This is a genomic window from Chelativorans xinjiangensis (assembly GCF_009812055.1).
Classification (GTDB): Bacteria; Pseudomonadota; Alphaproteobacteria; order Rhizobiales; family Rhizobiaceae; genus Chelativorans; species Chelativorans xinjiangense.
In genome coordinates this window covers 1-53,990 of sequence record NZ_WQNH01000033.1, presented here as the reverse complement: position 1 = coordinate 53,990, position 53,990 = coordinate 1, and the positions used below count along the sequence as shown (strand labels likewise).

At 64.9% G+C, this 53,990-nt stretch carries 55 protein-coding genes, 1 tRNA gene and 1 pseudogene; 13 read left to right on the top strand and 44 right to left on the bottom strand.

Annotated elements, in window-relative coordinates:
* Window positions 1-525 (top strand): annotated as a pseudogene (locus GM910_RS18430) (hypothetical protein); the annotation flags it as partial.
* A gap of 219 nt (window positions 526-744) precedes the next feature.
* The gene (locus GM910_RS18425) at window positions 745-1,410 is read left to right on the top strand and encodes a LuxR family transcriptional regulator (RefSeq protein WP_159589876.1); all 666 of its coding nucleotides are present in this window, start codon (window positions 745-747) and stop codon (window positions 1,408-1,410) included.
* Here the strand turns inward: GM910_RS18425 and glpK are convergent.
* The 21 genes from glpK to GM910_RS18320 all read right to left on the bottom strand — a co-directional run bounded on the left by glpK (window position 1,400) and on the right by GM910_RS18320 (window position 21,841).
* Window positions 1,400-2,902 (bottom strand): glycerol kinase GlpK, encoded by a 1,503-nt coding sequence (glpK, locus tag GM910_RS18420; RefSeq protein WP_159589874.1) that lies wholly within the window; start codon window positions 2,900-2,902, stop codon window positions 1,400-1,402. The two genes, GM910_RS18425 and glpK, sit on opposite strands and share 11 nt — an antisense overlap.
* A 198-nt stretch (window positions 2,903-3,100) precedes the next feature.
* On the bottom strand, window positions 3,101-4,828 hold the full coding sequence (locus GM910_RS18415; protein WP_159589872.1) for an ABC transporter substrate-binding protein: 1,728 nt from the start codon (window positions 4,826-4,828) through the stop codon (window positions 3,101-3,103).
* A gap of 75 nt (window positions 4,829-4,903) precedes the next feature.
* Entirely contained in the window at window positions 4,904-5,185 is a 282-nt protein-coding gene (locus GM910_RS18410) for a DUF2160 domain-containing protein (protein WP_159589870.1), read from the bottom strand.
* 15 nt (window positions 5,186-5,200) lie between these two features.
* Window positions 5,201-6,019: a carbohydrate ABC transporter permease gene (locus tag GM910_RS18405; RefSeq protein ID WP_159589886.1), complete on the bottom strand. Its 819-nt coding sequence runs from the start codon at window positions 6,017-6,019 to the stop codon at window positions 5,201-5,203.
* 110 nt (window positions 6,020-6,129) lie between these two features.
* A complete protein-coding gene (locus tag GM910_RS18400; protein WP_159589868.1) occupies window positions 6,130-6,999 on the bottom strand; it encodes a carbohydrate ABC transporter permease in 870 nt (289 codons plus the stop codon).
* Window positions 6,996-8,072 (bottom strand): ABC transporter ATP-binding protein, encoded by a 1,077-nt coding sequence (locus GM910_RS18395; protein WP_159589866.1) that lies wholly within the window; start codon window positions 8,070-8,072, stop codon window positions 6,996-6,998. Before GM910_RS18395 ends, GM910_RS18400 begins: the two co-directional genes overlap by 4 nt.
* A gap of 11 nt (window positions 8,073-8,083) precedes the next feature.
* Window positions 8,084-9,166, bottom strand: coding sequence for an ABC transporter ATP-binding protein (locus tag GM910_RS18390; RefSeq protein WP_159589864.1), 1,083 nt, complete (start codon window positions 9,164-9,166; stop codon window positions 8,084-8,086).
* On the bottom strand, window positions 9,150-10,712 hold the full coding sequence (gene glpD / locus GM910_RS18385) for a glycerol-3-phosphate dehydrogenase (RefSeq protein WP_246226221.1): 1,563 nt from the start codon (window positions 10,710-10,712) through the stop codon (window positions 9,150-9,152). The genes GM910_RS18390 and glpD overlap by 17 nt, the downstream gene beginning before the upstream one ends.
* A 98-nt stretch (window positions 10,713-10,810) precedes the next feature.
* Entirely contained in the window at window positions 10,811-11,575 is a 765-nt protein-coding gene (locus tag GM910_RS18380) for a DeoR/GlpR family DNA-binding transcription regulator (RefSeq protein ID WP_159589860.1), read from the bottom strand.
* Between the two features lie 454 nt (window positions 11,576-12,029).
* Window positions 12,030-12,758 carry a proteasome-type protease gene (locus GM910_RS18375; RefSeq protein WP_159589858.1) on the bottom strand — a complete coding sequence of 243 codons (729 nt, stop codon included), beginning with the start codon at window positions 12,756-12,758 and terminating at the stop codon, window positions 12,030-12,032.
* Window positions 12,759-12,794: 36 nt separating this feature from the next.
* A complete protein-coding gene (locus GM910_RS18370; RefSeq protein ID WP_159589856.1) occupies window positions 12,795-13,589 on the bottom strand; it encodes a transglutaminase family protein in 795 nt (264 codons plus the stop codon).
* A gap of 118 nt (window positions 13,590-13,707) precedes the next feature.
* Window positions 13,708-14,646, bottom strand: a complete 939-nt coding sequence (locus GM910_RS18365) for an alpha-E domain-containing protein (protein ID WP_159589854.1) — start codon at window positions 14,644-14,646, stop codon at window positions 13,708-13,710.
* Between the two features lie 65 nt (window positions 14,647-14,711).
* Entirely contained in the window at window positions 14,712-15,101 is a 390-nt protein-coding gene (locus GM910_RS18360; protein WP_281354910.1) for a four helix bundle protein, read from the bottom strand.
* Between the two features lie 64 nt (window positions 15,102-15,165).
* Window positions 15,166-16,575 carry a circularly permuted type 2 ATP-grasp protein gene (locus GM910_RS18355; protein ID WP_425482703.1) on the bottom strand — a complete coding sequence of 470 codons (1,410 nt, stop codon included), beginning with the start codon at window positions 16,573-16,575 and terminating at the stop codon, window positions 15,166-15,168.
* Window positions 16,576-16,966: 391 nt separating this feature from the next.
* Window positions 16,967-18,097 carry a tRNA guanosine(34) transglycosylase Tgt gene (tgt, locus tag GM910_RS18350; RefSeq protein ID WP_159589850.1) on the bottom strand — a complete coding sequence of 377 codons (1,131 nt, stop codon included), beginning with the start codon at window positions 18,095-18,097 and terminating at the stop codon, window positions 16,967-16,969.
* A complete protein-coding gene (locus GM910_RS18345) occupies window positions 18,090-18,359 on the bottom strand; it encodes a hypothetical protein (RefSeq protein ID WP_159589882.1) in 270 nt (89 codons plus the stop codon). The genes tgt and GM910_RS18345 overlap by 8 nt, the downstream gene beginning before the upstream one ends.
* Before the next feature lie 2 nt (window positions 18,360-18,361).
* Window positions 18,362-19,438, bottom strand: coding sequence for a tRNA preQ1(34) S-adenosylmethionine ribosyltransferase-isomerase QueA (gene queA / locus GM910_RS18340; RefSeq protein WP_159589848.1), 1,077 nt, complete (start codon window positions 19,436-19,438; stop codon window positions 18,362-18,364).
* 115 nt (window positions 19,439-19,553) lie between these two features.
* Window positions 19,554-20,027, bottom strand: a complete 474-nt coding sequence (locus GM910_RS18335) for a peptidylprolyl isomerase (protein WP_159589846.1) — start codon at window positions 20,025-20,027, stop codon at window positions 19,554-19,556.
* 29 nt (window positions 20,028-20,056) lie between these two features.
* Window positions 20,057-20,638, bottom strand: a complete 582-nt coding sequence (locus GM910_RS18330; RefSeq protein ID WP_159589844.1) for a peptidylprolyl isomerase — start codon at window positions 20,636-20,638, stop codon at window positions 20,057-20,059.
* 27 nt (window positions 20,639-20,665) lie between these two features.
* Window positions 20,666-21,166 carry a pantetheine-phosphate adenylyltransferase gene (gene coaD, locus GM910_RS18325; RefSeq protein ID WP_159589842.1) on the bottom strand — a complete coding sequence of 167 codons (501 nt, stop codon included), beginning with the start codon at window positions 21,164-21,166 and terminating at the stop codon, window positions 20,666-20,668.
* 63 nt (window positions 21,167-21,229) lie between these two features.
* The gene (locus GM910_RS18320) at window positions 21,230-21,841 is read right to left on the bottom strand and encodes a LysE family translocator (RefSeq protein ID WP_159589840.1); all 612 of its coding nucleotides are present in this window, start codon (window positions 21,839-21,841) and stop codon (window positions 21,230-21,232) included.
* A gap of 231 nt (window positions 21,842-22,072) precedes the next feature.
* On the opposite strand from GM910_RS18320, the gene GM910_RS27660 reads away from it, so the two are divergent.
* Window positions 22,073-22,207, top strand: a complete 135-nt coding sequence (locus GM910_RS27660) for a hypothetical protein (protein ID WP_281354909.1) — start codon at window positions 22,073-22,075, stop codon at window positions 22,205-22,207.
* Window positions 22,208-22,234: 27 nt separating this feature from the next.
* On the opposite strand, the gene GM910_RS18315 is transcribed toward GM910_RS27660, so the two are convergent.
* Window positions 22,235-22,621, bottom strand: coding sequence for a VOC family protein (locus GM910_RS18315; RefSeq protein ID WP_159589838.1), 387 nt, complete (start codon window positions 22,619-22,621; stop codon window positions 22,235-22,237).
* 46 nt (window positions 22,622-22,667) lie between these two features.
* Window positions 22,668-25,439, bottom strand: a complete 2,772-nt coding sequence (gyrA, locus tag GM910_RS18310) for a DNA gyrase subunit A (protein WP_159589836.1) — start codon at window positions 25,437-25,439, stop codon at window positions 22,668-22,670.
* A 556-nt stretch (window positions 25,440-25,995) separates the two neighbouring features.
* On the opposite strand from gyrA, the gene GM910_RS18305 reads away from it, so the two are divergent.
* On the top strand, window positions 25,996-26,628 hold the full coding sequence (locus tag GM910_RS18305) for a MarC family protein (protein ID WP_159589834.1): 633 nt from the start codon (window positions 25,996-25,998) through the stop codon (window positions 26,626-26,628).
* Window positions 26,629-27,090: 462 nt separating this feature from the next.
* On the opposite strand, the gene GM910_RS18300 is transcribed toward GM910_RS18305, so the two are convergent.
* From GM910_RS18300 to GM910_RS18290, 3 genes are all read right to left on the bottom strand, one after another.
* Window positions 27,091-27,639, bottom strand: a complete 549-nt coding sequence (locus tag GM910_RS18300) for a DUF4168 domain-containing protein (RefSeq protein WP_246226220.1) — start codon at window positions 27,637-27,639, stop codon at window positions 27,091-27,093.
* Window positions 27,640-28,134: 495 nt separating this feature from the next.
* The gene (locus GM910_RS18295) at window positions 28,135-28,500 is read right to left on the bottom strand and encodes a hypothetical protein (RefSeq protein WP_159589832.1); all 366 of its coding nucleotides are present in this window, start codon (window positions 28,498-28,500) and stop codon (window positions 28,135-28,137) included.
* A 637-nt stretch (window positions 28,501-29,137) separates the two neighbouring features.
* Entirely contained in the window at window positions 29,138-29,623 is a 486-nt protein-coding gene (locus tag GM910_RS18290; RefSeq protein ID WP_159589830.1) for a single-stranded DNA-binding protein, read from the bottom strand.
* Window positions 29,624-30,583: 960 nt separating this feature from the next.
* On the opposite strand from GM910_RS18290, the gene uvrA reads away from it, so the two are divergent.
* Together uvrA and GM910_RS18280 are read left to right on the top strand one after the other, a co-directional pair.
* Window positions 30,584-33,508 carry an excinuclease ABC subunit UvrA gene (gene uvrA, locus GM910_RS18285; RefSeq protein ID WP_159589828.1) on the top strand — a complete coding sequence of 975 codons (2,925 nt, stop codon included), beginning with the start codon at window positions 30,584-30,586 and terminating at the stop codon, window positions 33,506-33,508.
* Window positions 33,509-33,894: 386 nt separating this feature from the next.
* A complete protein-coding gene (locus GM910_RS18280; protein ID WP_159589826.1) occupies window positions 33,895-34,806 on the top strand; it encodes a three-Cys-motif partner protein TcmP in 912 nt (303 codons plus the stop codon).
* On the opposite strand, the gene GM910_RS18275 is transcribed toward GM910_RS18280, so the two are convergent.
* From GM910_RS18275 to GM910_RS27375, 3 genes are all read right to left on the bottom strand, one after another.
* A complete protein-coding gene (locus GM910_RS18275; RefSeq protein ID WP_159589824.1) occupies window positions 34,761-35,507 on the bottom strand; it encodes a DUF5131 family protein in 747 nt (248 codons plus the stop codon). The genes GM910_RS18280 and GM910_RS18275 overlap by 46 nt on opposite strands.
* A 63-nt stretch (window positions 35,508-35,570) precedes the next feature.
* Window positions 35,571-35,960 carry a type II toxin-antitoxin system VapC family toxin gene (locus tag GM910_RS18270; protein WP_159589822.1) on the bottom strand — a complete coding sequence of 130 codons (390 nt, stop codon included), beginning with the start codon at window positions 35,958-35,960 and terminating at the stop codon, window positions 35,571-35,573.
* Window positions 35,957-36,373: a type II toxin-antitoxin system Phd/YefM family antitoxin gene (locus GM910_RS27375; protein WP_246226219.1), complete on the bottom strand. Its 417-nt coding sequence runs from the start codon at window positions 36,371-36,373 to the stop codon at window positions 35,957-35,959. The genes GM910_RS18270 and GM910_RS27375 overlap by 4 nt, the downstream gene beginning before the upstream one ends.
* Window positions 36,374-36,517: 144 nt before the next feature.
* On the opposite strand from GM910_RS27375, the gene GM910_RS18255 reads away from it, so the two are divergent.
* Window positions 36,518-37,411, top strand: coding sequence for a hypothetical protein (locus GM910_RS18255; RefSeq protein ID WP_159589820.1), 894 nt, complete (start codon window positions 36,518-36,520; stop codon window positions 37,409-37,411).
* Window positions 37,412-37,611: 200 nt separating this feature from the next.
* On the opposite strand, the gene xseA is transcribed toward GM910_RS18255, so the two are convergent.
* From xseA to GM910_RS18235, 4 genes are all read right to left on the bottom strand, one after another.
* Window positions 37,612-39,180, bottom strand: coding sequence for an exodeoxyribonuclease VII large subunit (gene xseA, locus GM910_RS18250; protein WP_159589818.1), 1,569 nt, complete (start codon window positions 39,178-39,180; stop codon window positions 37,612-37,614).
* Window positions 39,181-39,366: 186 nt separating this feature from the next.
* Window positions 39,367-39,957 carry a DUF2585 domain-containing protein gene (locus GM910_RS18245; protein ID WP_159589816.1) on the bottom strand — a complete coding sequence of 197 codons (591 nt, stop codon included), beginning with the start codon at window positions 39,955-39,957 and terminating at the stop codon, window positions 39,367-39,369.
* Window positions 39,958-40,081: 124 nt separating this feature from the next.
* Window positions 40,082-40,924: an AraC family transcriptional regulator gene (locus GM910_RS18240; RefSeq protein ID WP_159589814.1), complete on the bottom strand. Its 843-nt coding sequence runs from the start codon at window positions 40,922-40,924 to the stop codon at window positions 40,082-40,084.
* 106 nt (window positions 40,925-41,030) lie between these two features.
* Complete coding sequence (locus GM910_RS18235; RefSeq protein WP_159589812.1) at window positions 41,031-41,987, bottom strand: LysR substrate-binding domain-containing protein; 957 nt, start codon at window positions 41,985-41,987, stop codon at window positions 41,031-41,033.
* Between the two features lie 211 nt (window positions 41,988-42,198).
* Between GM910_RS18235 and GM910_RS18230 the strand changes: the two genes are divergently transcribed.
* The gene (locus tag GM910_RS18230; RefSeq protein ID WP_159589810.1) at window positions 42,199-42,483 is read left to right on the top strand and encodes a DUF1127 domain-containing protein; all 285 of its coding nucleotides are present in this window, start codon (window positions 42,199-42,201) and stop codon (window positions 42,481-42,483) included.
* Window positions 42,484-42,648: 165 nt separating this feature from the next.
* Here the strand turns inward: GM910_RS18230 and GM910_RS18225 are convergent, their stop codons facing one another.
* The 10 genes from GM910_RS18225 to GM910_RS18180 form a co-directional block, all read right to left on the bottom strand.
* A complete protein-coding gene (locus GM910_RS18225) occupies window positions 42,649-43,194 on the bottom strand; it encodes a hypothetical protein (protein WP_159589808.1) in 546 nt (181 codons plus the stop codon).
* Window positions 43,195-43,370: 176 nt separating this feature from the next.
* On the bottom strand, window positions 43,371-43,574 hold the full coding sequence (yacG, locus tag GM910_RS18220; RefSeq protein ID WP_159589806.1) for a DNA gyrase inhibitor YacG: 204 nt from the start codon (window positions 43,572-43,574) through the stop codon (window positions 43,371-43,373).
* A 3-nt stretch (window positions 43,575-43,577) separates the two neighbouring features.
* Window positions 43,578-44,207 (bottom strand): Maf-like protein, encoded by a 630-nt coding sequence (locus GM910_RS18215; protein WP_159589804.1) that lies wholly within the window; start codon window positions 44,205-44,207, stop codon window positions 43,578-43,580.
* Window positions 44,208-44,236: 29 nt separating this feature from the next.
* Window positions 44,237-44,455, bottom strand: coding sequence for a translation initiation factor IF-1 (infA, locus tag GM910_RS18210; protein WP_006200926.1), 219 nt, complete (start codon window positions 44,453-44,455; stop codon window positions 44,237-44,239).
* Between the two features lie 107 nt (window positions 44,456-44,562).
* Entirely contained in the window at window positions 44,563-45,054 is a 492-nt protein-coding gene (locus tag GM910_RS18205) for an arsenate-mycothiol transferase ArsC (protein ID WP_159589802.1), read from the bottom strand.
* Window positions 45,055-45,059: 5 nt separating this feature from the next.
* Window positions 45,060-45,545 (bottom strand): UPF0262 family protein, encoded by a 486-nt coding sequence (locus GM910_RS18200; RefSeq protein ID WP_159589800.1) that lies wholly within the window; start codon window positions 45,543-45,545, stop codon window positions 45,060-45,062.
* A gap of 9 nt (window positions 45,546-45,554) precedes the next feature.
* On the bottom strand, window positions 45,555-46,847 hold the full coding sequence (gene hisD, locus GM910_RS18195) for a histidinol dehydrogenase (protein ID WP_159589798.1): 1,293 nt from the start codon (window positions 46,845-46,847) through the stop codon (window positions 45,555-45,557).
* Between the two features lie 10 nt (window positions 46,848-46,857).
* Window positions 46,858-47,298: a DUF2948 family protein gene (locus tag GM910_RS18190; protein WP_159589796.1), complete on the bottom strand. Its 441-nt coding sequence runs from the start codon at window positions 47,296-47,298 to the stop codon at window positions 46,858-46,860.
* Between the two features lie 93 nt (window positions 47,299-47,391).
* Complete coding sequence (gene murA, locus GM910_RS18185; RefSeq protein ID WP_159589794.1) at window positions 47,392-48,681, bottom strand: UDP-N-acetylglucosamine 1-carboxyvinyltransferase; 1,290 nt, start codon at window positions 48,679-48,681, stop codon at window positions 47,392-47,394.
* Window positions 48,682-48,904: 223 nt separating this feature from the next.
* Window positions 48,905-49,090, bottom strand: a complete 186-nt coding sequence (locus GM910_RS18180) for a hypothetical protein (RefSeq protein ID WP_159589792.1) — start codon at window positions 49,088-49,090, stop codon at window positions 48,905-48,907.
* A gap of 126 nt (window positions 49,091-49,216) precedes the next feature.
* On the opposite strand from GM910_RS18180, the gene GM910_RS18175 reads away from it, so the two are divergent.
* Window positions 49,217-49,291: transfer RNA gene (locus tag GM910_RS18175), tRNA-Thr, on the top strand.
* 660 nt (window positions 49,292-49,951) lie between these two features.
* Window positions 49,952-51,007 (top strand): hypothetical protein, encoded by a 1,056-nt coding sequence (locus tag GM910_RS18170; protein WP_159589790.1) that lies wholly within the window; start codon window positions 49,952-49,954, stop codon window positions 51,005-51,007.
* A 42-nt stretch (window positions 51,008-51,049) separates the two neighbouring features.
* Here GM910_RS18170 and GM910_RS18165 read toward each other — a convergent pair whose 3' ends face one another.
* Window positions 51,050-51,289 carry a hypothetical protein gene (locus tag GM910_RS18165; protein ID WP_159589788.1) on the bottom strand — a complete coding sequence of 80 codons (240 nt, stop codon included), beginning with the start codon at window positions 51,287-51,289 and terminating at the stop codon, window positions 51,050-51,052.
* A gap of 575 nt (window positions 51,290-51,864) precedes the next feature.
* Between GM910_RS18165 and GM910_RS18160 the strand changes: the two genes are divergently transcribed.
* Genes GM910_RS18160 through arsB form a run of 3 tightly spaced genes read left to right on the top strand, consistent with a single transcriptional unit; the run spans window position 51,865 to window position 53,823 of the window.
* On the top strand, window positions 51,865-52,200 hold the full coding sequence (locus GM910_RS18160) for an ArsR/SmtB family transcription factor (RefSeq protein ID WP_159589786.1): 336 nt from the start codon (window positions 51,865-51,867) through the stop codon (window positions 52,198-52,200).
* An 18-nt stretch (window positions 52,201-52,218) separates the two neighbouring features.
* Entirely contained in the window at window positions 52,219-52,728 is a 510-nt protein-coding gene (locus tag GM910_RS18155) for an arsenate reductase ArsC (protein ID WP_159589784.1), read from the top strand.
* A gap of 18 nt (window positions 52,729-52,746) precedes the next feature.
* A complete protein-coding gene (gene arsB / locus GM910_RS18150; protein WP_159589782.1) occupies window positions 52,747-53,823 on the top strand; it encodes an ACR3 family arsenite efflux transporter in 1,077 nt (358 codons plus the stop codon).
* Window positions 53,824-53,990 lie beyond the last annotated feature (167 nt).

Below are 53,990 nucleotides of genomic sequence, written 5' to 3'. Positions count from 1 at the left end.
GCCGAGCCGGCGGCCCGTCCCCCCGCCGCCGCAGCCCCTGCCCGCCCGGCGCCCGAGACGGCCCAGGCAGCACCCAGCGCCGGCGGCGGCTGGATCCGCGACCTCCTGCGCAGCGCCTCGCGCGAGGAAGGCGAAGGGCGCGAGGAACAGGCCGCCAACAATGGCGGGCGGACGGCCCTGCATGTGGTCGAATCGCTCAACTCCCTGTCCGTCGACATCGCCCGAGCCATCGACCACGAAGCGTCCATCGACCTTTGGGAGCGGTATCGCCGCGGCGAGCGCAACGTCTTCACGCGCCGGCTCTACACACTGAAGGGCCAGCAGACCTTCGACGAGATCCAGCGCAAGTACCGGGCGGACGCGGAATTCCGCAAGGCGGTCGACCAGTATTGCCGCGATTTCGAGAAGCTTCTGGCCGACGTCTCGCGCTCCGACCGCGACAACATGATGAGCCAGACCTACCTCACCTCCGACACCGGCAAGGTCTACACGATGCTGGCCCATGCCAGCGGCCGGTTGCGCTGAACGACGCTTCCCGGAGCGCCTGTCCGATCCTGAAAGACCCCGGCAGCAGCCGGGGTCTTTCTTTTTGGGAAGTCCCGTCGGTGCAACAACTCGCCGCTCTTGCAATCCCTCTCATTGCCGCGCATTCTCATTTTGGGACGGAAAGGGGGACTTATGCATGGTGGCCGAGAGGGAGCGATTCGGCTGGGACTGTCAGAAGCCATCGATGCGGTGGCAGGAGTGGCGAGCGTAGAGGACGCCGTCCTTCTGGTGCGAGACCGGCTCGGTCTCGACCACGTCACCTTTATGACCGCGGCATATGCCCGCCCGGTCGATAGTCCCTTTATCCGCACCACCTACCCACCGCAGTGGATCGCGCGCTATGTGCTGCGTGGATATCTGCACGTCGATCCGGTGGTTCGCGCGGGGTTCGGCTCCACCAAGCCGTTTGCCTGGCACGAATTGGAATGGGACGAGCGCGAACGGGAATTCATGGCCGACGCACTGGCCCACGGGCTGGGCGACAAGGGCTATTGCATTCCCGTGGTCGACCGGGCCTTCCGCCGCTCGCTTCTGTCGCTCAATACGGGCATGGCGGCCGATGCTTGGGGCCCCTTCCTTGCTGCGGGTGCGGTCGGGCTCGAGAAGATCGCCCGGCTCATCCACGACAAGGCGGTGCTCGAGCTTTCCGCCGACGGCCCCGCCGAGCCGAGCCTGGCGCCGCGCCAGGTGGAGTGCCTGTTGTGGACGGCGCGCGGCAAGGAGGCCAAGGCCATCGCCGTCATTCTCGACCTTTCGGAATTCACTGTGCGCAGCTATCTGCGCACGGCGCGGCAGAAGCTTGAGTGCCGAACCCTTTCCCAGGCCGTTGCCAAGGCGATCCAGCGCGGCATCATCAATCCGTGACCGCGGATGTCAGGGTGCGGCGCACGGCATCGCGCCACCCCTTCAGCCGGCGCGCGCGCTCCTCTTCGCCCATCCTCGGCGTGAACTGGCGTTCGAGCGCCCAGCTCTGCGCGAATTCCTCGGCGCCCGGCCACACGCCGGCGCGCGAACCGGCGAGCCAGGCCGCGCCCAGCGCGGTGGTCTCCAGCACCGTCGGCCGGTCCACCGGTGCGTCGAGAATGTCGGCCAGGCACTGCATGGTCCAGTCGCTCGCCACCATGCCGCCGTCGACACGCAGAACCTTGGTCTCCGCCCCGCCCGGCCAGTCCCGGCGCATCGCCTCGAGCAGGTCGCGCGTCTGGAAGGCGACGGATTCCAGCGTCGCGCGGGCGAACTCGGCCGGGCCGGTGTTGCGGGTAAGGCCGAAGATGGCGCCACGCGCGCCGGCGTCCCAATAGGGCGCGCCGAGGCCGACGAAGGCCGGCACCAGATAGACGTCCTGCGTGGCGTCCGCCTTTTCCGCGAGCACCCCCGAATCGGCCGCTTTGCCGATGATCTGCAGCCCGTCGCGCAGCCACTGCACGGCCGCGCCGGCGACGAAGATGGAGCCTTCGAGCGCATAGGTCGTCTTGCCGTCGAGGCGGTAGGCGATGGTGGAGAGCAGCCGGTTCTTCGAGCGCACCAGGGTCTCGCCGGTATTCAGGACGGCAAAGCAGCCCGTGCCGTAGGTGGATTTCAGCATGCCGGGCTCGAAACAGGCCTGGCCGATCGTTGCCGCCTGCTGGTCGCCGGCAACGCCCAGGATGGGGATTTCCGCGCCGAACAGCGCCTTCTCCGTGACGCCGAAGTCGTCCGCCGTGTCCTTGACCTCAGCCAGGAGGGCGCGAGGGACGCCGAGGATCGAAAGCAGCTCCTCGTCCCATGCGTTCTTCTCGATATTGAAAAGCAGTGTGCGCGAGGCATTGGTGGCGTCGGTGACGTGGGCGCGCCCTCCGGTCAGCCGCCAGATGAGAAAACTGTCGATGGTGCCTGCCAGCAGCCGCCCCTCCTCCGCCCGCTCGCGCGCGCCTTCCACGTTGTCGAGAAGCCAGGAGAACTTGGTGCCGGAGAAATAAGGGTCGAGCAGAAGGCCGGTCTTTTCGGTGAAGGTCTCCTCCAGCCCCTCGCGCTTGAGCTTCTCGCATAAGGTCGCGGTGCGCCGGTCCTGCCAGACGATGGCGTTGTGCACGGCCCTGCCGGTCTCGCGGTCCCACATCACCACCGTCTCGCGCTGGTTGGTGATGCCGATGGCGGCGATGTCCCCGGCCTCCAGGCCGGCATCCTTGAGCGCGGCTTTCACCGTGGCGATAACGCTTGCCCAGATGTCCTCCGGGTCGTGCTCCACCCAGCCGGAGGCGGGATAGTGCTGCGGGAACTCCTGCTGGCCGGTGCCGACGGCGCGCATCGTTCCGTCGAAGACGATCGCCCGGGTCGATGTCGTGCCCTGGTCGATGGACAGGACGAAGCCGCTCATGTTGCCTCCCGCGTATTGACAAAAGCCGGGAGAGGCGGCCGGAGCCGCCTCCCCCCAATCTCACATACTAGTGGTCTGACCCAAACAGATGGTACCCATCTGTTTGGAAAAGTCAGCCCACAAGCTATTGGTCTAGTGGGGCGATTTGCCCTGACAGATGGGTACCATCTGTCAGGATCGCACCACTAGCGAACCAGCTTACGAGTCGTTCCAGCTCTTCACCAGCTCGTCGTAGTTGATGGTGATGGGCTCTTCCTTCTCGTTCTCGATCTTGAGCTGCGGCGCGAGGTTGCCCGCCTTCACGGCCTCGGCGTTCCAGTATTCAAGATCGTGCTCCTCGGCGAGCATCGGGCCGATGTCGCCCTGGATGCCGGCCCGCTCGAGGCGCGAGAGCACCTGCTCCTGCTCGGCGCAGAGCGAGTCCATCGCCTCCTGTGCGGTCTTGGCGCCGGAGGACGCATCGCCGATCGCCTGCCACCACAGCTGCGCCAGCTTCGGGTAGTCCGGCACGTTGGTGCCGGTCGGCGTCCACTGCACGCGGGCCGGCGAGCGGTAGAACTCGACCAGGCCGCCGAGCTCCGGGGCACGTTCGGTGAAGCTGTCATGCTGAATGGTGCTCTCACGGATCAAGGTAAGCCCGACATGGCTCTTCTTCACGTCCACCGTCTTCGAGGTGACGAACTGGGCGTAGAGCCATGCCGCCTTGGCGCGGTCTTCCGGCGTCGACTTCATCAGTGTCCAGGAACCGGCGTCCTGGTAGCCGAGCTTCATGCCGTCCTTCCAGTAGACGCCGTGCGGGCTCGGCGCCATGCGCCACTTCGGCGTGCCGTCCTCGTTGACCACCGGCAAGCCTTCCTTGACCATGTCGGCGGTAAAGGCCGTGTACCAGAAGATCTGCTGGGCGATGGCGCCCTGCGCCGGCACGGGGCCGGATTCGGAGAAGGTCATGCCCTGCGCCTCCGGTGGCGCGTAGGCGTTCAGCCATTCGAGATACTTCTCGATGGCGTAGACGGAGGCCGGGCCGTTGGTGTCGCCGCCGCGCGCCACGCAGGAGCCGACGGGGCGCGAGTTCTCGTCCACCTTGATGCCCCATTCGTCGACCGGCACGCCGTTCGGGATGCCCTTGTCGCCGTTGCCGGCCATGGAAAGCCACGCGTCGGTGAAGCGCCAGCCGAGCGACGGGTCCTTCTTGCCGTAGTCCATATGGCCATAGATCTTCTTGCCGTCGATCTCCTTGCCGGTGAAGAATTCGGCAATGTCCTCATAGGCCGACCAGTTGACCGGCACGCCCAGCTCGTAGCCGTATTTCTCCTGGAACTCCGCCTTGATGTCGGGATCGTTGAACCAGTCGTAGCGGAACCAGTAGAGGTTGGCGAACTGCTGGTCGGGAAGCTGGTAGAGCTTGCCGTCGGGCGCGGTGGTGAAGGACTTGCCGATGAAGTCGTCCACGTCGAGGTTCGGGTTGGTGACGTCCGCGCCCTCGTTCGCCATCCAGTCGGTCAGGTTGCGCACCTGCTGGTAGCGCCAGTGGGTGCCGATCAGGTCGCTGTCGTTGATGTAGGCGTCGTAGATGTTCTCGCCCGACTGCATCTGCGTCTGCAGCTTCTCCACCACGTCGCCCTCGCCGATCAGGTCGTGGGTCACGCGGATGCCGGTGATGGCCGTGAAGGCCGGCGCGAGCACCTTGGACTCGTATTCGTGGGTGGTGATCGTCTCCGAGACCACCCTGATGTCCATGCCCTGGAAAGGCTCGGCAGCGTCGACGAACCACTGCATCTCCGCTTCCTGCTCCTCGCGGGAAAGCGTCGAGAGATCGCCGATCTCTTCGTCGAGGAATTCCGTCGCTTCCTCCATGCCCGCCATTACGCCGCCTGAACTCATGAGAAGCATGAGCGCGGATGTCGTCAATAATAGATGCCGTTTCATGGTTTCCTCCCTAGTAAATGTTGCTTCAGTGTTCGGAGAGACCGCGCAAATGCGGCCGCTCCATCCCTTTCTCCGCTAGACCCATCGAAACACGCCCACGGCGTAGGCGATGGACAGAGCGAGAGCCCACCACAGGTTGGGGCCGACCAGCCCCAGCCATGCGAGATTGATGAATGCGCTGCCGAGCAGCGAGACGAACAGCCGGTCGCCGCGCGTGGTCTCGAAGCGCAACAGGCCGACACGCGGATGGCCGCCGGGCGAAAAATACTCCCATACGCCCATGCCCGCGAGCAGAAGCGCGATGGTGATGAAGAAGGTTGCCGTCGGCCAGGTCCAGGCCATCCAGGACAGGTTCATCGTCATACCCTCCCCTTACACGCGCCCGAGGGCGAAGCCCTTGGCGATGTAGTTGCGCACGAACCAGATCACGAGCGCGCCCGGAATGATGGTGAGCACGCCGGCCGCCGCCAGCACGCCCCAGTCGAGGCCGGAGGCCGACACGGTGCGCGTCATGGTGGCGGCGATGGGTTTGGCCGCCGTCGTCGTCAGCGTGCGGGCAAGCAGAAGTTCGACCCACGAGAACATGAAGGCGAAGAACGCCGCCACGCCGACGCCGCTGGCGATCAGCGGCATGAAGATTTTCACGAAGAAACGCGGGAAGGAGTAGCCGTCGATATAGGCCGTCTCGTCGATCTCTTTCGGCACGCCGGACATGAAGCCTTCGAGGATCCACACCGCCAGCGGCACGTTGAACAGGCAGTGCGCCAGCGCCACGGCAATGTGCGTGTCGATCAGCCCGAAGGCCGAATAGAGCTGGAAGAAGGGCAGCGCGAAGACCGCCGGCGGCGCCATGCGGTTGGTCAGGAGCCAGAAGAACAGGTGCTTGTCGCCGAGGAAGCGGTAGCGCGAGAAAGCATAGGCCGCGGGAAGAGCCACGGAGACCGAAATCACCGTGTTCATAACCACATAGATGATGGAGTTGATGTAACCCGAATACCAGGACGGATCGGTGAAGATGACGCGGTAGTTGCGCAGTGTCGGGTCCTGCGGCCACAGCGAGAAGGTGCTGAGGATCTCGGTATTGGTCTTGAAGCTCATGTTGATGAGCCAATAGATCGGCAGCATCAAGAAGAGGATGTAGAGCGTCGGCACCAGCCACCAGAAACGCGACTGCGTGCCGCGCCTGAGCATCGTCTGGCCGAGTGCGGCTTCCGCCTTGCCGGCCGCATCCGCTGCCGCTTCCGTCCGCTGCATCGTGATCCCGTCGGCCCTCGCCGCGGCGCTGTTCTTGCCCGCCGCCATCACCGCTTCTCCGTCCCGTAATTGGTCATGACCGTGTAGAACACCCACGACATGAGAAGAATGATCAGGAAGTAGACAATCGACATGGCCGCCGCTTCGCCGAGGTTGAATTCGCCGATGGCAAGCTTCACCAGATCGATGGACATGAAGGTGGTCGTGTTGCCCGGACCGCCGCCCGTGAGCACGAAGGGCTCCGTATAGATCATGAAGGAGTCCATGAAGCGCAGGAGGATGGCGATCAAAAGCACCCGGTGCATCTTCGGAAGCTGGATGTACCGGAACACGGCCCAGCGCGAAGCGCCGTCGATCTTCGCCGCCTGGTAATAGGCGTCGGGGATGGAGACCAGGCCGGCATAGCACAAAAGCACGACCAGGCTCGTCCAGTGCCATACATCCATGAGGATGATCGTCACCCACGCATGCACCGGGTTGTTGACGTAGTTGTAGGCGATCCCGAGCTCAGCCAGCGTGCGGCCGAGCAGACCGATGTCGATACGCCCGAAGACCTGCCAGATCGTGCCCACCACATTGAATGGAATGAGCAGCGGCAGAGCCATCAGCACGAGGCACACCGGCACGCCCCAACCCTTGCGCGGCATGTTGAGCGCGATGAAGATGCCAAGCGACACCTCGATGCACAAAATAATGGCCGAGAAGGCAAGGTTGCGACCCATCGCAGCCCAGAAGCGGTCGGAGTGAAGGATCTCCTGGAACCACTCCGTGCCGGCCCAGAAGAAGACGTTGTTGCCGAAGGTATCCTGCACCGAGTAGTTGACCACCGTCATCAGCGGGATGACGGCGGAGAAGGCCACCAGTGCCAGCACCGGCAGCACCATGAACCAGGCCTTGTTGTTCCAGGTCTTGTTCATGGCCGGCCCTCCGTCTCGACGCGCCAGGAATCGGCGTAAAGATTGAGGTGTGCCGGATCGAAGGCAACGCACGGCTCCGCCGGCACCTCCGCGTCCTCGTCGATCACCACGGCGATCGCCTCGCCCTCTAGATCGGCGTGCACGATCTTCTTGCGGCCGATATCCTCGACCTTGGCGATGGAAATCGGCATGCCCTCGCGGCCGAGCCGGACAAACTCCGGCCGAATGCCGAGTTCGATACGCTCTGCCGAAAGCCGCTGCGGTACGCCAGGCAGGGCGAAGGATTGGCCGCCGACGCGCACCACACCGCCGTCCATGGCGGCGGGAAGCAGGTTCATGCCGGGCGAGCCGATGAAATAGCCGACGAAGGTGTGGCGCGGGCGCTCGAAAAGCTCCTCCGGCGTGCCGATCTGCACGATCTCGCCCTCATACATCACCACAACCGTATCGGCGAAGGTGAGCGCCTCCGTCTGGTCGTGCGTGACATAGACCATGGTGTGGCCGAAGCGGCGGTGCAGGTCCTTGAGCTGGGTGCGCAGCGCCCATTTCATGTGCGGGTCGATGACCGTCAGCGGCTCGTCGAACAGGATGGCGTTGACGTCGGCGCGCGCCAGGCCGCGCCCGAGCGAGATCTTCTGCTTCTCGTCCGCCGTCAGGCCCTGCGCCTTGCGCCCCGCCCGGTCCTGAAGCCCGATCATGCCGATGATCTCGCGCACGCGCCGGTCCACCGCGTCTTCCGGCACGCCGCGGTTGCGCAGCGGAAAGGCCAGATTGTCGTAGACCGTCATGGTGTCGTAGACGACCGGGAACTGGAACACCTGGGCGATGTTGCGCGCCTCGGTCGGCAGGTCCGTGACGTTCGCCGTGCCAAAGTGGATCTCACCTTCGCTGGGGTGCAGGAGGCCGGAGATGATGTTCAAAAGCGTGGTTTTGCCGCAGCCCGACGGCCCCAGAAGCGCATAGGCGCCGCCGTCCTCGAATACGTGATCCACCCGCTTCAGCGCGTAATCGTCGTCCGAGACGGGGCTGTCCACATAGGCGTGGCGGATGTCTTTCAGGTTGATGCGTGCCATCGCTTCCTCCCCTACGCCGCTTCCGCGCGGTCGGTGACCACGCTGCGCCCCGCCTCGTCGAAGGCGAGCAGATGGCGCGTGTCGATGAAGACGCGCAGCGTCTCGTCGACGTCGAGCCGGTGCACGCCCTCCTCCAGCATCACCCATTGATTTCCCGCATAGTCGAGATGCACGAAGCTCTCCGAGCCGGTGATCTCCGTCACCGTCACGCGGGCATCGACGGATACGGCATCCGCTTCGCGGCCCTTGAACGAGAGGTGGTGCGGCTGGAAGCCGAGCGTATAGACGCCGTCGGAAAGGCCCGCGAGCCGCGCCGGCACGGGCAGGCCGTCCGAACCGTCCAGCATGAAGCGGTTTTTATCCTTGCGCACCTCGATCGTGTTGAGCGGCGGGTCCGAGAAGGTCTGCGCCGTCAGAAGATCGGCCGGGTTGCGGAAGACCTCGATGGTGGGCCCGAACTGGGTGACGCGGCCTTCGCTGAGCGTCGCCGTCTTGCCGCCGAGGAGCAGCGCCTCGCTGGGTTCGGTGGTGGCGTAGACGAAGATGGCGCCCGATTCGGCAAAGATGCGCGGCAGCTCCGCGCGCAGTTCCTCGCGCAGCTTGTAATCGAGATTGGCGAGCGGCTCGTCAAGCAGCACCAGGCGCGCATCCTTCACCATGGCGCGGGCAAGGGCGGTGCGCTGCTGCTGGCCGCCGGAAAGCTCCAGCGGCAGGCGCTCCAGATACGGCGCCAGCCGTAAAAGGTCCGCCGCCTGACGCACCTTGCGGTCCAAAGTCGCCTTGTCGACCCCGGCCACGCGTAGCGGCGAGGCGATGTTCTCATAGACGCTCATCGCCGGATAGTTGATGAACTGCTGGTAGACCATGGCAACGCTGCGCTTTTGCACCGGCACGCCGGTGACATCCGCATCGTCCATGTGAACGGTGCCCGAGGTCGGCTGGTCGAGCCCGGCCATCAGCCGCATGAGCGTCGTCTTGCCGGCCAGCGTCGGCCCCAAAAGCACGTTGAGCGAACCCGCCTCGAGCCGCAATGAGACGTTGCCGATATGCGTCTCGCCCGAGACGACCTTGGAGACGTCACGCAGCTCCAGCACGGCCCTGTCCTCCTCCCGTTGGTCCTTCCGCGCGCGCCACTTCGCGCAGCCTCAGTTCACGCATGAACACGTCCACGGCCCGTGCCTCCTCCCGCGTCAGCCGCAAGCCACGCTTTGTACGCCGCCACAAGACATCGTCGCCGCTGCGCGCCCATTCGTTCGCCGCAAGATAGCGCAGCTCGGCCTCAAAGAGATCGGCGCCGAAGCGATGGCCGAGGTCCTGCGCGCTCGCCGCCTCGCCCAAAAGCGCCCGCGCCTGCGTCCCGTAAAGGCGGGTAAGGCGCCGCGCATGGGCGCCTTCGAGAAAGGGATAGTCGCGCCTCAGCGCCTCCACCGTGGCGTCGAACGCGTGCGGGCCGAATCCGCCGCCCGGCAGCGGGGCATCCGCCGTCCACGGGCTTCCCCGTTCGCCGAGCCGCTTGCCGATCTCCCCCAGCACGGCCTCGGCCAGACGGCGGAACGTGGTGATCTTGCCGCCGAAGACATGGATGACCGAGGCGCCGGCGGTGTCCTCCGCCTTCAGCACGTAGTCGCGCGTTGCCTCCTGGGCCTTGCTGGCGCCGTCGTCGAAGAGCGGCCGCACGCCGGAGAAGCTCCAGACCACGTCCTCGGGGCGCACCGGCTCGACGAAATATTCGCTGGCCGCGGCACACAGATAGGAGACCTCCTCCCCGCTGATTTCCACGGCCGCCGGATCGCCATCGAAATCCTGATCGGTGGTGCCGATGAGGGTGAAGTCCTCCTCATAGGGAATGGCGAAGATGATGCGCCCGTCGGCGTTCTGGAAGAAATAGGCGCGCGGATCGTCGAACTTCCTGGCGATGACGATGTGGCTGCCCTTGACGAGGCGCACGTTGCGGGCGGCGTTGCGGCCGAGCGCACCGGCGATCACCTCGTCCACCCACGGGCCGGCCGCGTTGACCACCAGCCGCGCGCGCACCTCCTCGATGGCGCCGGTTTCGAGATCGCGCAGGGAAAGCCGCCACACGCCGTCCTCCACGCGTGCACCCACCACCTTGGTGCGGGTGCGGATGTCGGCGCCCTTCTCGGTGGCGCTCAACGCGTTCAGCACCACCAGCCGCGCGTCGTTGACCCAGCAGTCGGAATATTCGAAGGCGCGCCGGTAGGCGGTCTTGAGCGGCTTTCCCGCCGGGTCGCTGCGCATGTCGAGCGTGCGCGTTGGCGGCAGGAGCTTGCGCCCGCCGATATGGTCGTAGAGAAAAAGGCCGAGGCGGATGAGCCAGCCGGGCCGCAGGCCCTTGTGCAGCGGCAGGACGAAGCGCATCGGCCAGATGATGTGCGGCGCGCTCTTCCACAGCACCTCGCGCTCCATCAGCGCCTCGCGCACGAGGCGGAATTCGTAATATTCGAGGTAGCGCAGGCCGCCGTGGATGAGCTTGGTGGAGGCGGACGAGGTGCCGCTGCCCAGATCGTTCATCTCGGCGAGCATGACCGAATAGCCGCGGCCGGCCGCGTCGCGCGCGATGCCGCATCCGTTGATGCCGCCGCCGATAACGAACAGATCGTGAATGGGACCGTCGCCCAATCGCTCCTCCCGTGGCAATATGGAAAACATCTCTCCCTAAAAATGAAACTAAAACGAAAACGTTGTGAATGTCAAATGAAGACAGGCATCGGTGAAAATTACCGGCACGCTTCCACAAGACGCACGCCCGCTTCCCCGCACACGGCGCGGAAGGCGACGCTCGGGCAGCGGTCGGTGATGAAGGTGTCCATCTGCGAGACATGGCCGATACGCACGGGGGCGCTGCGGTCGAATTTCGAGGAATCGGAGACCAGGATGACGTGGCGCGCATTGGCGATGATCGCCTGGGCGACCTTCACCTCGCGAAAATCGAAATCGAAAAGCGCGCCCTCCTCGTCGATCGCCGAGACGCCGATAACCGCGTAGTCCACCTTGAACTGGCGGATGAAATCGACCGCCGCCTCGCCGACGATGCCCCCGTCGGAACCGCGCACCACACCGCTGGCGATGATGACCTCAAACGCCGGATAGACACGCATCCTATTGGCAACATTGATGTTATTTGTGATGACCATGAGCTCGCGGTGGTCCAGAAGCGCGTCGCTCACGGCCTCGGTCGTTGTGCCGATATTGATGAAGAGCGAGGCCTTGTCGGGGATGAGCTCCGCCGCCGCGCGGCCGATGGCGCTCTTTTCCTCCGCCTTGAGCTCGCGGCGCGCCTCGTATTCCATGTTCTCGATGCCCGACGGCAGGAGCGCCCCGCCATGGATGCGCGTCAACAGCCGCTGGTCGCACAAGTCGTTGAGATCCTTGCGGATCGTCTGCGGCGTCACGCGAAAGCGCGCGGCCAGCCCATCGACCGTGACACGGCCCTTCTCCTTGGCGATCTGGAGGATTTCCTCATGGCGCGGCGCGAGAAACACTGCCTCTCCCCATTTTCGTTTTGCCTGCGTTATAGCAGAAACGAAAATATAAGAAAGATGCAACCGCGTGCACGCGCGCGCGCGTGGGGTGGGGAGGATTTTAAGGGCAGGCTGAGCAGGGGGGCGTATTTTCCCGCGAAAAAAGTTGGAGAAATTTTCTGCAGCGAGGGAAAACAATGGGTTGGTGGGGAAGAAAAATCTTTGTCGCCACATTTTATCCCCGCGCAGGCGAGGCATCGCCGGCTGAGGTGAAGGGCGCCCGCCGCCTTTCCAACGCGCGTCATCCCTACCCGCGCGCGTCATCCCCTACCCACGCGCGTCATCCCCACCCGCGCGCGTCATCCCGGAAAGCCGAACGGCTTGTCCGGGACCCATTCCGGAAGGTGGACGAGTCACGGAATGGGTCCCGGACAGTCTCCGCTTCGCTCCGACTTCCGGGATGACGCGCGAGAAATCAGGGCTTGAAATCGGGCAGGCTCTTGAACGCCGCCTTCAGCGCGCTCGACCAGCCCTCGGCGACCGTCCGGAAATAGCGGTCGTCCTGTCCGATCCGCTTCTCGAAGCCGACGCGATAGCTGTCGCGCGGGTAGTAGAGCAGGTCGAGCGGCAGGCCGACCGAGAGGTTGGACCTGAGCGTCGAATCGAAGGAGACGAGCAAAAGCTTCACCGTCTCCTCGAAACTCATCTTCGGGTCGTGCGCGCGCACCAGGATCGGCTTGCCGTATTTGGTCTCGCCGATCTGGAAGAAATGCGTGTCGGGGCCGGCCTCGATGAAATTGCCTTCCGGGTAGACGAGGAAGAGCCGTGGTTCGGTGCCGCGGATCTGCCCGCCGAGGATGAAGGAGGCACCGAAGGCATCGGCATTCTGGCCGGCGGGCGCGGCCTCGCGGATAACCTCCTTCAGCGCGTCGCCGACGAGCTTGGCCGTCTGGTACATGGACGACGTCTTCATCAGCGAGGGCGCCCGCTCCTTCGGCGCCTTGGTGCGCTCGTCGAGAAGGCTGATGACGGCCTGGGTGGTGGCAAGGTTGCCCGCAGACAGGAGCACGAGCACGCGTTCGTCCGGCTTCGACCAGCAATGCATCTTGCTGAAGGTCGACACGTTGTCGACGCCGGCATTGGTCCGCGTATCGGACATGAACACCAGTCCGCTATCGATCTTGAGCCCGACACAGTAGGTCATGCACCCGAACGTCCCGTTGCGATTCTCCGTGCCAAATTACTGCTCGACACTGATCTGGACCGCAAGCCGTTCCTCGGCCTGGCCCAGACGAATCCCCATCACCGGCATGGCGTCGCGATAGTCGCGGCCCGTCGCCACGCGCACATAGCGCTCGTCGGGCGAAATGCCATTGGAGCAGTCGAAGCCGACCCAGCCGAGCCCTTCCACATGCGCCTCGGCCCAGGCGTGGCTCGCCGTCTGCTCGTCGGCGCCGTCGAGGCGCAGATAGCCGCTCACATAGCGGGCGGGAAACTCCATGCGGCGCGCGGCAGACAGGAAGATGTGCGCGTGGTCCTGGCACACCCCCTGCCCTTGCGCCAGCGCCTCTTCCGCCGTCGTCACGGCGCTGGTGGTGCCCGTCACGTAAGACACCCCCTCGCGCACCAGCCCCATCAGGGCGTGCAGGCGGTCGATGGCCTCATTGCCGTGAACCGCCCCAACGAGCCTCGCTACGCCCGGGCCCGGCGCTGTCAGCGGCGTTTCCTGGCAGAACAGCCAAAGCGGCGCAAGGCCCGTGTGCCGGCCGGAAAGGCCGTTCGTATCCTTCGTCTCGACCACGCCGGAGGCGGCGATGGCGATGGTATGCGGCGTCCCGTCGATGCTCAGAAGGCGCGTGTCGTTGCCGAAGCTGTCGTCGTAGCGCACTTCCTCGCGCGCCCCCTCGATGGAAAGCGCCCACTCGACGACGTTCTGAGTGGGGCCGCTCTTCGGGAACAGCCGCAGCCGCTGCAGGGCGTAGGACAGCGGCGCGTCATACTGATATTCGGTGCGGTGCGAGATTTTCAGGCGCATGGGCTGGATTCAGCTAGTAGTGAGTAGTGAGTAGTGAGTAGTGAACACCCCAGGAAACTGGTTCAAATTCAAAGACTTTCCGTTCATAACTACCCTCTACTCACTATTCCCTACTCACTCAATAAAACCGATAGTCCGCGGCAATCTGATCGCCCAGCGCGCCGTTGTCACGAATGAAATCTTTCAGGAATTCGTGCAGTCCCTCCTCGAAAATATCGGAGACGGAAGCGGAGCGCAGCTTTTCCCGCTTCGCGGCGGCCATGTCGTGGCTTTGATGCCGGGCGCCGTATTCCTCGGCCAGGAATTCCAGCGCGTCGCAGATGCCGCGGTAGCAGAAGGCAAGCGAGCGCGGCATGCGGCGGTTGAGGATGAGATAGTCGGCGATGCTGGTGGGCTCGTAGCCTTCGTAGATCCAGCGGTAGGAGCGCTGGGCGGAGACCGAACGCAGGATGGTCTGCCACTGGTGATTGTCGAGCGGCGAGCCGACCCATGCGACCGAAGGCAAGAGCACGTAATATTTGACGTCGAGGATGCGCGCAGTGTTGTCGGCGCGTTCGATCAGCGTCCCGAGTTGGGCGAAATCGAATATCTCGTTGCGCAGCATGGTGCCGTGGAAGGCGCCGCGGATGAGCGCGGTCTCGCGCTTGATGGCGTCGAGCACGGCCGGCAGGTCCCGCTCGTCGACGGGCCGCATGAGCATGCGGCGGAGCGCCATCCAGGCCTCGTTGATGCTCTCCCAGGTCTCGCGCGTCAGCGCCGTGCGCACCATGCGCGCGTTCGTGCGGGCGGTCTCCATGGAGGACATCACGCTGGACGGGTTCGAGAGGTCGCGCAGAAGGAAATCCGTCACGCTCGCCGTATCGTGGGGCCGCTCCTCTTGTTCGAAAGCCTCGCGCGCGCCGGCGCTGGTGAGCACCGATATCCATTCGTCCGACGCCGCGCTCGTCTGCGTCAAGGCAAGGCGATGGCCGGTATCGACGAGACGGGCCATATTCTCCGCCCGCTCGATATAGCGGTGCATCCAGTAAAGGCCGTTGGCCGCGCGCCCCAGAAGCATGTTACGTGGCTCCGCCACTCAGTGAGTAGTGAATAGTGAGTAGAGAGTAGGGATTTACAGCCATTCTACTGTTTCCGCTGCAGACTGCGGATCATCGCGCGTAGCATCTTGCCAACTTCCTCGGCTTGCGCGAGGAGATTTTCGACACCGGGTCGCTCAAGAAATTCCAACTTTCCTGACAAAATGACATGTGTCTCCAACTCCTTGAGGGATCCTTGGGAGATACGAAGGAACTGAACGAATGAACCTCTATGCTCTCTACCATATCCCTCGGCGATATTGGCCGGTATCGACGAAGATGAACGTCTTATCTGGCTTGTCAGCCCATAGATCTCACTGCTTGGGAAGTTCTTGGTTGCCGTGTAGCAGCTCAAGGCAAGTTCCATAGCCGCCCTCCATACGAGCAAGTCCCGGTATGAGTTGACCGCCCTACTTGTTCCAGCCTCGACCCCCACCCACTTCCCCCTACTCACTACTCACTACTCACTACTCACTACTCACTACTCACTACTCACTCTCTCAATCATCCAGCACCCACGTATCCTTCGTCCCCCCGCCCTGCGAGGAGTTCACCACCAGCGAGCCTTCCTTCAGCGCCACCCGCGTCAGCCCGCCCGGCACCGTGCGGATGCGGTCGGAGACCAGAACGAAGGGGCGCAGGTCCACATGGCGCGGCGCCAGCCCGCTTTCGGTGAGCACCGGGCAGGTCGACAGGGAAAGCGTCGGCTGGGCGATGTAGTTGGCGGGCCTCGCCTTGAGCTTGGCCGCGAAAGCCTCCCGCTCCTTGGCGGAAGCCGCCGGGCCGACCAGCATGCCGTAGCCGCCGGAGCCGTGCACCTCCTTCACCACCAGTTCGTGCAGGTTGTCGAGGACGTGAGAGAGGCTCGCCGGCTCGGAGCAGCGCCAGGTCGGCACGTTGCGCAGGATCGCCTTGCGGCCGGTGTAGAACTCCACGATCTCGGGCATATAGGAATAGATCGCCTTGTCGTCGGCGATCCCCGTGCCCGGCGCGTTGGCAATCGCAATATTGCCCGCGCGGTAGACGTCCATGATGCCGGGAACGCCGAGGACGGAATCGGGATTGAAGGTCAGCGGGTCGAGGAAGTCGTCGTCGACGCGGCGGTAGAGCACGTCGATGCTCTTGTAGCCCTGGGTGGTGCGCATGGCCACGCGGCCGTCGACCACGCGCAAATCCTGCCCCTCGACCAGTTCCACGCCCATCTGGTCGGCCAGGAAGGCGTGCTCGAAATAGGCCGAGTTGAAGCTGCCCGGCGTCAAGACGGCGATGGTGGGCGAGCCGTCGCAATTGGCCGGACGGACGGCAGCGAGCGAATCGCGCAGGAGCTGCGGATAGTTTTCCACCGGCAGCACCTTCACCTTCTGGAACAGCTCCGGGAAGAGCTGCATCATCGTCTCGCGGTTCTCCAGCATGTAGGAGACGCCCGAGGGCGTGCGGGCATTGTCCTCCAGCACGTAGAACTCGTCCTCGGCCGTGCGCACGATGTCGACGCCGATGATGTGCGTGTAGACGCCGCCGGGCGGGCGCACGCCGATCATTTCCGGCAGGAAGGCCTCGTTACAGGCGATGATCTCCTTGGGGATGCGGCCGGCCCGCAGGATTTCCTGCCGGTGGTAGATGTCGTAGAGGAAGGCGTTCAGCGCCTGCACGCGCTGCTCGATGCCCTGGACCAGGCGCCGCCATTCCTTGCCGGAAAGGATGCGCGGGACGATATCGAACGGGATAAGGCGCTCGGCGGCCTCCGCCTCCCCATAAACGGCGAAGGTGATGCCGGTGCGGCGGAAGACCTTTTCGGCATCCTGCGACTTCTCGTTCAGCCGTGCCGGGTCCTGGCTGTGGAACCAGTTCTCGTAAGCCTCGTATGGTTGTCTTGCCCGATCTCCCAGGCGCATCTCATCGAACATGGCCAAGAAATGCTCCTTCCTGAAAAGCATTTCAGCCAGCCTGCATCCGAAACGCAAGCTATTTCTATGAGTTACATGCGAATGCCCGTTCGGCGACCATTCTGCCCGCGATTTCTACACGCGATCGCACGGTTCTGCCTGCGAAATGGGCAGAGTGCGGGGGCGCCGGCCAAATGAAAATGCCGGCGCATTGTCGCGCCCCCCTCTGTCCTGCCGGACATCTCCCCCGCAAGGGGGGAGATTGGCTGTCATGGATGACTTCGCCAAATCGTCCGCGTTGCAAAAAAGGCGCGGGCAAAGCGGCCGGCGCAATCTCCCCCCTCGCGGGGGAGATGTCCGGCAGGACAGAGGGGGGCGCGAAGGGGTGCCGGCATCTCCCTTTGGCGCGCCCACACACCTACCGCGCCGGCAGATCCCCCCGCGCCCATTCTTCCCGCATCCCGGCAGCCCGCTCGGCCAGCCGCCCGGCTTCGATCGCCGCGCGGATATCCGCCATCAGGCCCTGGTAGTAGGCAAGGTTGTTCCAGGTGAGCAGCATCGCGCCGAGCGCCTCGCCCGACTTCACCAGGTGATGCAGGTAGGCGCGGGAGTAGTCGCGGGCGGCGGGGCAGTCGCTCTCCTCGTCCAGCGGCCGGGGGTCCTCGGCGTGGCGGGCGTTCTTCAGGCTGATCTTGCCGCGCCTCGTATAGGCAAGGCCGTGGCGGCCGGCCCTCGTCGGCATCACGCAATCGAACATGTCGATGCCGCGTGCGACGGACTTCAGGATATCGTCCGGCGTGCCCACTCCCATCAGGTAGCGCGGCTTTTCCGCCGACAGCGCCGGGCATGTCGCCTCCAGCACCTCGAGCATCACCTCCTGCGGCTCGCCGACGGCAAGGCCGCCGACGGCATAGCCCTTCAGGTCCATGGCCGAGAGCACGGCTGCCGAGCGCGCGCGAAGATCGGGATCGATACCGCCCTGGACGATGCCGAACATGGCCTTGCCCGGCTGGTCGCCGAAGGCTTCCTTGCAGCGCTCGGCCCAGCGCAGCGACAGCTCCATCGCCCGCTCGACATCCTGGCGGGGCGCCGGCAGGCGCACGCACTCGTCGAGCTGCATCTGGATGTCGGCGTCGAGCAGGCCCTGGATTTCGATGGAGCGCTCCGGCGACATCTCGTAGACCTGCCCGTCCACATGGGAGCGGAACGTCACGCCCTCCTCCCTGATCTTCCTGAGCGCGGCCAGCGACATGACCTGGAAGCCGCCCGAATCGGTGAGGATCGGATGCGGCCAGCGGGCAAATTCATGCAGGCCGCCAAGGCGCGCCACGCGCTCGGCCCCCGGCCGCAGCATCAGATGGTAGGTGTTGCCGAGGACGATATCGGTGCCCACCGCCCGCACCTGGTCCATATACATGGCCTTGACCGTGCCCGCCGTGCCGACCGGCATGAAGGCCGGCGTGCGCACGAGCCCCCGCGGCATGGTAATCTCGCCGCACCTGGCCGGGCCGTCCGTGGCGAGGATCCGGAACCCGAATTCTTCAGTCATCGTATTCCTTGTCGTGGACCGGCGCGCCCGCCGCCTGCTCGTCGAGCGAGCTGCGGTAGCGGATACAGCCGCGCAGGAATTTCGGCCACGGCGGCACGGCGATCGACGGCGCGGTCTTCTCCGGCAGCAGGGCCCACATGGCGGGATGGTGCCAGCACAGGGCATGGCCCGTCGCGTCGCGGTGCTCGCGGATGGCGGCACGCAGCTTCTTGACTTCGGCGATCAGCGCATCGCGGTCCATGGTCGCAAGGTCGTCGTCCATCGTCATTCCTCCTTCCTGAAAAGCAGGCAGGCATCGCCATAGGAGTAAAAACGATAGCCGCGTTCGATGGCGTGGCGGTAGGCCTCTTTCATCGCCTCAAGCCCGCTGAAGGCCGAGACCAGCATGAAGAGCGTCGAGCGCGGCAGGTGGAAATTGGTCATCAGGGCGTCGACGGCGCGGAACCGGTAGCCGGGCACGATGAAGATATCGGTCTTACCGGACCAGGCGGCAATCTCGCCGCTCCCCATCGCCGCGCTTTCGAGGAGCCTGAGCGACGTCGTGCCGACCGAGACGATGCGCCCGCCCCGCGCCCGCACGGCGTTGAGGGCTTCGGCGGTCCCGGCATCCACCTCGCCCCGCTCCGCGTGCATCTTGTGCGCCGCCGTGTCGTCCGCCTTGACGGGCAGGAAAGTGCCGGCGCCCACATGCAGCGTCACGAAATGGCGCTCGATGCCGGCAGCATCGAGTGCGGCGAACAGTCCGGGCGTGAAGTGGAGGCCGGCGGTAGGGGCTGCGACGGCCCCCTCCTCCCGGGCATAGATGGTCTGGTAGTCCGCCTGGTCGCGCTCGTCGTCCGGCCGCTTCGAGGCGATATAGGGCGGCAGCGGCATATGACCGGCAGCGGCAATCGCCTCGTCGAGCACGGGGCCGGAGAGGTCGAAGACCAGCAGCGCCTCGCCGCCCTCGCCTTTCTCGGCAACGCTCGCTTCGAGCGTTCCCAGAAAACAGCTTTCGCCGTCATGGCCGAACTGGATGCGCTCGCCCACCGCCACCCGCTTGGCCGGCTTCAAAAACGCCTTCCAGCGGTCGGGGCCGGTGCGCATGTGCAGCGTCGCCTCGACATGCGCCACGGCCTCGCCGCGCCTTCGCAGGCCAGAGAGCCGCGCGGGGATCACCTTGGTGTCGTTGAAGACCAGCGCATCGCCCGCCCGCAAGAGCTGCGGCAGGTCGCGCACGATGCGGTCTTCGAGAGCCTCGTCCGGCCGCACCACGAGCAGCCGCGCGGAATCGCGCGGGCTTACGGGCCTCAGCGCGATCCGGTCTTCCGGCAGCTCGAAGTCGAAGAGGTCGACACGCATGGGTGAGTGAGTAGCGAGTAGTGAATAGTGAGTAGCGAGTAGCGAGTAGCGAGTAGCGAGTAGCGAGTAGCGAAGACTTCACTACTCACTATCTCACTACTCTCTACTCACTCCATCATATATCCGCCGCCATCTTCATGGAAACGATCGAATCGGGCTCGCGCACCGGCTCGCCGCGCTTCAGGCCGTCGATGCTTTCCATGCCCTCGATCACCTGGCCCCAGACCGAATATTGCCGGTCGAGCCATGGCGCCCGGTCGAAGCAGATGAAGAACTGCGAGTTGGCCGAGTTGGGGTTCTGCGACCGCGCCATGGAGCAGGTGCCGCGCTCGTGCGCCGTGTTGGAGAATTCGGCCGCAAGATCCGGCTTTTCCGAACCGCCCATGCCGGTGCCCGTCGGGTCGCCCGTCTGCGCCATGAAACCTTCGATGACGCGGTGGAAGACGACGCCGTCGTAAAAGCCGTCGCGCGTCAGCTCCTTGATGCGCTCCACATGGGCCGGCGCGACGCCGGGCATGAGTTCGATCACCACCCTGCCCTTGGTGGTTTCCATGACGATCGTGTTTTCCGGGTTCTTGATCTCGGCCATCGGAGACATTCCTTTCCTATTCGCCTTTCCTATTCGTCGGCGGCGACGGTGACGCGCACCATGCGGTCGGGGTCGGCGACCGCGCCATTCGCGGCCTGATCGCCCTTCTTGATCTGGTCGATATGTTCCATGCCGGTTTCCACCTGGCCGACGACGGTGTAGCCGCCGCTAAGGTGCGGTGCCGGCGCGAACATGATGAAGAACTGGGAGTTGGCCGAGTTCGGGTTCTGCGACCGCGCCATTCCCACCGTTCCGCGCTCGAAGGGCGCGTCGGAGAATTCCGCCGGCAAATCGGGCAGCGCCGAGCCGCCGGTACCGGCACGCTGCGGATCAAAACCGTCTTCCATGTCGCCGAACTCCACGTCGCCGGTCTGCGCCATGAAGCCGTCGATCACCCGGTGGAAGGCGACGTTGTCGTAGGCGCCTTCGCGCGCCAGCGTCTTGAGGCGCTCCACGTGCTGAGGGGCAAGATCCGGCCGCAGCGCGATCTCCACCGTGCCGCCGCTGAGCTCGATGACGAGCGTATTTTCCGGCTCCGCCGCCTGGGCGGGGCCGGCGAGCGCAAGGCCTGCGGCGAGGCAAAAAGGTGCTGCGAAGGAAAGAAGGCGCATGAGGATAGTCTCCTGGATTTTTTCGGCTCAGGCGGCGAATTTGGCTTTCAGCGCGCGCGCGACGACGGCCGGAACGAAGGGCGTGATATCGCCGCCCATCGAGGCGATCTGGCGCACGAGTGTGGCGGTAATGGTGCGCACGGACGGGCTTGCCGGCAGGAACACGGTCTGCAGGTCCGGCGCCATGGTCTCGTTCATGCCGGCCATCTGCATCTCGTAGTCGAGATCGGTGCCGTCGCGCAGGCCCCGGATCATGATGGAGGCGCCATGGGCGCGCGCCGCGTCGACCACGAGATTGTCGAAGGCGACGACCTCGATGCGCGCCCCGTCCTCGTCCAGTTCGTCCTCCGCGGCACGCCTGATGAGCGTGGCGCGCTCCTCATAGGAAAAGAGCGGCGTCTTGCCCGGATGCAGGCCGATGCCGAGGATGACCGTGTCGGCCACCGTGAGCGCGCCCTTCAGCACGTCCAGATGGCCGTTGGTCAGCGGGTCGAAGGAGCCGGCGTAGAAGGCGGTGCGCGTCGTCATGGCCGAGCTTCTATCGCGCCTTGCAGGCGAAGGCAATTCGCCCCAATGCCCTCAAACCGCCCCTCACCGGCGCGACAGCGCCAGCCACAGGCCGCCGCCGATGAGGCAGGTGCCGGAGATGCGCTCGACAAGCTTCACCCGCGCCCTTGTCAGCCGCGCGCCCGCACCGCTGGCGGCGAACGCGTATAGCGAATCGCTCACCGTGGCGACCGCCATGAAGATCGCGCCGAGAACCATGGTCTGCCACACCGGATTGCCCGCCGGATTGACGAACTGGGGAATGAAGGCGCCGAAGAAGAGCAACGCCTTGGGGTTCGACCAGATGACGACGAAACCCTGCAGCACGAAGGAGCGGCCCACCGGCACCGTGTCCGCGCCGCCGAGCGAGCCGTCCGAGCGCCACATGCGGATCCCGAGCCAGATGAGATAAGCCGCGCCGATCAGGCGCAGGACCTCGAAGACGCTGCCCATGGCGCCGACGATCGCCGCCAGACCGAAGGCCAAAACGCCGATCATGAGCACGAGACCGACCTGCGTGCCGAGCACGTTGAGCAGCCCGGCGCGCGCGCCATGGCGCAGCGAATTGGCGATGATGACCGTCACCGACGGCCCCGGCACGATGACGATGACGAAGCAGGCGACGATATAGGAGATGAGAGCGGCATGGTCCGGCATGGAGCAGTCCTCGTGGCAATGTGTGAACGAAGCCACAGACGGACGATAAAGGCAAGTTGTAGCCTGCGGTTGGCATTCAGCCTTCCAAGCTGAATCCCCACATGAACGGAATCTGAACGGCACATTCAGCCCCCGTTCGCGTCCCGTCCGTCAATGTGGCAACCGTCCGGGCGGGGCTGCAGCGGAACAGAAACGAGCCATCGCCCGTTATAGTGCCAAGGAGGCAGACCGATGCTGATCTTCACGCTCGCAGCCGCAATGACCCTTGCCATGCTGATCGCCACCGCGTTCGGCCTTCACCAGGAAGCGCAGCGCGTAAGGGTGGAGAACCGGATCAGGTCCGATCGAACCGGTTATCGCTGGTGACATCGGAAAGACGGATATAGCGCTGCTTCAGCCGGCTGAAAGCCGATTGCTGACCTCCACCAGATTGCCGTCCGTATCCCTGAAGTAAACCGACATGAGGGGGCCGGTGGCGCCTTGGCGCTCGCCGGGGCCTGCCACGATCTCCACCCTTTCACGAGCGAGATGCGCAACGACCGCCGCCATCGGCATGTCCGTCAGCAGACAGAAATTGCCGCTTCCGGGGACCGTGCTGCGCGCGATGCCCGGCGCGGCGCGCGCATCCTGCAGGCTGATCTTGTGGGCGCCGAAGTGCAGCGACCATTTGCCTGGCCGCTCCTCGCGCGGCTCCATCCCCAGCACGCCTTCGTAGAACCGGCATGTCGCCGCCACATCCGTGACAGTGAGCACGAGGTGATCAAGCGTATGGACCTGCATGGGGCGCAGTCTAGGCCGCGCCGCACGTCATGGCCATAGGGCGCGCTTACGCGTCCGTGCCACCATCCTCAGGTGCAGGCGCATCCTCCTCCTCCGCCTCGTCCTCGCCCTGCGGCTCGGAAATCCGCTCGACCGAAACCACCCGCTCACCATCCGCCGTGTTGAAGATGGTCACGCCCTTGGTGGCGCGGCTGGCGATGCGGATGCCGTCGACCGGCACGCGGATCACCTGGCCGGCGTTGGAAACCAGCATGATCTGGTCCTCCGGCGCCACCGGGAAGGCGGCGACCAGGGGCCCGATCTCCTCGCGCTTGGAGATGTCGGTGGCGCGGATGCCCTTGCCGCCGCGGCCGATGACGCGGAAATCATAGGAAGACGAGCGCTTGCCGTAGCCATATTCGCTGACGGTGAGCACCAGTTGCTCGCGCGCCTTCAATTCCTCGTAGCGCTCGGGCGACAGGTCGGCCTCCTCGCCCACCTCCTCGTTGGTGAGCGCGATCTCCTCTTCCTCGCCGCCATTGGCCAGCCGCCGCTCGGCGGCCGCCTGCTTCAGATAGGCCGCGCGCTCGGCCGCATCGGCCTCCACATGGCCGAGGATCGCCATGGAGATGACGCGGTCGCCGTCGGCCAGGTTGATGCCGCGCACGCCGACCGAGTTGCGCCCGGCAAAGACGCGCACGTCTGTGACGGAGAAGCGGATGCACTGGCCGGAAGCGGCCGTCAGAAGCACGTCGTCGTCCTCGGTGCAGGTGTAGACGCCGAGGATCTCGTCGCCCTCCTCATCGAGCTTCATGGCGATCTTGCCGTTGCGGTTCACCTGCGTGAAGTCGGACAGCTTGTTGCGCCTTACCGTGCCGCGCGTGGTGGCGAACATCACGTGAAGCGCGTCCCAGCTCTCCTCGTCCTCGGGCAGCGGCATGATGGAGGTGATGCGCTCGCCCTCCTGGAGCGGCAGCATGTTGCGCAGGAATTTTCCGACAGACTGCGGCGTGCCCTGCGGCAGCCGCCAGACCTTCTCCTTGTAGACGATGCCGCGCGAGGAGAAGAAGAGGATGGGCGTGTGCGTGTTGGCCACGAACAGCCGCGTGACGAAATCCTCGTCCTTGGTCGACATGCCCGAGCGGCCCTTGCCGCCGCGCGCCTGCGCCCGGTAGATCGACAGCGGCACGCGCTTGATATAGCCCTTGTGCGTGACGGTGACGACCATGTCCTCGCGCTGGATGAGGTCCTCGTCCTCCATGTCGGCGCCGCCCTCGGTGATCACCGAGCGGCGGGGCGTGCCGAACTCGTCGCGAACGGCGGTCAGCTCGTCCTTGACGATCTGCTGGATGCGGGCGCGCGAGGAGAGGATCTCGAGGAATTCCTGGATCTCGGCGCCGATCTTGTTCAGTTCGTCGGCGATCTCGTCGCGGCCGAGCGCGGTCAGCCGCTGCAGGCGCAGGTCGAGGATGGCGCGGGCCTGCTCCTCGGAAAGGTTGTAGGTGCCGTCCTCGTTCACCTTGTGGCGCGGGTCGGCGATGAGGAGGATCAGCGATTCGACCTCCTCGGCCGGCCAGCGACGCTCCATCAACTCTTCGCGCGCCGTCTGCGGGTCGGGCGCGCGGCGGATGAGCTTGATGACCTCGTCGATATTCGCCACGGCGATCGCCAGGCCGACCAGCACATGCGCCCGGTCGCGCACCTTGCGCAAGAGGTATTTCGTCCTGCGGCTCACCACCTCCTCGCGGAAGGCGACAAAGGCCCTGAGCATGTCGAGGAGCGTCATCACCTCGGGCTTGCCGCCGTTGAGCGCCACCATGTTGCAGCCGAAGGAGGTCTGCAGCGGCGTGAAGCGGTAGAGCTGGTTGAGGATGACCTCGGCATTGGCGTCGCGCTTCAGTTCCACCACCACGCGGTAGCCCAGGCGGTCGCTCTCGTCGCGGATGTCGGAGATGCCCTCGATGCGCTTGTCGCGCACCAGCTCGGCCATCTTCTCGATCATCATCGCCTTGTTCACCTGGTAGGGAACCTCGGTGACGATGATGGCCTCGCGCTCGCCGCGGATCTGCTCGATCTCCACCTTGCCGCGCATGATGACGGAGCCACGGCCCGTGGAATAGGCGCTGTGGATGCCGGAGCGGCCGAGGATAATGCCGCCGGTCGGGAAATCCGGCCCCGGTATCATCTCCATCAGGCGCGAAAGTTCGATCGCCGGATCGTCGATGAGCGCGATACTGCCGTCGACCACCTCGGTCAGGTTGTGCGGCGGGATGTTGGTCGCCATGCCGACGGCGATGCCGCCGGAACCGTTGACGAGCAGGTTGGGAAAGCGCGCCGGCAGCACGCGCGGCTCCTGGGCCGCACCGTCATAGGTGTCCTGGAAATCGACCGTCTCCTTGTCGATATCCTCCAGAAGCTCGTGCGCCACCTTGGTGAGGCGCGATTCCGTGTAGCGCATGGCCGCCGGCGGATCGCCGTCGATGGAGCCGAAATTGCCCTGCCCGTCGATGAGCGGCAGGCGCATGGACCACGGCTGCGCCATGCGCACGAGGGCATCGTAGATCGCCGCATCGCCATGCGGGTGGTATTTACCCATCACATCGGCGACCGGGCGGGCCGACTTCACATATTTGCGGTTCCAGTGATAGCCGCTCTCATGCGAGGCGTAGAGGATACGCCGGTGCACGGGTTTCAGGCCGTCGCGCACGTCGGGCAGCGCCCGGCTCACGATCACGCTCATGGCGTAATCGAGATAGGAGCGCTGCATTTCCTCGATGATGGAGATGGGCTCGATGTCGTCGGGCTCGCCCGGCCCGCGCGGCGTCGTCTGGTCGGTCAAATCAGGTCACATTCAGCTATGAGAATCATTCCCTTCCTTATATAGGAAGCAGCGCCGATTCTCCAATGAGAACGGGCGATATTCACGATGGAAATGGCGCGAAATTTCAAGAAGATAGCGCTTTTGTTCGCACGTGCGGCATGAACGGCCGCGGAACGGCCACATTTGGCGAGGCCGGATGCATCGGCGGATGCGTGGAGAAGCGGTATCGCGCACCGGTTGGGCCCGCGTTCGATTGCCGGCCCGCGATAGACCGCCTGCCCTCCAAGACAGTCTTCGCTCCTTGATCCGGGGATCCACGGCCAGGGAGCGCCATCCGCGAAATCGGCCTCCGGCCAATTCACCGAGATGCCACATCCGCAGCACCATCCCGCCGACTCGATAAAGGATTCCGGCGCGCGATGTGCCACTATCGTGGCCGATTCGGCCAGAGCAATTCCAGGAAAAGTGGAAGCCGGTTTTCCGTCCGGAATTGCGACAAAACAAAGAGTTGGAACAGGTCATCGATTCCATGAAACGATGACCTGGTCTAGTGCCGGGCCACAAGGGGAAAGCCATGCCGCCGTTCGACGCGCTGCTGAACGCCTTCGTCACGCTCCTGGTGACGGTGGACCCGGCCGGGCTGGCGCCGCTGTTCCTGGCCGTGACGGCGGGCATGAACCGCGCCGAGCGCAACCAGGTCGCGGTGCGCGCCAGCCTTGTCGCGCTTGGCGTTCTCATCCTTTTCGCCGTCGTCGGCAGCGTTATCCTGACGGCGCTCGGCATCACGCTGCCGGCATTCCGCGTCGCCGGCGGCCTGCTCCTGTTCTACATCGCCTTCGAGATGATCTTCGAGCGCCGCCAGGAGCGGCACGAGAAAAGCGCGCAACGGGCGGTCACGCGCGACATGATCCACAACATCGCCGCCTTTCCGCTGGCGATCCCGCTGATCGCCGGGCCGGGCGCCATCTCGGCGTCGGTGCTTCTGTCCGGCAGCTTCGCCGGCCCGCTGGGGCAGGCGGCGCTGGTGGCAATCCTCGTCGTGGTGATCGCCATCACCTACGCCGTCTTCGTGCTCGCCGAACGCATCGACGGCTTTCTGGGCGAGACCGGCCGCTCGATCCTCACCCGCCTGCTCGGCGTGCTCCTGGCGGCACTGGCCGTGCAGTTCGTCTCCGACGGCGCCAAGGCGCTCTTCGCCGCCGGCTAGACCACTTCATCGATTCATGGAATCGATGAAGTGGTCTAGCCCCTTGTTTGCCGCAATTCCGGACCGAAAAGCGGTTTCCACTTTTCCTGGAGTTGCTCTGGGGACTGTTGAGATTCAGGATATAGCTGTGGCGATAGCCCCCTCTCTTGCAAATTCTAAGGACTTAGCTTTGCTAAGCCCAAGAATTTGCTTTCTCCCCCGCCAAGGGGGAGATAGGGACGACGCCGTCCTGGCTGCAAATCGCTGACCTTTGCGGCTGGCAGGAGCGGCGATGTCGGCGTTATCTCCCCCTTGGCGGGGGAGAAAGCGATTTCAACATCTTAGCTGGAGCGAAGCGGAAGCTAAGTGTTAGAAATCGCAAGAGAGGGGGCTTTCCGCCCACTCCGCGCCTCATGAATCTCAACACGCCTTAGTTCCGACGGGCAAGAACGGCGGGCCCGGCGGCCCGCCGCCACCGCGGGCCTACTGGCTGGCCTGGCCGATCGCGTCCGTCAGCCGCTGCGCCAGATCGGGGTCGGCCTGTGCCGACTGGATGATCTGGTTGTACTCGTCGACCGAGATGCCGTCGGTCTCCTCCACGGCCTGCAGGATCTTCTCGCCGGCCTCGTTCTGAAGCTGCTGCTGCCGCTCGGCATCGTCACCGGCTTCCTGCAGTTGCTGTGTGTATTGCTGCTTCAGGTTCTCGACCTCGAGAAAGGCGACGGCGAAGGACTGCAGCTTCTCGTCGGTGACTGCCGGCGCCTCCACGGCCGGCTCGGAGGGCTGGTTGGCATCCTGGGCCAACGCGTAGGGTGCGAAGGCAACGCCGGCCGACAGGCACGCCGCCATGAGCAGTTTTTTCGAACCGTTTGCGATCATCGATTCCTTGATCCTTTTAAACGTCTTCGTCCGGCGGGCTGGGCGCATCCCAAACCGCAACGCCGCCCCGACGGGCTCGCCCGTCGACGGCATGGCCTTACATGGAGTAGCGATGTGGCGGAAGAAGCGCCGCTCGCCCGCACAGCGCATCATTTCCGCTTAACCCGGGAAAGAAATCCTGACCGCAGGCGGGGTTGCCATGCCCGATTACAGACATGATTGCCGGCCAGCGGATCGCCCGAAAATCGGAATCGGTTTTCGGAAAGCACGATGCGCAGATCCAATAACCTACAGCGTCCTTATGTAGCGTCCCAAGGACGCACGGCGCTGTAGGAGGCGCGCGCCGGCCAATCCTGACCGGATGCAAAAAGCCTTAGGATGCCAGTGGCGGGCCACCAGATAGCGGAAGCCGCCGGGATGTCGTTCCAGGAGATGCCGACAAGGCCACCGGCATCGCTGCGCCTGGCCGCAAGAAGGCGCGCCACGCTCCATGTCGGCGACGACCGTCTTCATGCCCGGCGGCGGCCGCCTCGAAGTTACCTTCCCAGACCCTTCCGAACAGCTCCGCGCCGCACGCGTCTTCACCGGAAGCGCCTTAAAGCGCCCTCCTCCCGCCGGTCCGGTGCAACGCGGTGCACTTCGCCACCGTCACCGGTCCGGCAGCGCCAGCCTCACCTCGTCCCCGCCATGGCCGTGGACCGAATCGCGGGCGCGGACGACGACATGCCTCACACCGTCGGACACCGCAACGCCGCCAAGGCTGCGGGCAAAAGGCTGCTCGTCCACATGCGGATGCGCAAGGACGCGGGTGGCGAGAACGGTTCCATCCTCGTCCAACACCTCCCACTGGTCGGCATGATGGTCCCAACCTTCGTCCGCATGGGCAACCGTGACATCGAAGCGATAGGTGCCGCCCGCCTCCGGCCGCACATCCACGGCCTCGACATCGGCCTCGCCGGCCAGGGCCGGCAAGGCGGCAAGCGCAACAAGCGCGGCAGGCAGGACCGTCCGCACCGGAGACCGGCCGCAAGCACACCGCCGGGCGCCTCCGCGCCACCTTTTCATGAGTACCGGGGCCATGAATACTGGGGCCATGAATACTGGGGCCATGAGTACCCGGGCCATGTGTACCGGGGCAATGTGTACCGGGGCCATGAGTACCTGGGCCATGAGTACCTGGGCCATGAGTACCTGGGCCATGAGTACCTGGGCCATGAGTACCTGGGCCATGAGTACCTGGGCCTTGATCCTCTCAGCGCTTCGCATCCAGCGAAAGTCCCATAAACCAGTCCAGCCGCTCGGACGGCAAAACGCCATCGCGGCGCTGGCCTAGCGGTCTGCCCCGAACAGATGGTGCCATCTGTTCGGAATAGTCAGCCCACAAGCTATTAATCTGGTGGAGCGATTTGTCCTGACAGATGGGGATCATCTGTCAGGATCGCACCACTAGAGCGCCGTGCGTCCATTTGGACGCACAAAGGATGCTCTATCTCTTTGTTTTTCCGCATTTATGCGGACGTCAGGTGATTCCACCTGACTGCAAAATGCTATAGACCAATTCATCGTTTCACGGAATCGATGAACTTCTCTAACCCATTGTTTTATCGCAATTCCGGACGGAAAACCGGTTTCCACTTTTCCTGGAATTGCTTTAGAACGGAATCTCGTCATCCAGGTCGCGCGAATAACCGCCGCCACCGCCGGCGTTCTCGGCCGGGCCCGACTGGCCGAAGTCGGAGCCGCGCGCGCCGCCGCTATAGCCCACCTGCCCTTCGCCGCCCTGGCCGCGCGAATCCAGCATCTGCAGTTCGCCGCGGAATTTTTGCAGCACGACCTCGGTCGTATAGCGGTCCTGACCGGACTGGTCGGTCCATTTGCGCGTCTGAAGCTGGCCCTCGATATAGACCTTCATGCCCTTCTTCAGATACTGCTCGGCCACCTTGGCAAGGTTGTCGTTGAAGATCACGACATTGTGCCACTCGGTGCGCTCGCGCCGCTCGCCCGTGCCGCGGTCGCGCCACGTCTCCGAGGTGGCGATCCGCAGATTGACCACCGGGTCGCCGGAATTGAGCCGCCGGATTTCCGGATCGGCTCCCAGGTTGCCCACCAAAATGACCTTGTTCACGCTGCCCGCCATGGCATCACTCCACTCGTCCGAAATTACGCGTCCCTAAAGGCCGGCTGCCCGCTGCACTGCAGGTAAAGCCGGCAACTCCCGTCAGAGCCATCGCGACCTTATCCGATCCGCGGCACACATGCTCGCTCCAACGGGCGAGGCGTCCGTCCGTCCACAACACAATTTTGTTCTCTTTTTGTTCATAGCGCGATTTTCACGCCGCCGCAAGGTGCTTTGGCGCTTGCCCGGCGATCGGCCGCCGCAAAAGGGATATGCGGACAGGGAACGGCCCCGCCGCCGCTTTATCTCGGGCGCGCAGGGGCCACTTTCATTCTTTCGTGCCGGGAGTATTTTACCGGCGTTGGTCAGGACGCGCGACATCACTCGCGTTCGTCCAGCATACAAGCTATCGATGTGATGTGAGCAGCCGCCTGGAGATCTGACGCCTCTGCCGTCGCGGCACAGGCTACGGCTTCCGATCAACACCGTTCCGGAAGCGCCTTGCCTCCGGAGCCGCGCGTGGCAAGCCTCTCAGCCCAGGGTCGGCTGTGGCTCCACGCTTAAGGTGGAGCCCGTCGGACAGTCGGGTGGAGTCATGCCTCCCTCCTGGTTCGTTGCTCCTGATCTCACCGTCCATACACCAGCGCCAGGTGGTCCCGGCGCCCGTCTTGGCCAGCGGACGAAAGCGACTTTGCGCCCCCATCGGCCACCCGTCAAGGCCTGCCGCCCCCACGGCGCGAATTGTGATCGGCCGAAAGCGGCTCCGCAGTCGACAGGAAGATGTCAGGATACCGTTCGTTCTTTGTTCTTTTTACTTGCCCTTGAAGGGAAAAGCTGGAAAAGATGCCGGGGTTTATCCATGATTAGCCTGGCGGCAGGGATGCGGCCTGCGCCTTTTGCGGCGAGCTTCGCATCCCTAAATGAAGCCCGGCCGGCGCCTGTCGGCCGTTCCTTATAGTTTAGACAAGGCAGCGACGGGGCATGCCCGACCACAAGCTGATTTCCATTCGCGGCGCGCGCGAGCACAATCTGAAGAACGTCGATCTGGATCTCCCCCGCGAGAAACTGATCGTCATGACCGGCCTGTCGGGCTCCGGCAAGTCGTCGCTCGCCTTCGACACCATCTATGCCGAGGGCCAGCGGCGCTATGTGGAGAGCCTGTCGGCCTATGCCCGGCAGTTCCTGGAGATGATGCAGAAGCCGGACGTCGACCAGATCGACGGCCTGTCGCCGGCCATCTCCATCGAGCAGAAGACCACCTCGAAGAACCCGCGCTCGACGGTCGGCACCGTCACCGAGATCTACGACTATATGCGCCTGCTCTTCGCCCGTGTCGGCGTGCCCTATTCGCCGGCGACGGGCCTTCCCATCGAAAGCCAGACGGTGAGCCAGATGGTCGACCGGGTGCTGGCGCTCGAGGAGGGGACCCGGCTCTACATCCTCGCCCCCATCGTGCGCGGCAGGAAAGGCGAATACCGCAAGGAGCTGGCCGAGCTGCAGAAGAAAGGCTTCCAGCGCGTCAAGGTCGACGGCGCGTTCTACGAGATCGCCGACGTGCCGGCGCTGGACAAGAAATACAAGCACGACATCGACGTGGTGGTGGACCGCGTCGTGGTGCGCCCGGACCTTGCCACAAGGCTCGCGGATTCGCTGGAGACCTGCCTCAGGCTGTCGGAAGGGCTGGCGGTGGCCGAATACGCCGACCGCCCCCTGCCCGACGCGCAGACCGCCGAGGGCGGAGGCGCCAACAAGTCGAAGAACGAGACGCACGAGCGCCTCATCTTCTCGGAAAAGTTCGCCTGCCCCGTCTCCGGCTTCACCATTTCGGAGATCGAGCCGCGGCTGTTCTCGTTCAACAACCCCGCCGGCGCCTGCCCCTCCTGCGACGGGCTCGGCAGCCAGCGCGCCATCGATCCCGATCTCGTGGTGCCGGACGAGAACGCGATCCTGCGCGAGGGCGCCATCGCGCCGTGGGCCAAATCGACATCGCCCTACTACCTGCAGACGCTGGAGGCGCTGGGCAGGGAATACGGCTTCAAGGTCGGCAACCGCTGGAAGGAACTGTCGGACGAGGCGAAAGAGGCCGTTCTCAACGGCACGGGCGAAAGGAAGATCGTCATCGACTACGACGACGGCCTGCGCAACTATCGCACCACCAAGCCGTTCGAGGGCGTGGTCACCAACCTGCAGCGGCGCTGGAAGGAGACCGAATCGGCCTGGATGCGCGAGGAGATCGAGCGCTTCATGTCGGCCTACCCCTGCCCCGCCTGCGGCGGCCACCGGCTGAAGCCCGAGGCGCTGGCCGTCAAGATCGCCGGCCTGCATATCGGCGAGGTCACGGAGATGTCGATCCGCAAGGCGGGCGACTGGTTCAACACCCTGCCGGAAAAGCTCAACGTCAAGCAGAACGAGATCGCCGCGCGCATCCTGAAGGAGATCCGCGATCGCCTCAACTTCCTCAACGACGTCGGCCTCGACTATCTGACGCTGTCGCGCAATTCGGGCTCGCTGTCGGGCGGCGAGAGCCAGCGCATCCGCCTCGCCTCGCAGATCGGCTCAGGCCTCACCGGCGTGCTCTACGTGCTCGACGAGCCCTCCATCGGCCTGCACCAGCGCGACAACGACCGGTTGCTCGCCACGCTCCGCCACCTGCGCGACCTCGGCAACACGGTCATCGTCGTCGAGCATGACGAGGATGCGATCCTCACCGCCGATTACGTGGTCGACATCGGGCCCGCGGCCGGCATCCACGGCGGCCGCATCATCGCCGAAGGACGCCCAAGCGACATCATGGCCAGCCCCGCCTCGATCACGGGAAAATATCTCACCGGCGATCTCGCCATCCCCATGCCGGAAAACCGCCGCAATATCCCGAAGAAGCGGCGCATCCGCGTCGTCGGCGCCCGCGCCAACAATTTGAAGAACGTCACGGCCGACATCCCGCTCGGCACCTTCGCCTGCGTCACGGGCGTGTCGGGCGGCGGCAAGTCCACGCTGCTGATCGAGACGCTCTACAAGGCCGCCTCGCGCCGCATCATGGGCTCGCGCGAGCACCCGGCCGAGCACGACCGGGTCGAGGGGCTGGAGTTCCTCGACAAGGTCATCGACATCGACCAGTCGCCCATCGGCCGCACGCCGCGCTCGAACCCGGCCACCTACACCGGCGCCTTCACGCCCATCCGCGACTGGTTCGCGGGCCTTCCCGAATCCAAGGCGCGCGGCTACCAGCCCGGCCGCTTCTCCTTCAACGTCAAGGGCGGGCGCTGCGAAGCGTGCCAGGGCGACGGCGTCATCAAGATCGAGATGCACTTCCTGCCGGACGTGTACGTGACCTGCGACGTCTGCCACGGCAAGCGCTACAACCGCGAGACGCTGGAAGTCACCTTCAAGGGCAAGTCCATCTCCGACGTCCTGGAGATGACGGTCGACGAGGGCGTCGAGTTCTTCTCCGCCGTCCCGGCCGTGCGCGACAAGCTGACCACGCTCGCCCGCGTCGGCCTCGGCTACATCCACATCGGCCAACAGGCCACCACACTCTCGGGCGGCGAAGCCCAGCGCATCAAGCTTTCCAAGGAACTCTCCAAACGCGCCACCGGCCGCACACTCTACATCCTCGACGAACCGACCACGGGCCTCCACTTCCACGACGTGGCCAAGCTGCTCGAAGTCCTCCACGAGCTCGTCGACCAGGGCAACACGGTGGTCGTCATCGAGCACAATCTGGAGGTCATCAAGACCGCCGACTGGATTCTCGACTTGGGGCCCGAAGGTGGCGACGGCGGCGGCGAGCTGGTGGTGGCGGGCTCCGTCGATGACGTCATGGCCGAGCCGCGCAGCTACACCGGTCAGTTCCTGCGCGAGCTCTTGGAGCGCCGGCCGGGCAGGAAGCGCGAGGCGGCGGAGTAGCGGGAAGCCGCCGCGCCCGCCAAGGCGCGAACCTCCCCGCTTCGTCATCCTCGGGCTTGACCCGAGGATCCATGCCTGAATGCATCGGCCGAATGAGGCGGCACCTCTGGATCGCCTCGCCCCTCTTCATCCCCGGCGTGAACATCCGCCTGAACGCCCCCGTCCCTTCGCGCGCGCCCCTCTAGAATTGGAGCGCGCGAGCAAAATTGAAAACGTCAACGACAAACTGATCTCAGAGCGAAAATTTTCATTTTCTGGCGACTTTACGACCAGATCGTTCGCGACTGAATAGCGCCATCTTGATCGTGCTCTCTTTTAACTTCAGTCATTCGTGTGGTGATGACATATAGCCGGGATTCGTGTTTTATACGCCACGGGGGAAAGCCATGGCGGGTGAAGAACACGAATTCGGTGGTCAGCACACCGAGATAAAACTGGAGTTGGTTGAGAAATATTTGCGCGCCTACATGTCTGCGCTGCGCAAGAAATTCAATCGTCTCTGGTACATTGATGCTTTCGCAGGAACGGGAAGTAGAACCGTCCGCGTTGAGGCCCGAGACGGCGACCTATTCGACGCCCCGGCACCTGCCCGGACCGAGACACGCCGCGGCTCGGCGAGGATTGCTCTTGACGTAACGCCAGCATTCGACCGACTGATCTTTATGGATGCCAGTGCTGAACATTGCACGGCTCTCCAAGAGCTGAAGGCGGCATATCCTAGCCGAGACATCACCATCCTGCAGGGCGACGCAAATCGTCTGATCCAGGATCAGATCAAGTGGGCCGGCTGGAAAAGCACCCGCGCCGTGATGTTCCTGGATCCCTACGGCATGGAGGTTGAATGGGATACGTTGAAGGCGGTCGCCGAAACTCGCGCGATCGATGTCTGGTATCTGTTTTCACTATCCGGCCTATATCGACAGGCGGCGCGCAACATTAACTCTGTCGACGATGCCAAGCGGCGGGCGCTCACGCGAATGCTTGGCACGGATGAGTGGGAGCGCGAGCTCTATAGTCCCATTAGATCAGCGCAATCGCTGCTGGAGGGGCTTGAACCGATCGAAGTGAGACAGCGAAATGCGGATGTCGCCGGGCTGGAAGCCTATGTGAAACGACGCATCGAGACGATCTTCCCACTGGTGCTCGAACCGTTCCCATTGCCACCTAACTCACGTCCACAACGATTTTCGCTGTTTTTCGCGGTCTCGAATCGTTCAACGGCTGCCACAACACTTGCGCGGCGTTTCGGCAATCACATTCTGGCCTCGGGGAGATCATCCCACGTCCGCTCCCGATAGGAGCGTCCGGTCGCTTTCTTGTTGCGGCCGCCCCACTGCTTGAAGAAAAATGCGACGCTTTGTCGTCGGCATATGTCGAATATTTCGTCCACCCACAAAGGATCCATGTAGCGGGCTTTCGGCCCCGACTCGCCACCGACGATAGCCCAGTGGATGCTAGCGAGGTCCGCCGCCGCGACAGAACCAATCAGCGGTTCGAACGAAACGAACCGAACGGCCGCAGGCACCTGGCGCAACTCGTCGAGGCGGAATAAGACACGATCATCCTCCACACTCGTTCCCAGCCAAACGTTCGGCAGCTTGCGCAGCGACGGCACGATCTCCATCATGCGGTCGGGCCGCTTAGTGAGGATTTGGTAAGTGTGCCGAGGTGTATCACCCATGACCTGCCAGACCTCGGCGATGAAGTCCGCCGGGACGTCAGCATGGAACAGGTCTGACATCGAATTCACGAACACCCGCCGAGGTTTCGACCAGGTTGCAGGAATAGCAAGCGACTTGCGGTCAAGAAACAGCTTGCCGGTCCACTTTGCGCGGCCGCCGGATTTCCGTGTAAGCCCCGCATACTTGTCGACCCCCATAGCTTCGAGCCGCGCCGCCATGCGCATTGCGTAGCAGTTCGTGCAACCTGCAGTCAGGATCGTGCAGCCCGCCACAGGGTTCCATGTCGCGTCCGTCCATTCGATCGAAGTCTCAGCCATAAGACGATCCACCTATTCCACCAATGTGGGCAGATTATGCGACGAATCTGGACCGGGCGTTAACTACCCCCACACCACCTCCGCCCCCAACTCCCTCACCCCCCTGTCCTTCGAAACCAGCGTCAGCCTCTCCACCACTGCCTGAGCCGCGAGCATCCGGTCGAACGGATCGCGGTGCTCGGGGCCATACGCCCCCGCCCGTATCGCATGCCTGGCGGCTAGCGGGAGAAGGTCGAAGCCCTCGGCCGCGACCACCTCTTCGAATGCGCCCACCAGAGGCTCCACCTCCGGCCAGCGGCCCCGGTGGTGCTTCAGCGACATCTCGTAGGCGGACACGGCGCTCGCGAAAACCCGCACGTTTGGATTGCCAAGGATTTCCCGAACCTTGGCCGGCAGGAGTTCGGGAAAATAGGCCCACCAGTACAGGGCGTGGGTATCGAGCAGATAGCTCACCGGTCGCCATCGGCCGAATACTTGCCTTCCCAGGCGTCCAGCTCGTCCGGCGGCAGAGGCTCGTCGAACAGGTCGGGAGGCAGGCTGCCGCGCAGATGGGCGAAGCGCCCCGGCACGCGCTTCTTCCGCTCGGATGCCGGGGCGACTGTCGCAATTGCCTTGCCGTTCCGCATGATCGTGAACTCCCTGCCCGCTTCCACTGCCTCGCGCAGTCCTCTTATGTCGAATCCGGCTTGCGCTTCCTCGGAAAAACCCCTCTGCTCGCCCATGTCCCTGGCGTCAGCCGCCGCAACCGGCACCAGTTTCACGGTCGGCTTGTTGCGGCGCGCAATGACGATCTCTTCCCCGGCCTCGGCGCGCGCAACGAGATCTGAAAGCTGCGTTTTGGCGTCGTGCATGTTGATGATGGCCATGTCTCATGTATAGCTAAGTTTCTAGCTAGATACAAGTGAACTTCCTGACACTGTCAGCATCTGTCAGGAATATTTTCCTATACCCATTCACGCCCCTCCCGACCCGTGCGATAATCCCCGCCACTTGGACGAAAGGAGGCAGCCATGGACGGAAGTGCGGCAATCGAGCGGGATCGCGTGGCGCTGAAGCGCATCGTGGCTTCCCTCGTGGCCATGGCCGGGCCGGCCGTGGGCCCTCATCCTGAGGTGCGAGCCGATGGCGAGCCTCGAAGGGCCGAGGCGCGGGCCGAGGGCGAGCCTCGAAAGACCCTGCCTCGCCATCTCTGGCGCGCCATCCTCAGCCTGCTGCGCCCGACTGAGGCCGCCGCGCGGCGGCTGATCATCGCCGCCGCGCGCGGTCTGGTCGTCTGTCTGCCGCCCCCGCGCAAGCCGAAACCCGTGAGCCCGGCGCCGCTCCTGCGCAGCCTCGGCATCGCCGTGATGGCCTCGCCCGCCGACCTGTCCGCCGAAGCCCGAAGGGCGAAGGCGGAAGCGAGGCGCGCCGCCGCGCCCGCCCGTCCGCGAAGCTTGAGCCTGCCGCTCTTCGACCCGCTGCCGCATACCCCGAGCCCTGAGCTTGCCGAAGGGGGCCGCGGCCGCCATGGGCCCGCGCACGCTGTCCCGCGCATCCTGTTTCCCGGCGTCACCGAGCCGTCTCCCCTCCCGCAGCCGCCATCCCGCGACGATCCCGTAAGCGCCGCGCGTCTTGGCCAGCGCCTCGCGGCACTGGTCGCCGCCCTTGACGATCTGCCGGGACAAGCCATGCGCTTTGCCCGCTGGAAGGCGCGCCGCGATCTGGGGCTTGGGCGCCGTATCTCACCGCTGCGCGGCGGACGACCGCCCGGCGGCCGGCTGTCCCGCTTCGACCCGTCCGCCTGGCGCGACGCCGCAGGCGCGCGAGGACAAAAAGCACCCCGCAACATCCGCGAGGTCGACGAAATCCTGGCGCACGCCCATTCGCTGGCCCTGTACGCGCTGGAGAGCCCCGACACGTCATGACGCGCGGCGCACGCCGGCTTTCGGCGGAGCATTTCAACGAGCTTGGAGATGGGGTAATCGGCCTTGCCGGTTGCCCATGGAGGCATTGGGTATGCAAGGGGGTAAGGGTGCCGGCTTGTCCGGTAGCAGCACCCTTAGCCAGAAGGGCTGCACAGTTCCTCCAGCCGCGCATCCCGGAAGCTGGAGCGAAGCGGAAATGCCTAGAACAGCGACCCCTGCTTTCCAGGCTCCTTCGCCGCCGGGGAAGCCTTGCTTCGGCGCGGGTCGCCCGCCGGCTTTCCGGTGGCGACGGCACCGGCGCTGCCGTCGGAGAATTGCAGGTGCAACTCCTGGCCCGCCCGCAGGTCGCGTGCCCGTTTGAGCGGTTTGTCCTCTGCATCGCGCACCAGCGCGAAGCCGCGCTCCAGAACCTTCTTGTAGGACAGAGATTCGGCAAGCCTTGCAGCCTGGTCGTAGGCGGCCTTCGCGCGCTCGAGCCGGAGGTGGACGGCGCGGTCCCGCCGGCCGGTCGTTGCCGTGAGGTTCTCTTTCAGGCGGCCGATGCGCTCCAGGCTGGCGCGCGGGCTGACGCGTGCCGCATCGCGGTCGAAACGGGCGCGGCGGTTGCGCACCAGCCCGAGATAGACGATGGGCAAGCGCTCGCCGCATTGGGCCGCGCGACGCCGCGCCTCGACGAGGCGCCGGTCGAGCGCTGTGATCGTGAGCCGCAGCCCGTCGAAGCGCAGCCGTTTGCGCTGGGTGGCGCCACCCAAACCCCGCACCAGCCGCCCCGCCGCCTCGTCGAAGCGCCGACGCGGCAGGGCGAAGAGCTGGTCCGGCGACGGCAGCGCCCGCGAGAGCGCGCGCAAGCCTTGCTGTCGCCGTTCCAGATCGCGCGAGACCGCCGCCTTGAGCCGCGCCGAGAGGCGGGAGAGGCCGGCTTCGAGCTCCGCCTTCACCGGCACCGCCATTTCCGCCGCTCCGGTGGGCGTCGGCGCGCGCCGGTCGGCGGCGAGGTCGATCAGGGTCCAGTCCGTTTCGTGGCCGACGGCGGAGATGATCGGTATCTCCGAGCCTGCCACGGCCCGCACGACCGCCTCGTCGTTGAAGCCCCACAGGTCTTCGAGACTGCCGCCGCCGCGCGCGACGATGATGACGTCCGGCCGGGGAATGCCGTCGCCGGGGCCGAGCGCGTTGAAGCCGGTGACGGCGGCCGACACCTCGCCGCCCGTCGTTTCACCCTGCACCCGGACCGGCCAGACGACCACATGCACGGGAAAACGGTCGGTGATGCGGTGGATGATGTCGCGGATGACGGCCCCCGTGGGCGATGTGACGACGCCGATGACGCGCGGCATGAAGGGCAGGGGCTTTTTGCGCTCTTCCGCAAACAGCCCCTCGGCCGCCAGCTTGCGCTTGCGCTCCTCGAGAAGGGCCATCAGCGCTCCGGCGCCGGCGGGCTCGATGCTGTCGATGACGATCTGGTATTTCGACGAGCCCGGATAGGTGGTGAGGCGGCCGGTGGCCACCACCTCAAGCCCCTCCTGCGGCGGGAACTTCAGCTTCGAGAAACTGCCCCGCCAGATGACCGCCTCGATCCGCGCCCGCTCGTCCTTCAGCGCGAAATAGCAGTGGCCCGAGGCATGCGGGCCGCGATAACCCGAAATCTCGCCGCGCACGCGCACATGGCCGAAGGCGTCCTCGACCGTGCGTTTGAGCGCCTGCGAGATTTCGCTGACGGAGAACTCGGCGATGTTGCTGAGCGAATCGTCTCTGCGGGTGTCTTCCATGGGGCCGATTGAGCGCGTTGCGACGGACCCGGTCAACCCCGAGGGGGCCGAGAGCCGGTGGAGCGCCGGAATCCATTCCGCGACATTGACCTTCCGGCCCGCTTCGCCGGAGCTTCGGCGAGGCGAGAATGGATCCCGGACAGCCTCCGTCTCAAAGGCTCCGGCCTCCGGCCGAACTTCAACACATCAACCGCCCACCTGCCAACGGGAGATGGCTTCCGTCGGATGGATCAATTGGATGATGTTGAGCGTCAGATTGTCCCTGATCATGTAAGCCACGAAAAGCTCGAAGACGAGGAGCAGGGCAATGCTTGCCCAGACGGGCGAAAGGCGGGCGAAGACGAAGCCTATGATGGCGGCAAACGTGTCGGCCAGGGAATTGACGATGCTGTCGCCGAAATATCCCTCCGCCAGCGCGGACTGGCGGTAGCGGTCGATCACCATCGGTGTGTTCTCGGCGATTTCCCAGACGGCCTCCACCCCGACCGCGACGGCCAGCCGCCACCAGAAGGGCATCCGCGGCGCGATAAGCCACAGGAGGAAATAGAAGATGAGGCCGTGGAGGACATGGCTGAACGTGTACCAGTCGGTAAGGTGCTGCGAAGTTTCAGGGCCCGAGGAATCGGGATACCAGAACTTCACCAGCCCGCAGGTGCAGATCGGCACACGGCCCATGGCGGCCAGGACGCTTGCCTGAATGGCGAGGATGCCGGCGACGATCAGAACGCACAGCACGAACGAGCGCTGGCGGTACCACTTCACGGTAGGTTCGGCCATATATTGCAAGGAGGGTGTTCCTTCAGGCGAGACTTATTCGGCTAAGTTTATCGCATCTCGCCTGGAAATCCTCAATGGTATCAACCGCCTTGCAACGCTTGGTCTCCCGGCGCTTCCTCGCAGGTCAGCTCTTCTTCGCCATCGGCATCCACAATTCGAGCCCGCCGAGCCCGGTCACGGGATCGAACTTCTCGTCGTAAAGCTCGAAATAGGTGCCCATCCGCATGGCGTCGTAGCCGTGCTCGGGCAGGTAGCACCCGAAGATGGCGTCCATTGTCCGCGTGAGCTCGGAGATATGGCGGTCGTGCCTGAAGACGAGATAGGTCTGGGCGGGAAAGCGGTAGACGGTGAGTTCCGGCGGCAGGCCTTCGGTATGGGCGACGCCCACCCCGGCCATGTAGAAGAAGTCCTCCCTGCTGTCGCTCCACTCCCCGCACACCCCGTACCAGAGGCCCGGGAACTCGCCGAGGGTGCCCTCGTATTCCTGGAACTTCTGCCATAGCGCCGGAATGTTCTGGGTCTCGTCGAGGCGGAACCGGCCGCCCAGCCCGGCGATCGTGATCGCGTCCCGGTGCTCGACGCGCGGCTCTTCAAGGGTGATGTTCGTTGCGTTGTCCATCCTGATCGGCTCCAAAAGCAGTTTCATGTCCACTGCCCGCCCCTTGCGCACCTCTTCGGGCGTCAGCCCGAACTGGTCGTGAAAGGCGCGGGTGAAGGCTTCGTGGGAGCTGTACCCGGCTTCCAGCGCCACACCGAGGATGCTCGGCGCGCCGCCCGAAAGCACCTTGTAGGCCTCGGTCAGCCGGCGTCCGCGCGCGTAGGCCATCACCGGCAGGCCGGTGGCCAGCCTGAAGCTGCGGCTCAGGTGAAAGCGGCTCGTGCCGCAGGCCGCGGCGATGTCGTCGAGGCTCGGGCAGCGGCCGAATTGGCTCTCGATGAACCAGAGCGCCTTGGCGACCGTGCTCATTCCACTCCCCGTGCTCCCATTTGCCAACGGGCGCGATCATGGACGCATTTGCCGAGCCGCATTTGATCGATCTTGCTCAAACGGCCTCCGTCAAGGGCCGCCTATCTCACCAGCCCGGCAGCACCTGGCTGGGCCTCAGCCGCTTCCCCCGACGCAAGCGATGGGTAAAGGAGGCGAAGTCGAATCCTTCCGCCTCGTCCACCGCCAGCGGCACGGTGATGTTGTCGAGACTTTCGGAGATGTGGCGGGCCAGCGCCTCGGCGATCTCGGACTGGCTGGTGCGCCCGCGCAAGATGCCGATGCGGCAGTCGGGCAGGGCGGGGAAGCCTTCGTTCTCGCCGAGCACCCGCATGCCGGGCCTGAGCGCGCATTCCGGCAGCACGGAAACGGCGGCTCCCGAAAGCACCGCCGCCGTGATCACCGTCGCCGAGAAGCTGGTGAAGAGCACGCGGTAATCGCGGTTGATCTCCGACAGCGCCTCGCAGGCGGCCCGGCGCCAGGAGCAGGTCGGCCGGCCGAAGGCCATCGGCAGGATGTCGCGCTCATGGGTGGAATGGTTGGTCGAGCCGACCCACAACAGCGGCTCCCGTCGCACCACCTCCGAGGCGTCATCGTCGGTCAAAAGGGCGATGTCGAGATTGCCCTGGCGCACGTGGTGCACCAGGTTGGGCGTCGGCTCGCACAGCACCGACATCTCCACGCGCGGGTTCGAGCGCGAGAAGCGCGCCATGATCTCCGGCAGGAAGCGCTCGGCATAATCGTCCGGCATGCCGATGCGGATATGGCCTTCCAGGCTCGCATCGTCGAAGGCGGCCAGCGTCTCCCGGTTGAGCCGGAGCATCTGGCGGGCGTAGAGCAACAGCCGCTCGCCCTCCTCCGTCAGCCGGTTGGTGCGCCCGTCCTTCTCGAAGAGCGGCTTGCCGATGCGCTCTTCGAGGCGCCGCATCTGCATGGAGACGGCCGACTGGGTGCGGTGCACCTCTTCCGCCGCACGCGTGAAGCTGCCGGTATCGGCAATGGAAATGAAGGTGTTGAGCTGGTCGAGATCGAGCGGGGCTGCCATGGCTCTTCTTCCATCATGGAATTTGATGGAATAGATTAAAAACATTCGTTCGACTAATCAATATGCTTGTGGGATAAACGGATCGTTCCAGAAGACGGGCGGAAGGGCGCTTCGCCGCGGCAGAGGTTTTTTGCCGCGGGGACGCTTTGCCGTCTTCAGGATGCGCCGCCGAGGGGCGGAGATTTTCAACCCGACCGCCAAGGAGCTTTCCATGCGTGCAGAACGGACCGCTTTGCCGATCACCGCCACCGCCAGGCCGGGATTTGCTGCGCGTCTCGTACGCGCAGCCACCGAGGCCTGGCGCTTGTGGAACAACCGTCGTGCCATGAGCCAACTGAACGAGCTTTCGGACTGGGAGCTTCAGGATATCGGCCTCAGCCGCGAAGACATCATGCTGGCCTATGATGGACCGGTGTTGGACGACCCGATCCGGCGTCTGCAGCAGATCACGCAGACCCGCACCAAGGCCGAAGCCATGATGCGCCGCGGCCCCTGACAGCCTTCATCTCCCAATGCAGGCATTCACTCCCATCATGCCGGTTCCCCCCGGCTTGCCTGCACATTGCCCGGTTCCTCGTGAACCGGGCTTTTTTTATGTCTCCCCTTCGGCGAAAGGCTGAAGGGGAGCGCGCTGTAGGGTCGTGAGAAGAAAAGCCGGGCTTCAGTTGCCGTCGGTTTGAGCCTCATCGTCGGCAGGCTCCACGGCGGTATCCTCCGCCGTCGTAGCCGCGTCTTCGGCGTCGGCATTCTCCGAGGCGTCGGTAGCGTTGCCGGTGACCTTGTTGATCGAATCCTTGAGGGCATCGAGCTGGCCGCCGACCTTCTCCTTGGCGCCGTCGAACACCGCATCGAGGGCATCGGTGCCGACGCCGGTGGTCTCGCTGATCGTGTCCTTGACGGCATCGAGCCTGTCGCTGGCTTCCTGCCCTGCGGCATCGATGACCGATTCGACGGGGTCGCTTGCCGGCTCCGCGGTTTCAACGGTGTCCTCGGTGGAATCTACGTCCGCAGCAGCCCCCTCGTCGGGCTCCTCTGCATCCGTGGCGCCCTCTTCCGGTTCCGGCGCCGCCTCGGTGTCCGCGGCCTCCTCGACGGTTTCCTCGACCTGGTCCGCGGTCGTCTCGGGTGCCTTCTCTTCCTCTTTGCTGCAGGCGGTGAGGCCGAGCAGGGCAAGGGCGGATACGGCGGCAATCAGCTTGGAAGGCATGGCAAACCCCTTTGGTTCTGCAAAATTTCGGCGGCCGACCGTCGACATGGGCATTCAGCCGGCACCGGCCGCCATCTACGCATACGCGTGCACGAGAAACGCTCTACAAATTCAGGTTGCGCATGGCAAGGCGGGAGGAGCGGACGATCCACATCATCTTCGTGCCGGGGCACGGCCTATTCGGAAGGCGTCTCGTCGTCGCCGTCCTCGAGGGGGCGGCCGGGGATGACGTAGGCGCCGGAGAACCAGCGGTTGAGGTCGATGTCCTTGCAGCGCTTGGAGCAGAAGGGATAGAACGCACGCTCCGAGGGCTTGCCGCACTCGGGGCAGGGGCGCTTGGGTCTCAGCGGCGTGATCTTTTCCGGTTCGTTGTTCGGCATCGTTCAGACGCGGGTTCCCGAAAGCCAGTTGAAATGCACCTTGTAGCCGTCCGCCGTCAACAGGCTGACGGTTTCGTAGAGCGGCAGGCCGACGACGTTCGAGTAGGAACCGACGAGCTTGACGATGAAGGTGCCGGCCAAGCCCTGGATGGCATAGCCGCCGGCCTTGCCGCGCCACTCGCCGGAGGCGAGGTAGCTTTCCAGTTCCTCGCGCGAAAGCCGTTTGAAGCGTACGCGCGTCTCCACAAGCTTGTGGCGCAGCTTGCCCGAGGGCGTAAAAAGGCAGATGCCGGTATAGACGCGGTGCGAGCGGCCCGACAGAAGCCTGAGGCAGTTCGACGCTTCGTCCACCGTCTCCGCCTTGGGCAGGATGCGCCGGCCGACCGCCACCACCGTATCGGCCGCCATCACGAATGCATCTTCCGCCTCGCCGCTCTTCTTCAGCCGCTCCAGCGCCTTCTCCGCCTTGGCACGGCAAAGCCGTTTGGCCAGCGAGCGCGGATGCTCGGCCTTCAGCGGTGTCTCGTCGATCTCTGCGGGGAGGAGACGGTCGGGTTCGATGCCCGCCTGCTGCAGGAGTTCTATGCGCCGCGGCGAACCGGAGGCCAGGACGAGTTTCTTCAGCGCGCTCATCACACTCCTGCCGGCGCGGCCACGGCCGGTTACTTGAAGCGGTAGGTGATACGACCCTTGGTCAGGTCATAGGGCGTCATTTCCACCAGCACCTTGTCGCCGGTCAAAACGCGAATCCGGTTCTTGCGCATACGGCCGGCCGTATGGGCGATGATTTCGTGTTCGTTTTCCAACTTCACGCGAAACATGGCGTTGGGCAGCAGTTCGGTGACTACCCCTGGAAATTCGAGGACTTCTTCCTTCGGCATCCGATACCTTCTTCTGACATAGAAACGACCGCGTGGGAGCTTTTTGCGCCCACGCCGGCCGAAATCGCGCGGAACCTAGCCCATTCGCCCGTACTCGCGCAAGCGTGTTAACGGGCGTGGGTAGCCGCCCCGCCGCCGAAGCGCCGGGCGATCCGTTCCGCCAGGCTGTCGCGGACGTCGCGGTAGGCCGAAAGGATCTGCTCGCGCGTGCCCTCGACCGCGGAAGGGTCGAGCGTCGGCCAGTACTCCACTTCAACGGCCATGGAACGCGTCAGTTCCAGCGCGGTGTGGTGGGCCTCCGGCGCGAGCGTGACGACGAGGTCGAAATAGCTGTCTTCGAGCTCCTCCAGCGTGCGCGGGCGCCAGTCGCCCAGCGCCAGGTTCTCTTCCGCAAGGACGGCATCGACAAAGGGGTCACGCTCGCCGGGCCGGATGCCGGCCGAGGCGATGAAGGTCGATTTCGGCAGCACCCGGCGCGCCAGCAGTTCGGCCATAGGCGAGCGGATGGAGTTGCGCCCGCACAGGAACAATACCGAAGCCGGTCCGCCGCCCGCTTTCCCGCTTGTCCCGCCCGCCGGTTCGGCCCGCGGCTGCGACATCGCCGTCACCCCCGCCAATGCAGCACGCAGACAAGAGTGAAGAGCCGCCGCGCGGTGTCGAAATCGACTTCGATCTTACCGGCCAGCCGGTCCATCAGCGTCTGCGAGCCCTCGTTGTGCAGGCCGCGCCGGCCCATGTCGATGGCCTCGATCTGGCTTGGCGTGGCCGAGCGGATGGCCTGGTAATAGCTTTCGCAGACGAGGAAGTAATCCTTGACGATGCGCCGGAAGGGCGTCAGTGAGAGGATATGGGTGACGACCTCATCGCCGTTTTCGCGCGTCACGTTGAGGACGAGGCGCGCGTCGACGAGGGAGATCTTCAGCCGGTAGGGGCCGCCGGCGTCGTCGCCGACCGGGTGAAAGCGGTTTTCCTCCACGAGGTCGAAAATGGCAACGGCGCGCTCGTGCTCGATGTCCGGCGCGGCACGGCCGACCGTCTCGTCAAGCTCCACATCGATCAGGCGCGCCTTGCCGGAATTCCGCTCGCCCATACCGACGTCCTAGAGGTTGAGCCGTGTCGAGACCGAGCGGCCGTGGGCCTCCAGCCCTTCCGCCTTGGCAAGCGCCACTGCCGCCGGCCCCAGCGCCTGAAGCTGCTCGGCGTCGAGCCGCAGGATCGACATGCGCTTGACGAAATCGAGCACCGAAAGCCCCGAGGAGAAGCGCGCCGAGCGTGCCGTCGGCAGCACATGGTTCGAGCCGCCGACATAGTCGCCGATCACCTCCGGCGTGTGCCGGCCGAGGAAGACGGCCCCGGCATTGCGGATGCGCGCGAGCAGGTTTTCCGCCTCCTCGGTCGCAAGCTCCAGGTGCTCCGGCGCGATGCGGTCCACCAGCCCCGGCACTTCCTCGAAGCTGCGCACCAGCACGATGGCGCCGAAATCGCGCCAGCTCGCGGCGGCGATCTTACTGCGCGAAAGCGTTTTCAGTTGGCGCTGGACCGCCGCTTCCACCCTGCCGGCGAAGTCGGCATCGTCGGTCATCAGGATCGACTGCGCAGCCGTATCGTGCTCGGCCTGGGCGAGAAGGTCGGCGGCGATCCAGTCTGGATCGTTGTCGCCATCGGCCACCACCAGCACCTCCGACGGCCCGGCGATCATGTCGATGCCCACCTGGCCGAAGACCTGGCGCTTGGCAGCGGCCACGTAGGCGTTGCCAGGACCGACGATCTTGTCGACGACGGAAACGGTCTCCGTGCCGTAGGCGAGCGCGGCGATCGCCTGCGCGCCGCCGATGCGGAAAATCTCGCTGACGCCGGCGAGGTCCGCCGCCACCAGAACAAGCGGGTTGAGTTTGCCGTCGGGTGTCGGCACCACCATCGCCACCCGCTCCACACCGGCCACCCGCGCCGGCACCGCGTTCATGAGCACGGAGCTCGGATAGCTCGCCAGGCCGCCCGGCACGTAAAGGCCGACGGCGGGAATGGGCGTCCAGCGCCAGCCGAGCTCGACGCCGAGCGGATCCTTGTAGCGCATGTCGGCGGGAACCTGCCGGCGGTGATGCGCCTCGATGCGCTCGCGCGCCAGCCGCAGCGCTTCCAACGTCTCCTTGGCGACGTCGTCGTAGGCGGCCTCGATCTCGTCGCGCTCCACCCGCATGCCGGCCTTGGTGATGTCGAACCGGTCGAAGCGGCGCGTATAGTCGGCCACCGCAGCGTCGCCTTCGGTGCGCACGCGGGCGATGATGTCGCGCACCGTCGCGTCGACCTCCTGGGATGTCTCGCGCTTGGTCAGAAGGAAGGCCGAGAAGCGGGTCTCGAAATCGGCGTCCGCCGTGGACAGTCTGATGGTCATCGCCGCTCCCTCATCCGCCGTGGCGTGGGCGCACCGGCGTTTCCCACGCCGCGCCCAGATCGCTCAGCCGCGCCTCGATGCATTCCACATCGAGGTTGATGGCCGCGTCGCCGGAGAACACAAGCTCCACCGTGCCCGACGGCGCGACGCCCGGCACGAAGTTGATGGTCAGGAGCGACAGCACCTCATCGGGTTTCGTCTTGTCGATGCCGGCGGCGCGGACGGCGAGAACGCGGTCGAAATGCAGTACGCTGCGCCGCCGTTCATGGGGCTCGCGACGAAAAAGGCCTCGCCTCTCCTTCTCCCAGACAAAGCGGTTCATCCCGAGAGCGAAGCGCCTTTCACGTTTCTGGTATACAAGGTCGCCAACCTTCATCACTGCATCCTGGACATGCGCGGAGATGATGTTCAAATCTTCATCGTCGAGGGCGACCAGTTTCAAAAGGTCCATCGATACTCTCACGTCATCCATAGGGCGGCGTGCCGCCGATCGTACGCCTGTGTCCGCGAAACGGCGTACCGCACCCCCGCGTTCCCATTCGGCTCAAACGGAGATGCGCTCGATCTCCGCGCCGCAGCCGGAAAGTTTTTCCTCGAGCCGCTCGAAGCCGCGGTCGAGATGGTAGACGCGATTGACCTGCGTTTCGCCCTCCGCCGCAAGCCCGGCGATCACCAGGGAGACCGAGGCCCTCAAGTCCGTCGCCATGACCGGCGCGCCCTTCAACTGTCCCACCCCGTCGACGATCGCCGTCTGTCCGGAAAGCGAGATGCGTGCGCCGAGCCGTGCCAGCTCCTGCACATGCATGAAGCGGTTCTCGAAGATGGTCTCGGTGATGCGCGACTGGCCCTTCGCCCTGGTCATCAGTGCCATGAACTGGGCCTGCAGGTCGGTCGGGAAGCCGGGGAAGGGCTCCGTGGTCACGTCCACCGCCTCGACGCCGGCGCCGTTGCGTCTGACGCGGATGCCGGTGTTGGCGCGGGTGATCTCGGCGCCGGTCTGCTCGATCACGTCGAGCACCGATTCCAGGAGGTCGGCACGGGCGCCCTCCAAAAGCACGTCGCCGCCCGCCATGGCGACGGCCAGCGCATAGGTGCCCGTCTCGATGCGGTCGGGGATGATGCGGTGGCGCGCGCCGGAAAGGGAGGTGACGCCCTGAACGGTGATGGTCGCGGTGCCCGCACCGGAAATCTTCGCGCCCATGGCGTTGAGGCAATCGGCCAGGTTGACGATCTCCGGCTCGCGCGCGGCGTTTTCCAGCACCGTTTCACCCTTGGCGAGCGCGGCCGCCATCAGGAGCACATGGGTGGCGCCCACCGAGACCTTGGGGAAGCGGTAGCGCGCGCCGACGAGACCGTTTTTCGCCTTTGCCACGACGTAGCCGCTCTCGATATCGATCTCGGCGCCGAGCGCCCGCAAGCCGTCGATGAAGAGGTCGACCGGCCGCGTGCCGATGGCACAGCCGCCGGGCAGCGACACCCGCGCCTCGCCCATACGCGCCAGAAGCGGCCCGATGACCCAGAAGCTCGCCCGCATCTTGGAGACCAGCTCATAGGGGGCGGTGGTGTCGACGATGCTGCGCGCGGTGAAGTGGATGGTGCGCGAATAGCCCTTGTTCTGGTTCTCGCGGCGCCCGTTGACGGAGTAGTCGACGCCATGATTGCCGAGAATGCGGATGAGCTGCTCGACGTCGGCAAGGTGCGGCACGTTTTCGAGCGTCAGCGTATCGTCGGTGAGCAACGAGGCGATCATCAGCGGCAGTGCCGCATTCTTGGCGCCGGAAACCGGGATCGTGCCGTTGAGCGCATTGCCCCCGCGGATGCGTATGCTGTCCATGGAAATCTCTTTCCCGGGCTGTCCCCCCGGCTCCTGTGTCACGCGTTCGAGTGTTCTAAATCGGACCATCGTTTCGCAAAACCTTTGGTCCGATCCACCTTTTGTTTTGTCGCAATTCCCGACGGAAAGCCGATTTTCATTTTCCTGGAACTGCTCTAGAGCATGCCCGCCGCGGGTTCAAGGAAATGCATCGCCGGCAAAGCGGCGCATTCGGACGTGGTGCTCACGACCGCTTTTCCTTGTCCTCGACGGACCCCGCTGCGGGAATGCCTTCCGCCCGCTCGTCGGGCTTGCCGGCGCGGCGCGAGCGCGCCTGCGCCTTGCGCCGCGCGAGATTGGCCCGAAGCTCCGCCGCCAGCCGCTTCTCCCGCTCGCTGCCGCCCTCGCTGTCCTTCCGTTTCCCGGTCATATCCGCTTCTCCTGCAACCGCCCGAGGTCCTTGCGGCGTGGCGCTCCGCCCGTCCGTTCCCATATCGTCGAGGTAGCGCTTGCGCTCGGCCAATCGATATGGCAGAACGCCGCCCGAATCCCCGGCGCTGCGGTAGCTCAGTGGTAGAGCACTCCCTTGGTAAGGGAGAGGTCGAGAGTTCAATCCTCTCTCGCAGCACCAGCCCGCCATCGATCCCCGCAGTTTGCGCGCCCTGGACGTGTCTCTTCCAGGTTGACGCGTAAATCTTTCCGAAGAATGAGTCCATTTTTCGGGAAGTGGCGCCGTTTGTCCGGGGACGCAATTCCAAGCGCCGATTTCCGTCCGCTCCTCTTATTTGCCCATAAGACTCGCTCCGGCTCACCTCGCCCCACAAGCGAAGCAGCCAGGACATGCATTTCATGGGTACTGAGCCGGACACGAAAAGCACAAGCCTGCATCTCCCGGTCGCGCGGATGGCGCCGCGCGGCCGGTGGGCGGCTGCCGGGCTTGTGAGAAGTTGAAGGTCGACGCGTGTGGTGTTCGACCCGTTTCCCGGTATCCCGATGACGGAGAATACCGCGCGGATGTCGCGTTGGCTGGCGGAGGAAGAGACGATCAGCACCCACCAGTTGCGGTGCCTTCTCTTCGTGATCGAGCGATCCTGCCGTCAGCTGCAAGCCCATGGGGCGCCGATCCCCATTCGGTTCATCTATGGGCGTCGGCTGGTGCTGGATGCGCTGACGATACGTAAGGCGTTGTCGAGAGAAAGGCGACGATAGGTTCAGGAGTAGAGCCGCCGAAAAGCTGCAGTGCTGGCGCCGCGTACCATCGCGCCGGCATGAGCGATGAAACGGAAAACAGATGCTCCACTACATCCTGGCAAGCATGAACGGCCCAAACTTAAAGAAAGCAAGACGACACCGCGGAAAAGCCAACAAACGCCCGCGCTCCGCCACCGAGGAAAGCGTCGAGGCGGGAGACTACCGTCTCGACGCCCTGAACAGGCTTCTGGCGAGCCAGCATTTCCGCGCTTCCGATCGCAACAAGCGCTTCCTGAAATTCGTCGTGGACGAGACGGTGGCCGGGCGCGCCGAGCGCATCAAGGCCTTCACCGTCGCCGTCGACGTCTTCGGCCGCGATTCGAGTTTCGATGCCTCGGTCGATCCCATCGTGCGCATTGCCGCCGGCCACCTGCGCCGCTCCCTGCACGATTACTACGCCGCCCAGGGGGCGAACGATCCGGTGCGCATCACCCTGCCGCTCGGCACATACGTACCGACATTTGTCAGTCGCGAGAGCATGCCGCGGCGGACGGTGGCGCAGTTGCGCCTGCTGGTCGCCGACCGAAAACGCCGCCTGCAGAGCGGCGCCGTGGGGGCGGTCATGGCGCTGGCGGCGGGCGGCGCGGCACTCGCCTATCTGTCCCTCGGGGTGCCCGGGCATCCCGGTTCGCAAAGCCCCGTCATCGTCGTCGACAGCGCCCGCGCCCATGCGCAAGGCAGCTCCGCCGACGCGCTCGCACAACTGTTCACCCAGTCGCTGTGGATCGCGCTCAACGAGGAGGAGAAGATTCGCATGGTCGGCGTGCGCCCGGAAGAGGAGTTCAGCGACGTGCTCGCCCAAACGCAGCAGAACTTCGGCGCCTCCGTGCCGCTCTACCAACTGCTGACTGCGGTACGCCTCGAAGGGGACGCGCTGCGCATCTATTGGCACGTTCTCGACGGCCGCTCCAACGAGACATACCTTTCCACGTCGGCGACCGAGGTGCTGACGACCGAAGGGGAGGGCGCAGCGCCAGGCGCGCTGGCACGCCGGGTGGCGGCCTCGCTCAACCGGCTGACGGCCGACAGCGAGAGCGGCGGCGGGCAATCAGCCAAGCAGGCACAACCCGGGAGCGGAGAGGAAGGGGTGGAGTAGCCACCCCCTTTCAGCCGGTCGCGACGCTTGCGCGGCGGCTCGTCACCGAGACCAGGAGAGCGGCGAGTTCTGCCCGTTGGTATCGGCGGCAGAGGCATTGCCGCGGGTGCATGAGGGGCTGAAGTGCGGATGCTCGCGCTTGCACTCGGCGAGCAGGTCGAGATCCACCGGACCGTCGCGCACCAGCGCCCAATCCACGTCCTTCTCGCTGAGCCCGCGTTCGGCGAGCTCGTCAAGGAGGCACAGGATCATGGCTTTGTCGATCAGGGGGAGGGCGGCCATGGTCTTTCCACCCGCAAGACCCATGCTACCGTCGCGAACGCCATCCCCCTCGATACAGAGTCCCAAGGCCCCGCCTGATGACACTGTGAAGTGCCGCAGGCAGGGCCTTGGGCTAAGCCGGTCCGGGGGGCGGGAGGACCGGCTATGGGCTTGCCGCCGACCGCAAGGCCGGGCCGTCCGGCCTGGCACCCGCAGATATGCGGGATCGGTTGTGGCAGCGAAGAGATGATTGCGGAAAAGCCTCGCGCGCTAACGCGCGGCCGTGCAAGGCGCCGACGCAGCGAGGCCGGGGCGCGCAGCTTTCCGTCGAGGAATGTCGCTGTCTGTCCCGGCTTGCCCATCGTCTCCGCCCCTGCGGTTGTTGCGTTGTGTGTCCGTGTTTTGCCCCTGTCTGTTGCTTATGGACAAATAGCGCCGGGCTATGCGGTGGAACTTTTTTTGCCCGCCGGGCGACGGTGTTGAAAAAAAGGTGCCGGGGCGCCTCGGCGACCCGAGATTTCGATAGCGGCAACGGGTTGTACACGGGCCGGTCGCCGTGCTAGGAAGCTTCTCTAGATATCTGGATCTTTGGATATATGGATAAGAATTCCGCCCTCGCCGCTCTCGCTGCGCTTGGCCAGGACACCCGGCTGGAGGCGTTCCGTCTTCTCCTCAGGGCGGGCCCCGCCGGCATTCCCGCCGGCGAGATAGCCGAGCGCCTCGGCGCCGTGCAGAACACCACCTCCGCGCATCTGAAGGTGCTCGCCCATGCCGGCCTCGTCAGGACCGAGCGCGACGGCCGCACCGTACGCTACCTCGCCGACATGACCGGCTTCCGCGACCTCCTCGCCTATCTGATGGAGGACTGCTGCAACGGCGCGCCGGAGCTGTGCCGACCGGTCATCGACGCCGTGACCTGTGACCGCTGCTGAGTCGAGAGGAGTGCCCCCATGAGTGACCATGTCTTCAACGTTCTCTTCCTGTGCACGGGCAACTCCGCCCGCTCCATCATTGCCGAGGCGATCCTCAACCGCTCCGGCGTCGGCCGCTTCAAGGCCTTCTCGGCTGGCTCGCAGCCCAAGGGCGAGGTGCATCCCTACGCGCTGGCGCTCCTGAAGACGGCGAACCACGACACCTCCTTCGCCCGCTCGAAGAGCTGGGACGAGTTCGCGGAGCCGGAGGCGCCGAGGATGGACTTCGTCTTCACCGTCTGCGACAACGCCGCCGCGGAAGCCTGCCCCGTCTGGCCCGGCCAGCCGATGACCGCCCATTGGGGCGTGCCGGACCCGGCCGCAGTCGAGGGCACGGAGGCGGAAAAGCACTTTGCCTTCGCCGACACCTACCGCATGCTCAACAACCGCATTTCGATCTTCACCAGCCTGCCGCTGAAATCGCTCGACAGGCTGGCGCTGCAGAAGCGGCTCGACGACATCGGCCGCAACCTCGACAAGGCGGGCTGAGCCGCCAGGGAAGCGCATATGAGTGAACATCTTCTCGGCCGCGAAGCGCAGCCGGCCGGCCGCATCGGCTTTTTCGAGAAGTACCTGTCCGTATGGGTGGCGCTGTGCATCGTCACTGGCATCGCCCTCGGCAATCTGCTGCCGGGCCTTTTCGGCTTCCTGGCGGGCCTCGAATATGCCTCCGTCAATCTCGTCGTCGCCGTGCTCATCTGGGCGATGGTCTTCCCGATGATGGTCAATGTCGATTTCGCCAGCCTGCGCCACATCGGCGACCGGCCCAAGGGACTGGTGCTGACGCTGGTGGTGAACTGGCTGGTGAAGCCCTTCACCATGGCGGCGTTGGGCGTGCTCTTCTTCCAGTACGTTTTCGCGCCGTGGATCGAGCCGGCGGACGCGCAGCAATATATCGCCGGCCTCATCCTTCTGGGGGCGGCACCGTGCACGGCGATGGTGTTCGTGTGGAGCCAGCTGACGCGCGGCGACGCCACCTACACGCTGGTGCAGGTGTCGGTGAACGACGTCGTCATGATCTTCGCCTTCGCGCCCATCGTGGCGCTTCTGCTCGGCGTTACCGACATCGCCGTGCCGTGGCAGACGCTGCTTCTGGCCACCGGGCTTTACGTCGTCATTCCGCTGATCGCCGGCGCCCTGACCCGCCGCTGGCTGACCGGCCGCGCCGGCGGCGGGGCGGACGCGGAGGCGGCGGTCTCCGAATTCACGTCTCTGCTGAAACCCGTCTCCATTGTCGGCCTGCTGGTCACCGTCGTGCTCCTCTTCGGCTTCCAGGGCAATGTGATCGTCGAGAACCCGTTCCTGATCGTCCTGATCGCCGTGCCGCTCATCATCCAGTCCTACGGCATCTTCTTCCTTGCCTATGGCGCGGCGAGGGCGTGGAAGGTGCCCTTCAACGTCGCCGCCCCTTGCGCGCTCATCGGCACGTCGAACTTCTTCGAGCTTGCAGTCGCCGTCGCCATCAGCCTGTTCGGCCTGACCTCGGGCGCGGCGCTGGCAACGGTGGTCGGCGTTCTGGTGGAGGTGCCGGTGATGCTCTCCCTCGTCGCCTTCGCCAACCGCACGAAGCACTGGTTTCCGTAAAAGGGCTGCGGACATGCCTAATCCTCGCCACGCCCGGTTTTCACCGTCTGGCCATTTCAAAGAACCCACCCTTCGGGAAGGCTCCCTCGAGGTGGTGGGAAGACGGGCGGCCTTCGTGTCGCCAGTCTAATTTTTTTCAGCGACCCTCGGGCCGCCCGTCCGGCGTT

Excerpts from the sequence above, each read along its gene's own strand:
- GM910_RS18255 (WP_159589820.1), top strand. The coding sequence starts at position 36,518 with ATGGACGGAAGTGCGGCAATCGAGCGGGATCGCGTGGCGCTGAAGCGC.
- GM910_RS18245 (WP_159589816.1), bottom strand. The coding sequence starts at position 39,957 with ATGGCCGAACCTACCGTGAAGTGGTACCGCCAGCGCTCGTTCGTGCTG.
- GM910_RS18375 (WP_159589858.1), bottom strand. The coding sequence starts at position 12,758 with ATGACCTACTGTGTCGGGCTCAAGATCGATAGCGGACTGGTGTTCATG.
- GM910_RS18180 (WP_159589792.1), bottom strand. The coding sequence starts at position 49,090 with ATGACCGGGAAACGGAAGGACAGCGAGGGCGGCAGCGAGCGGGAGAAG.
- yacG (WP_159589806.1), bottom strand. The coding sequence starts at position 43,574 with ATGCCGAACAACGAACCGGAAAAGATCACGCCGCTGAGACCCAAGCGC.
- GM910_RS18190 (WP_159589796.1), bottom strand. The coding sequence starts at position 47,298 with ATGGACCTTTTGAAACTGGTCGCCCTCGACGATGAAGATTTGAACATC.
- GM910_RS18205 (WP_159589802.1), bottom strand. The coding sequence starts at position 45,054 with ATGTCGCAGCCGCGGGCCGAACCGGCGGGCGGGACAAGCGGGAAAGCG.
- xseA (WP_159589818.1), bottom strand. The coding sequence starts at position 39,180 with ATGGAAGACACCCGCAGAGACGATTCGCTCAGCAACATCGCCGAGTTC.
- GM910_RS18215 (WP_159589804.1), bottom strand. The coding sequence starts at position 44,207 with ATGAGCGCGCTGAAGAAACTCGTCCTGGCCTCCGGTTCGCCGCGGCGC.
- GM910_RS18330 (WP_159589844.1), bottom strand. The coding sequence starts at position 20,638 with ATGCGCCTTCTTTCCTTCGCAGCACCTTTTTGCCTCGCCGCAGGCCTT.
- GM910_RS18290 (WP_159589830.1), bottom strand. The coding sequence starts at position 29,623 with ATGGCGGGCAGCGTGAACAAGGTCATTTTGGTGGGCAACCTGGGAGCC.
- GM910_RS18160 (WP_159589786.1), top strand. The coding sequence starts at position 51,865 with ATGGATAAGAATTCCGCCCTCGCCGCTCTCGCTGCGCTTGGCCAGGAC.
- GM910_RS18410 (WP_159589870.1), bottom strand. The coding sequence starts at position 5,185 with ATGAACCTGTCCTGGATGGCCTGGACCTGGCCGACGGCAACCTTCTTC.
- GM910_RS18365 (WP_159589854.1), bottom strand. The coding sequence starts at position 14,646 with ATGCTTCTGGGGCGCGCGGCCAACGGCCTTTACTGGATGCACCGCTAT.
- murA (WP_159589794.1), bottom strand. The coding sequence starts at position 48,681 with ATGGACAGCATACGCATCCGCGGGGGCAATGCGCTCAACGGCACGATC.
- GM910_RS18275 (WP_159589824.1), bottom strand. The coding sequence starts at position 35,507 with ATGGCTGAGACTTCGATCGAATGGACGGACGCGACATGGAACCCTGTG.
- GM910_RS18155 (WP_159589784.1), top strand. The coding sequence starts at position 52,219 with ATGAGTGACCATGTCTTCAACGTTCTCTTCCTGTGCACGGGCAACTCC.
- arsB (WP_159589782.1), top strand. The coding sequence starts at position 52,747 with ATGAGTGAACATCTTCTCGGCCGCGAAGCGCAGCCGGCCGGCCGCATC.
- GM910_RS18395 (WP_159589866.1), bottom strand. The coding sequence starts at position 8,072 with ATGGCACGCATCAACCTGAAAGACATCCGCCACGCCTATGTGGACAGC.
- GM910_RS18415 (WP_159589872.1), bottom strand. The coding sequence starts at position 4,828 with ATGAAACGGCATCTATTATTGACGACATCCGCGCTCATGCTTCTCATG.
- GM910_RS18280 (WP_159589826.1), top strand. The coding sequence starts at position 33,895 with ATGGCGGGTGAAGAACACGAATTCGGTGGTCAGCACACCGAGATAAAA.
- GM910_RS18335 (WP_159589846.1), bottom strand. The coding sequence starts at position 20,027 with ATGGCCGAGATCAAGAACCCGGAAAACACGATCGTCATGGAAACCACC.
- GM910_RS18305 (WP_159589834.1), top strand. The coding sequence starts at position 25,996 with ATGCCGCCGTTCGACGCGCTGCTGAACGCCTTCGTCACGCTCCTGGTG.
- GM910_RS18300 (WP_246226220.1), bottom strand. The coding sequence starts at position 27,639 with ATGATGCGCTGTGCGGGCGAGCGGCGCTTCTTCCGCCACATCGCTACT.
- GM910_RS18240 (WP_159589814.1), bottom strand. The coding sequence starts at position 40,924 with ATGAGCACGGTCGCCAAGGCGCTCTGGTTCATCGAGAGCCAATTCGGC.
- glpK (WP_159589874.1), bottom strand. The coding sequence starts at position 2,902 with ATGAGCGGCTTCGTCCTGTCCATCGACCAGGGCACGACATCGACCCGG.
- GM910_RS18200 (WP_159589800.1), bottom strand. The coding sequence starts at position 45,545 with ATGGGCGAGCGGAATTCCGGCAAGGCGCGCCTGATCGATGTGGAGCTT.
- GM910_RS27375 (WP_246226219.1), bottom strand. The coding sequence starts at position 36,373 with ATGGCCATCATCAACATGCACGACGCCAAAACGCAGCTTTCAGATCTC.
- GM910_RS18165 (WP_159589788.1), bottom strand. The coding sequence starts at position 51,289 with ATGGCCGCCCTCCCCCTGATCGACAAAGCCATGATCCTGTGCCTCCTT.
- GM910_RS18320 (WP_159589840.1), bottom strand. The coding sequence starts at position 21,841 with ATGCCGGACCATGCCGCTCTCATCTCCTATATCGTCGCCTGCTTCGTC.
- uvrA (WP_159589828.1), top strand. The coding sequence starts at position 30,584 with ATGCCCGACCACAAGCTGATTTCCATTCGCGGCGCGCGCGAGCACAAT.
- hisD (WP_159589798.1), bottom strand. The coding sequence starts at position 46,847 with ATGACCATCAGACTGTCCACGGCGGACGCCGATTTCGAGACCCGCTTC.
- tgt (WP_159589850.1), bottom strand. The coding sequence starts at position 18,097 with ATGACTGAAGAATTCGGGTTCCGGATCCTCGCCACGGACGGCCCGGCC.
- GM910_RS27660 (WP_281354909.1), top strand. The coding sequence starts at position 22,073 with ATGCTGATCTTCACGCTCGCAGCCGCAATGACCCTTGCCATGCTGATC.
- GM910_RS18315 (WP_159589838.1), bottom strand. The coding sequence starts at position 22,621 with ATGCAGGTCCATACGCTTGATCACCTCGTGCTCACTGTCACGGATGTG.
- coaD (WP_159589842.1), bottom strand. The coding sequence starts at position 21,166 with ATGACGACGCGCACCGCCTTCTACGCCGGCTCCTTCGACCCGCTGACC.
- GM910_RS18345 (WP_159589882.1), bottom strand. The coding sequence starts at position 18,359 with ATGGACGACGACCTTGCGACCATGGACCGCGATGCGCTGATCGCCGAA.
- GM910_RS18170 (WP_159589790.1), top strand. The coding sequence starts at position 49,952 with ATGCTCCACTACATCCTGGCAAGCATGAACGGCCCAAACTTAAAGAAA.
- GM910_RS18405 (WP_159589886.1), bottom strand. The coding sequence starts at position 6,019 with ATGCTCAGGCGCGGCACGCAGTCGCGTTTCTGGTGGCTGGTGCCGACG.
- GM910_RS18235 (WP_159589812.1), bottom strand. The coding sequence starts at position 41,987 with ATGGCAGCCCCGCTCGATCTCGACCAGCTCAACACCTTCATTTCCATT.
- queA (WP_159589848.1), bottom strand. The coding sequence starts at position 19,438 with ATGCGTGTCGACCTCTTCGACTTCGAGCTGCCGGAAGACCGGATCGCG.
- GM910_RS18225 (WP_159589808.1), bottom strand. The coding sequence starts at position 43,194 with ATGCCTTCCAAGCTGATTGCCGCCGTATCCGCCCTTGCCCTGCTCGGC.
- GM910_RS18230 (WP_159589810.1), top strand. The coding sequence starts at position 42,199 with ATGCGTGCAGAACGGACCGCTTTGCCGATCACCGCCACCGCCAGGCCG.
- GM910_RS18400 (WP_159589868.1), bottom strand. The coding sequence starts at position 6,999 with ATGAACAAGACCTGGAACAACAAGGCCTGGTTCATGGTGCTGCCGGTG.
- infA (WP_006200926.1), bottom strand. The coding sequence starts at position 44,455 with ATGCCGAAGGAAGAAGTCCTCGAATTTCCAGGGGTAGTCACCGAACTG.
- GM910_RS18370 (WP_159589856.1), bottom strand. The coding sequence starts at position 13,589 with ATGCGCCTGAAAATCTCGCACCGCACCGAATATCAGTATGACGCGCCG.